This window comes from Paraburkholderia ultramafica (genome assembly GCF_902859915.1).
In the GTDB taxonomy this organism is placed as follows: domain Bacteria; phylum Pseudomonadota; class Gammaproteobacteria; order Burkholderiales; family Burkholderiaceae; genus Paraburkholderia; species Paraburkholderia ultramafica.
Genome location: NZ_CADIKK010000012.1, coordinates 115,344 through 171,627 on the forward strand (window position 1 = coordinate 115,344; position 56,284 = coordinate 171,627).

54 protein-coding genes and 3 pseudogenes are annotated in these 56,284 nt (G+C 63.1%); 35 read left to right on the forward strand and 22 right to left on the reverse strand.

Annotated elements, in window-relative coordinates; genetic code table 11:
• Positions 1-56: 56 nt before the first annotated feature.
• Positions 57-191: pseudogene (locus HV744_RS14645) on the forward strand (thioredoxin domain-containing protein); the annotation flags it as partial.
• 48 nt (positions 192-239) lie between these two features.
• Positions 240-1,262 (forward strand): pyridoxamine 5'-phosphate oxidase family protein, encoded by a 1,023-nt coding sequence (locus tag HV744_RS14650; RefSeq protein WP_175150201.1) that lies wholly within the window; start codon positions 240-242, stop codon positions 1,260-1,262.
• 32 nt (positions 1,263-1,294) lie between these two features.
• On the opposite strand, the gene HV744_RS14655 is transcribed toward HV744_RS14650, so the two are convergent.
• Complete coding sequence (locus tag HV744_RS14655) at positions 1,295-2,098, reverse strand: LytTR family transcriptional regulator DNA-binding domain-containing protein (protein ID WP_175150202.1); 804 nt, start codon at positions 2,096-2,098, stop codon at positions 1,295-1,297.
• Positions 2,099-2,422: 324 nt separating this feature from the next.
• Here HV744_RS14655 and HV744_RS14660 point away from each other — a divergent pair, with 324 nt between their 5' ends.
• The 8 genes from HV744_RS14660 (at position 2,423) to HV744_RS14695 (ending at position 10,881) form a co-directional block, all read left to right on the forward strand.
• Positions 2,423-3,289, forward strand: a complete 867-nt coding sequence (locus HV744_RS14660) for an FAD binding domain-containing protein (protein WP_175150203.1) — start codon at positions 2,423-2,425, stop codon at positions 3,287-3,289.
• 62 nt (positions 3,290-3,351) lie between these two features.
• Entirely contained in the window at positions 3,352-3,873 is a 522-nt protein-coding gene (locus HV744_RS14665; protein ID WP_175150204.1) for a (2Fe-2S)-binding protein, read from the forward strand.
• Between the two features lie 16 nt (positions 3,874-3,889).
• On the forward strand, positions 3,890-6,301 hold the full coding sequence (locus HV744_RS14670) for an aerobic carbon-monoxide dehydrogenase large subunit (protein ID WP_175150205.1): 2,412 nt from the start codon (positions 3,890-3,892) through the stop codon (positions 6,299-6,301).
• A 97-nt stretch (positions 6,302-6,398) separates the two neighbouring features.
• Complete coding sequence (locus HV744_RS14675) at positions 6,399-7,019, forward strand: SRPBCC family protein (RefSeq protein WP_175150206.1); 621 nt, start codon at positions 6,399-6,401, stop codon at positions 7,017-7,019.
• A gap of 15 nt (positions 7,020-7,034) precedes the next feature.
• Positions 7,035-7,928, forward strand: a complete 894-nt coding sequence (locus HV744_RS14680) for an AAA family ATPase (RefSeq protein ID WP_175150207.1) — start codon at positions 7,035-7,037, stop codon at positions 7,926-7,928.
• Positions 7,922-9,127, forward strand: a complete 1,206-nt coding sequence (locus HV744_RS14685) for a vWA domain-containing protein (protein ID WP_175150208.1) — start codon at positions 7,922-7,924, stop codon at positions 9,125-9,127. The genes HV744_RS14680 and HV744_RS14685 overlap by 7 nt, the downstream gene beginning before the upstream one ends.
• 24 nt (positions 9,128-9,151) lie before the next feature.
• Entirely contained in the window at positions 9,152-10,210 is a 1,059-nt protein-coding gene (locus HV744_RS14690) for an XdhC family protein (RefSeq protein WP_175150209.1), read from the forward strand.
• Positions 10,207-10,881 carry a nucleotidyltransferase family protein gene (locus tag HV744_RS14695; protein WP_175150210.1) on the forward strand — a complete coding sequence of 225 codons (675 nt, stop codon included), beginning with the start codon at positions 10,207-10,209 and terminating at the stop codon, positions 10,879-10,881. Before HV744_RS14690 ends, HV744_RS14695 begins: the two co-directional genes overlap by 4 nt.
• A gap of 129 nt (positions 10,882-11,010) precedes the next feature.
• On the opposite strand, the gene HV744_RS14700 is transcribed toward HV744_RS14695, so the two are convergent.
• From HV744_RS14700 to HV744_RS14715, 5 genes and pseudogenes are all read right to left on the reverse strand, one after another.
• Positions 11,011-11,394, reverse strand: a complete 384-nt coding sequence (locus HV744_RS14700; protein WP_175150289.1) for a hypothetical protein — start codon at positions 11,392-11,394, stop codon at positions 11,011-11,013.
• Between the two features lie 186 nt (positions 11,395-11,580).
• A pseudogene (locus tag HV744_RS37290) lies at positions 11,581-11,883 on the reverse strand (spinster family MFS transporter); the annotation flags it as partial.
• A gap of 94 nt (positions 11,884-11,977) precedes the next feature.
• Positions 11,978-12,625 (reverse strand): glutathione S-transferase family protein, encoded by a 648-nt coding sequence (locus tag HV744_RS14705; RefSeq protein ID WP_175150211.1) that lies wholly within the window; start codon positions 12,623-12,625, stop codon positions 11,978-11,980.
• A gap of 128 nt (positions 12,626-12,753) precedes the next feature.
• Positions 12,754-12,867, reverse strand: a pseudogene (locus tag HV744_RS14710) (SDR family oxidoreductase); the annotation flags it as partial.
• Between the two features lie 96 nt (positions 12,868-12,963).
• Positions 12,964-13,401, reverse strand: coding sequence for a winged helix-turn-helix transcriptional regulator (locus HV744_RS14715; RefSeq protein ID WP_175150290.1), 438 nt, complete (start codon positions 13,399-13,401; stop codon positions 12,964-12,966).
• A 103-nt stretch (positions 13,402-13,504) separates the two neighbouring features.
• Between HV744_RS14715 and HV744_RS14720 the strand changes: the two genes are divergently transcribed.
• Together HV744_RS14720 and HV744_RS14725 are read left to right on the forward strand one after the other, a co-directional pair.
• Positions 13,505-14,362, forward strand: coding sequence for an oxidoreductase (locus HV744_RS14720; RefSeq protein ID WP_175150212.1), 858 nt, complete (start codon positions 13,505-13,507; stop codon positions 14,360-14,362).
• Positions 14,363-14,390: 28 nt separating this feature from the next.
• Positions 14,391-15,392 (forward strand): NADP-dependent oxidoreductase, encoded by a 1,002-nt coding sequence (locus tag HV744_RS14725; protein ID WP_175150213.1) that lies wholly within the window; start codon positions 14,391-14,393, stop codon positions 15,390-15,392.
• Positions 15,393-15,582: 190 nt separating this feature from the next.
• Here HV744_RS14725 and HV744_RS14730 read toward each other — a convergent pair whose 3' ends face one another.
• The 3 genes from HV744_RS14730 to HV744_RS14740 are packed head-to-tail and all read right to left on the reverse strand — an operon-like array spanning position 15,583 to position 16,937.
• Complete coding sequence (locus HV744_RS14730) at positions 15,583-16,329, reverse strand: SDR family oxidoreductase (protein WP_175150214.1); 747 nt, start codon at positions 16,327-16,329, stop codon at positions 15,583-15,585.
• Between the two features lie 30 nt (positions 16,330-16,359).
• Complete coding sequence (locus HV744_RS14735; protein ID WP_175150215.1) at positions 16,360-16,761, reverse strand: nuclear transport factor 2 family protein; 402 nt, start codon at positions 16,759-16,761, stop codon at positions 16,360-16,362.
• Positions 16,758-16,937 (reverse strand): hypothetical protein, encoded by a 180-nt coding sequence (locus HV744_RS14740; RefSeq protein WP_175150216.1) that lies wholly within the window; start codon positions 16,935-16,937, stop codon positions 16,758-16,760. The genes HV744_RS14735 and HV744_RS14740 overlap by 4 nt, the downstream gene beginning before the upstream one ends.
• A gap of 153 nt (positions 16,938-17,090) precedes the next feature.
• Here HV744_RS14740 and HV744_RS14745 point away from each other — a divergent pair, with 153 nt between their 5' ends.
• The 7 genes from HV744_RS14745 (at position 17,091) to HV744_RS14775 (ending at position 23,689) form a co-directional block, all read left to right on the forward strand.
• Positions 17,091-17,720 carry a TetR/AcrR family transcriptional regulator gene (locus HV744_RS14745; protein ID WP_175150217.1) on the forward strand — a complete coding sequence of 210 codons (630 nt, stop codon included), beginning with the start codon at positions 17,091-17,093 and terminating at the stop codon, positions 17,718-17,720.
• A gap of 439 nt (positions 17,721-18,159) precedes the next feature.
• Complete coding sequence (locus HV744_RS14750; RefSeq protein WP_175150218.1) at positions 18,160-19,803, forward strand: fatty acid--CoA ligase; 1,644 nt, start codon at positions 18,160-18,162, stop codon at positions 19,801-19,803.
• Positions 19,804-19,824: 21 nt separating this feature from the next.
• Positions 19,825-20,289, forward strand: a complete 465-nt coding sequence (locus HV744_RS14755; RefSeq protein ID WP_175150219.1) for a MaoC family dehydratase — start codon at positions 19,825-19,827, stop codon at positions 20,287-20,289.
• 214 nt (positions 20,290-20,503) lie between these two features.
• The gene (locus HV744_RS14760) at positions 20,504-22,138 is read left to right on the forward strand and encodes an alpha/beta fold hydrolase (protein ID WP_246279047.1); all 1,635 of its coding nucleotides are present in this window, start codon (positions 20,504-20,506) and stop codon (positions 22,136-22,138) included.
• A gap of 63 nt (positions 22,139-22,201) precedes the next feature.
• On the forward strand, positions 22,202-22,624 hold the full coding sequence (locus HV744_RS14765) for a phasin family protein (protein WP_175150291.1): 423 nt from the start codon (positions 22,202-22,204) through the stop codon (positions 22,622-22,624).
• 73 nt (positions 22,625-22,697) lie between these two features.
• Positions 22,698-23,531: a poly(3-hydroxyalkanoate) depolymerase gene (gene phaZ / locus HV744_RS14770; RefSeq protein WP_175150221.1), complete on the forward strand. Its 834-nt coding sequence runs from the start codon at positions 22,698-22,700 to the stop codon at positions 23,529-23,531.
• A complete protein-coding gene (locus HV744_RS14775; protein ID WP_175150222.1) occupies positions 23,528-23,689 on the forward strand; it encodes a hypothetical protein in 162 nt (53 codons plus the stop codon). Before phaZ ends, HV744_RS14775 begins: the two co-directional genes overlap by 4 nt.
• Before the next feature lie 20 nt (positions 23,690-23,709).
• Here HV744_RS14775 and HV744_RS14780 read toward each other — a convergent pair whose 3' ends face one another.
• Positions 23,710-26,442 carry a winged helix-turn-helix domain-containing protein gene (locus HV744_RS14780; RefSeq protein WP_175150223.1) on the reverse strand — a complete coding sequence of 911 codons (2,733 nt, stop codon included), beginning with the start codon at positions 26,440-26,442 and terminating at the stop codon, positions 23,710-23,712.
• A gap of 350 nt (positions 26,443-26,792) precedes the next feature.
• Between HV744_RS14780 and HV744_RS37995 the strand changes: the two genes are divergently transcribed.
• From HV744_RS37995 to HV744_RS14815, 7 genes are all read left to right on the forward strand, one after another.
• Positions 26,793-26,924 (forward strand): hypothetical protein, encoded by a 132-nt coding sequence (locus HV744_RS37995; RefSeq protein ID WP_281363647.1) that lies wholly within the window; start codon positions 26,793-26,795, stop codon positions 26,922-26,924.
• A 244-nt stretch (positions 26,925-27,168) separates the two neighbouring features.
• Positions 27,169-27,918: an electron transfer flavoprotein subunit beta/FixA family protein gene (locus HV744_RS14785; protein ID WP_175150224.1), complete on the forward strand. Its 750-nt coding sequence runs from the start codon at positions 27,169-27,171 to the stop codon at positions 27,916-27,918.
• A 16-nt stretch (positions 27,919-27,934) separates the two neighbouring features.
• A complete protein-coding gene (locus HV744_RS14790; RefSeq protein ID WP_175150225.1) occupies positions 27,935-28,882 on the forward strand; it encodes an electron transfer flavoprotein subunit alpha/FixB family protein in 948 nt (315 codons plus the stop codon).
• Positions 28,883-29,277: 395 nt separating this feature from the next.
• Positions 29,278-29,520: a YtcA family lipoprotein gene (locus tag HV744_RS14800; protein ID WP_175150227.1), complete on the forward strand. Its 243-nt coding sequence runs from the start codon at positions 29,278-29,280 to the stop codon at positions 29,518-29,520.
• A gap of 21 nt (positions 29,521-29,541) precedes the next feature.
• Entirely contained in the window at positions 29,542-30,600 is a 1,059-nt protein-coding gene (mdtN, locus tag HV744_RS14805) for a multidrug transporter subunit MdtN (protein ID WP_175150228.1), read from the forward strand.
• Between the two features lie 35 nt (positions 30,601-30,635).
• Positions 30,636-32,753, forward strand: a complete 2,118-nt coding sequence (locus HV744_RS14810) for an FUSC family protein (protein WP_175150229.1) — start codon at positions 30,636-30,638, stop codon at positions 32,751-32,753.
• Positions 32,754-32,761: 8 nt separating this feature from the next.
• A complete protein-coding gene (locus tag HV744_RS14815) occupies positions 32,762-34,252 on the forward strand; it encodes an MdtP family multidrug efflux transporter outer membrane subunit (protein ID WP_175150230.1) in 1,491 nt (496 codons plus the stop codon).
• Between the two features lie 30 nt (positions 34,253-34,282).
• On the opposite strand, the gene HV744_RS14820 is transcribed toward HV744_RS14815, so the two are convergent.
• The 9 genes from HV744_RS14820 to HV744_RS14860 all read right to left on the reverse strand — a co-directional run bounded on the left by HV744_RS14820 (position 34,283) and on the right by HV744_RS14860 (position 42,600).
• Complete coding sequence (locus tag HV744_RS14820) at positions 34,283-34,732, reverse strand: hypothetical protein (RefSeq protein ID WP_175150231.1); 450 nt, start codon at positions 34,730-34,732, stop codon at positions 34,283-34,285.
• A 534-nt stretch (positions 34,733-35,266) separates the two neighbouring features.
• Entirely contained in the window at positions 35,267-36,181 is a 915-nt protein-coding gene (locus HV744_RS14825) for a LysR family transcriptional regulator (protein ID WP_175150232.1), read from the reverse strand.
• Between the two features lie 9 nt (positions 36,182-36,190).
• Positions 36,191-36,526 carry a ferredoxin gene (fdxA, locus tag HV744_RS14830; RefSeq protein WP_175150233.1) on the reverse strand — a complete coding sequence of 112 codons (336 nt, stop codon included), beginning with the start codon at positions 36,524-36,526 and terminating at the stop codon, positions 36,191-36,193.
• Positions 36,526-37,299: an enoyl-CoA hydratase-related protein gene (locus tag HV744_RS14835; protein WP_175150234.1), complete on the reverse strand. Its 774-nt coding sequence runs from the start codon at positions 37,297-37,299 to the stop codon at positions 36,526-36,528. Before HV744_RS14835 ends, fdxA begins: the two co-directional genes overlap by 1 nt.
• The gene (locus HV744_RS14840) at positions 37,296-38,477 is read right to left on the reverse strand and encodes a CaiB/BaiF CoA transferase family protein (protein WP_175150235.1); all 1,182 of its coding nucleotides are present in this window, start codon (positions 38,475-38,477) and stop codon (positions 37,296-37,298) included. Before HV744_RS14840 ends, HV744_RS14835 begins: the two co-directional genes overlap by 4 nt.
• Entirely contained in the window at positions 38,474-39,859 is a 1,386-nt protein-coding gene (locus HV744_RS14845) for an FAD-dependent oxidoreductase (RefSeq protein ID WP_175150236.1), read from the reverse strand. Before HV744_RS14845 ends, HV744_RS14840 begins: the two co-directional genes overlap by 4 nt.
• Positions 39,860-39,895: 36 nt before the next feature.
• Positions 39,896-40,732, reverse strand: a complete 837-nt coding sequence (locus HV744_RS14850; protein ID WP_175150237.1) for an ABC transporter permease — start codon at positions 40,730-40,732, stop codon at positions 39,896-39,898.
• Positions 40,732-41,565, reverse strand: a complete 834-nt coding sequence (locus HV744_RS14855; protein WP_217469124.1) for an ABC transporter ATP-binding protein — start codon at positions 41,563-41,565, stop codon at positions 40,732-40,734. Before HV744_RS14855 ends, HV744_RS14850 begins: the two co-directional genes overlap by 1 nt.
• Positions 41,566-41,568: 3 nt before the next feature.
• Positions 41,569-42,600 (reverse strand): ABC transporter substrate-binding protein, encoded by a 1,032-nt coding sequence (locus HV744_RS14860; protein ID WP_175150238.1) that lies wholly within the window; start codon positions 42,598-42,600, stop codon positions 41,569-41,571.
• 484 nt (positions 42,601-43,084) lie between these two features.
• On the opposite strand from HV744_RS14860, the gene HV744_RS14865 reads away from it, so the two are divergent.
• Positions 43,085-44,212, forward strand: a complete 1,128-nt coding sequence (locus HV744_RS14865) for a porin (protein WP_175150239.1) — start codon at positions 43,085-43,087, stop codon at positions 44,210-44,212.
• A gap of 23 nt (positions 44,213-44,235) precedes the next feature.
• On the opposite strand, the gene HV744_RS14870 is transcribed toward HV744_RS14865, so the two are convergent.
• A complete protein-coding gene (locus HV744_RS14870; RefSeq protein WP_175150240.1) occupies positions 44,236-45,894 on the reverse strand; it encodes an MFS transporter in 1,659 nt (552 codons plus the stop codon).
• Positions 45,895-46,023: 129 nt separating this feature from the next.
• Entirely contained in the window at positions 46,024-46,710 is a 687-nt protein-coding gene (locus HV744_RS14875; protein WP_175150241.1) for a hydrolase, read from the reverse strand.
• Between the two features lie 587 nt (positions 46,711-47,297).
• Between HV744_RS14875 and HV744_RS14880 the strand changes: the two genes are divergently transcribed.
• The 6 genes from HV744_RS14880 (at position 47,298) to HV744_RS14905 (ending at position 53,799) form a co-directional block, all read left to right on the forward strand.
• Complete coding sequence (locus HV744_RS14880; protein ID WP_175150242.1) at positions 47,298-47,588, forward strand: XapX domain-containing protein; 291 nt, start codon at positions 47,298-47,300, stop codon at positions 47,586-47,588.
• Complete coding sequence (locus HV744_RS14885; protein ID WP_175150243.1) at positions 47,585-49,465, forward strand: amidohydrolase; 1,881 nt, start codon at positions 47,585-47,587, stop codon at positions 49,463-49,465. Before HV744_RS14880 ends, HV744_RS14885 begins: the two co-directional genes overlap by 4 nt.
• Positions 49,466-49,601: 136 nt before the next feature.
• On the forward strand, positions 49,602-50,480 hold the full coding sequence (locus HV744_RS14890) for a VOC family protein (RefSeq protein ID WP_175150293.1): 879 nt from the start codon (positions 49,602-49,604) through the stop codon (positions 50,478-50,480).
• A 171-nt stretch (positions 50,481-50,651) separates the two neighbouring features.
• Positions 50,652-51,995, forward strand: coding sequence for an alginate export family protein (locus HV744_RS14895; protein ID WP_175150244.1), 1,344 nt, complete (start codon positions 50,652-50,654; stop codon positions 51,993-51,995).
• 178 nt (positions 51,996-52,173) lie between these two features.
• Positions 52,174-53,112: a S1C family serine protease gene (locus HV744_RS14900; protein ID WP_175150245.1), complete on the forward strand. Its 939-nt coding sequence runs from the start codon at positions 52,174-52,176 to the stop codon at positions 53,110-53,112.
• A 195-nt stretch (positions 53,113-53,307) separates the two neighbouring features.
• Entirely contained in the window at positions 53,308-53,799 is a 492-nt protein-coding gene (locus HV744_RS14905; protein WP_246279048.1) for a response regulator transcription factor, read from the forward strand.
• Between the two features lie 212 nt (positions 53,800-54,011).
• Here HV744_RS14905 and HV744_RS14910 read toward each other — a convergent pair whose 3' ends face one another.
• A complete protein-coding gene (locus HV744_RS14910) occupies positions 54,012-54,971 on the reverse strand; it encodes a GlxA family transcriptional regulator (RefSeq protein WP_175150294.1) in 960 nt (319 codons plus the stop codon).
• 107 nt (positions 54,972-55,078) lie between these two features.
• On the opposite strand from HV744_RS14910, the gene HV744_RS14915 reads away from it, so the two are divergent.
• Together HV744_RS14915 and HV744_RS14920 are read left to right on the forward strand one after the other, a co-directional pair.
• Positions 55,079-55,384, forward strand: a complete 306-nt coding sequence (locus HV744_RS14915; protein WP_175150247.1) for a putative quinol monooxygenase — start codon at positions 55,079-55,081, stop codon at positions 55,382-55,384.
• A gap of 31 nt (positions 55,385-55,415) precedes the next feature.
• Entirely contained in the window at positions 55,416-56,177 is a 762-nt protein-coding gene (locus HV744_RS14920) for an alpha/beta fold hydrolase (protein ID WP_246279049.1), read from the forward strand.
• Positions 56,178-56,284 lie beyond the last annotated feature (107 nt).

The following is a 56,284-nucleotide window of genomic DNA, read 5'->3' on the forward strand; positions in this document are numbered from 1 at the left end:
AAGGTGGCGCGTGCGCCTTATGCTCGCTACACACCTCATCGAATCCGGAGCCTGACATGCCTGTTGCCAAACCTGCCCAACCTATCCGGCTGTTTACGACGCTGCTTTCCGGGCACGGGCATCGGGTGAAGCTGTTTCTGTCGCTGCTCGACCTGCCGTTCGAAATCGTCGAACTGGACATGAAAGCCGGCCTGCTCGCCGCGTGAGCGGCAGTTTTCTTCTTCTGGCTGGAGTCGATCATGTCTGCTTTTATCCCACTGGATGGCTGGGGCGCGGAGGTTTCGCCATTTCATGCGGGCGAGCAGGCTGTGCAGCAGCGCGTCGGGGTGAGCAGCCAGGCGGAATCGATGGGACGCCGGGGGATTCGCCGTTATATGCCGGAGCAACATCGACGGTTTTTCGCCGGGCAACCGTTCATGGTGTTCGGTGGCGTCGATGCTAGCGGTCAGCCGTGGGCGACAGTGCGTGCGGGTGCGCCGGGTTTCGTGTCGTCGCCGGATGCGCAGACGCTTCGCATCGAAGGCGGCGTACTGCCCGGCGATCCGCTCGCGGGCCGCTGGCAGCAGGGTGCGATGATCGGCGGACTTGGGTTGCAACCGCAGACCCGGCGTCGTAACCGGATCAACGGCGTGGTGCAGTCGGTGCAAGGGGAGACACTCCTGGTTGACGTGACGCAGAGCTTTGGCAACTGCGCGAAGTACATCCAGAGCCGCACGCCGACTTTTGTGGAGCAGGGCGCGCGGCTGCCTTCGATGCCGCCCGAGGTGGCGACGCAACTCAGCGACACGGACCGCGCGCTGTTGATGCGTGCGGACACGTTTTTCATCGCGAGCGCGAATCTCGGCGAAGAGGCGGGGCTCGCGCGCGGAGTCGACGTTTCGCATCGCGGCGGTGCGCCAGGCTTCGTTCGCATCGACGACGCGAGCACGCTGACGACGCCCGACTACAGCGGCAATCACTTCTTCAACACGATCGGCAATCTGATCCACGATCCGCGGGCCGGTCTGCTGTTCATCGACTTTGCGACAGGCGATCTGGTTTATCTCGCGGTGCGGGCGGAAATCGTATGGGACGGTGTCGAACTGGCGGCGTTCGAAGGCGCGGAGCGACTCGTACGTTTTCACATCGAGGAAGTGCGGCGCAGCCGTGGCGCATTGCCATTCCGGTGGTCCGAGGTCGAGTTCGCGCCACAGTTCGCATCCGTGGTGCGTGCGCCGGTTAGTGACGCTGCTCTCATCCGCGAACGTAATGAACCGAGATGACGTCCCGAATCGAACGTCACACAGGCGTCACGTCAGACCACACCGAGAAGCTCCTTCAGTTGCGCTGTCCTCGAGCGGCTGACCGGCACCTGGGACTGTTGCGCATCGTCCATGACGAGATTGACGCTCTCGTCCAGTTTGACCAGTTCGAGCGCGTATTGAAGGCTTACGATGTGGCTGCGATGAACACGCAAATAGATGCTGCTGTCGAGTCGCAGTTCGAGATCGGCCAGCGAAAGATTGGAGAGGTAGCGCTCGTCTTTCGTGACGATCGTCGTGTAATGGCCATCGCCCTGGAAGCGCACGATGTCCTTCAGATCGATCAGGATCACACGGTTCTTCCGGTACACAGGAATCTTGAAGAGGCGGCGTGGCAACGGCACGTCGCCGCCTGCCGGATGGCTGGAGGGCTCGGTGGTCAGATCGGTTACATCGTAGAAGATCATGCAGGTGCCGCAGGCGCCCCCCGCGCCAGTCATTTTGGACACCTTGATCATCAGGATCCGGTCCGGGATGTTGATCATCATCGCCACCGGCGGCGGCGACTTGACCGGGCAGCCGCCCACGTCCTTCGACTGCAAAAGAAAGCGCAGCTTGTCGCGGCTTTTCTCCGGGTGTAATTGCACCACGTCGATCCCGAACAGATGATCTTGTGTCACGCCTAGCGATTGCTCGCCGGCCGGCCCGAGAATCTGCAGCGCGACGTCGTTGAATGCCGTTACGTGACCCTGCGGATCCAGCCAGACAATCCCCGGATTGAACTGCTCGAGCTTGTGCTGGAACGTCTCCGCGCGGCGCTCGAAAGCTGCCACGGCGGTGGGCTCAGACGATTTCATGCGGGTCTCCCCATCTTTCGACGTATGTCCCTGTCGATTTTCGCGCAATTTTCCGGGTCGTTCACGCAGGTAAACCCGCCATTCGGGAAATCGTCATCTCAATGACGCATCGCGTCGTGAAATCGCCGCTCCACCCCGCATGGACAACGCGCCGCTACGCCGAAACCGTTCCGTAAGGTCGCGTTTCAGGTGCGTTTTCCGCTAGTTGGCGCACGTCATCCACCGTTCGGGAAATGCCGTTGAATTGCTGCATTGCATTGTGAAATCCTCCTCACAGGCCGATGACGCTCCCGGTCGTAGGCGAACGATAACAAGGAGGCCAGTGTGATCCCTCGTCCATTCGAATACCACGCTCCCAAAACTTTGCCGGAAGCCATCGCGCTGCTCAACGAGTATGGCGAGGGGGCGAAGCTGCTGGCGGGCGGTCATAGCTTGCTGCCGATGATGAAGCTGCGCTTCGCCGAGCCCGCTCATCTGATCGATCTCGGCAAGCTCACGGAACTCAAGGGCATTCGCGAAGCCGGCGGCGAAATCCGCATCGGCGCGATGACGACCGAGAACGAATTGATCTGGTCGGAACTCCTGCAAACGAAGTGTCCGTTGATCGTCGAAGGCGCGCGGCAGATTTCCGATCCGCAGGTGCGCTACCGTGGCACGCTGGGCGGCGACCTCTCGCATGGCGATCCGGGCAACGATCACCCCGCGCTGATGATCGCGCTCGACGCCTCGTTCGTACTGACGGGCGAGCAGGGCGAGCGTGTCGTGCCGGCCGACAGCTTCTTTGTCGGCACGTACACGACGCTGCTCGAACCCGGCGAGATCATGACGGAAATCCGTATCCCGACCCCTGCGGCGGGCACCGGCTATTGCTACGCGAAGCTCAAGCGCAAAACCGGCGACTTCGCGACGGCGGCCGCGGCAGTCACGCTGCGCATCGGCGCGGCAGGGGTCAGCGACGTGCGGATTGCTCTGACGAATGTCGCCGAGACGGCCATCCGCGCAATCGATGCGGAGCAATACCTGCGAGGCAAGCCGCTGGATGAACCCGCGATCGCCGAAACCGCCCGTCTGGCGATGGCGGCCTGCGCGCCGGTCGCCGATCTGCGCGGCGACGCCGAGTACAAGAGGGCAATGGCGGGTGAAATGACACGCCGGGCCCTGACTACTGCTTACGCGCGCGCAGCGCACTGAACACGCGCATTGAACCCGCACATTGAACCCGCACATTGAACCGATTGCCTGGAGACAGCGACATGAGCAAAAAAATCATGGTGTCGTTCAAACTGAACGGCAAGGAAACGGACGTGGTAGTCGAACCGCGCGAATTGCTGATCCACACGTTGCGCGAAAAGTGCCTGCAAACCGGGCCGCACATCGGCTGCGAGACATCTCATTGCGGGGCCTGCACGGTCGACTTCGACGGCATGTCGGTCAAGTCCTGCACGATGCTGACGGTGCAGGCTGAAGGCGCCGACGTACTGACCGTCGAAGGCCTTGCGCAAGGCGGCGAACTGCATGCGCTGCAAGAAGGCTTCATGCAGGAGCACGGGCTGCAATGCGGCTTCTGTACGCCGGGCATGCTGATGCGCGCATACCGCCTGTTGCAGGAAAACCCCGAGCCCAGCGAAGAGGACATCCGTTACTGGATGGCGGGCAATCTGTGCCGCTGTACGGGCTATCAGAACATCGTGAAGGCAGTGCAATACGCGGCGCGCAAGCTGCGGGGCGAGGCGGTTGAAACATCGCATCCGCTGATGACAGCGGATACCCACTGACGACCGGGAGAACGTGATGGGCAATCTCGACACCAATCTCGATCGTCTCGCCGCGCTGGAAGGGATGGGCTGTTCGCGCAAACGCCGCGAAGATCCGCGCTTCATCCAGGGCAAGGGCACCTACGTCGATGACGTGAAGATGCCGGGCATGCTGTTCGGCGTGATGGTGCGCAGTCCGTATGCGCATGCACGCGTGAAAAAGATCGACAAGTCGCGCGCGCTCGCGCATCCGGGCGTGCATGCGGTGCTGACGGCCGACGACCTGAAGCCGCTCAAGCTGCACTGGATGCCGACGCTCGCCGGCGACGTGCAAGCCGTGCTGGCCGATGAAAAGGTCTGCTTCCAGAATCAGGAGGTCGCCTTCGTCGTCGCCGACGACCGTTATGTCGCGGCCGATGCGGCGGAACTGGTGGAAGTGGAATACGAGGAACTGCCGGCCGTGGTCGATCCGCTGGCGGCGCTCGCCGCGGATGCGCCGGTGATCCGCGAGGACATCCGGGACAAACAGGCCGGCGCGCATGGTGCGCGCAAACACCCGAATCACATCTTCACCTGGCAGATCGGCGACAAGGACAAGACCGACCGCGTGTTCGACAACGCGGAAGTCGCGGTCAGGCAGGACATGCTGTACCCGCGCGTGCATCCATGCCCGCTCGAAACCTGCGGCTGCGTCGCGTCGTTCGACAAGGCGCGTGGCGACCTGACGGTCTATATCACATCGCAGGCGCCGCACGTCGTGCGCACGGTGGTCGGCTTGCTGTCGGCGATTCCTGAGTCGAAGATCCGTATCATCTCGCCGGATATCGGCGGCGGTTTCGGCAACAAGGTCGGCGTGTATCCCGGCTATGTGACGTCGATTGTCGCGTCGATCGTGCTCGGACGGCCGGTCAAGTGGATCGAATCGCGCGCCGAAAACCTGAGCAGCACCGCGTTTGCACGCGACTATCACATGACCGGCGAACTCGCGGCGGATCGCGACGGCCGCATCAAGGCGCTGCGCGTGCACGTCACCGCGGATCATGGCGCGTTCGACGCGTGCGCCGACCCGACCAAATGGCCCGCCGGCATGTTCCATGTCTGTACGGGCTCCTATGCAATTCCGAATGCGTTCGTGTCGGTCGATGGCGTCTATACCAACAAGTTTCCGGGTGGAGTCGCGTACCGATGCTCGTTCCGGGTGACGGAGGCGGTCTATCTGATCGAGCGGATGATCGACGTGCTCGCGCAAAAGCTCGGCATCGACAAGGCCGAGATCCGTCTGCGCAACTTCATCCGCAAGGAGCAGTTTCCGTACACGACGCCGCTTGGGCTCGAATACGACTCGGGCGATTACGAACCGGCGCTGAAAAAAGTGCTCGCCGCGGTCGACTATCCGGCGCTGCGCGCCGAGCAGGCCGCGCGGCGCGCGGACCCGAATGCCGAATGGCTGCTGGGCATCGGCGTCGTGAACTTTACGGAGATCGTCGGCGCAGGGCCGTCGAAGATGTGCGACATTCTCGGCGTCGGCATGTTCGATTCGTGCGAAATCCGCGTGCATCCCGACGGCTCGGCCATTGCGCGGATGGGCACGATCACGCAAGGGCAGGGCCACCAGACCACCTACGCGCAGATCATCGCGTCCGAGGCCGGCATTCCGGCCTCGGTGATTACGGTCGAAGAAGGCGATACGTCCACCGCGCCGTACGGCCTCGGCACTTATGGCTCGCGTTCGACGCCGGTGGCGGGCGCCGCGGTCGCGCGCGCATCGCGCAAGATTCGCGAGAAGGCCCGGCAGATCGCCGCGCATCTGCTCGAAGCCAGCCCGAACGATGTCGAGTTCGATCTCGACCGCTTCGTTCTCAAAGGCTCGCCGGGTCAGTTCAAGACCATCAAGGAAGTCGCGTGGGCGGCGTATAACAACGTGCCCGAAGGGCTGGAGATGGGACTGGAGGCCGTCGACTACTACGACCCGCCCAACTTCACGTTCCCGTTCGGCGCGTACGTGTGTGTGCTCGAGGTGAATCGCTATACCGGCGAAACGCGGGTGCGCCGGTTCTACGCGCTCGACGATTGCGGCACGCGGATCAATCCGATGATCATCGAAGGACAGATTCACGGCGGCCTGACCGAGGGCTTTGCGGTCGCGATGGGCCAGGAGTTGCCGTACGACGAGGCCGGCAATCTGCTCGGCGGCACGCTGCTGGATTACTTCGTGCCGACTTCGGCGGAAACGCCGCATTGGGAGACCGATTTCACGGTGACGCCGTCGCCGCATCATCCGATCGGCGCGAAAGGCGTCGCCGAATCGCCGCACGTGGGCTCGATTCCGTGTTTCACCGCGGCGATGGTCGATGCGTTCGCGCATCTGGGCGTCACGCATATGAACATGCCGCACAACGCGTATCGCGTCTGGCAGCAATGCCGCGCGCTTGGGCTCACGCGGGAGTGACGGTGACGGTGACTGTCTGTGACCGTGACGATAGAGCAGCGGCGCGCAACGCACGCAAACCGGTGCGCTGCGCGCCACACATGCAAAGGGTGGTCCGATGAAAGTCGTACTCGAAAAGGTGTTTCCGCTGGCCGCCACGGCGGACAGCGCGTGGCAACTGATGCAGGACATCGAGGCGGTGGCCGGCTGCATGCCGGGCGCGAAGATTACCGAACGCATCGACGCCACGCATTACAAAGGGACGATCACGGTGCGGCTCGGGCCGGCCACGATGTCGTTCAAGGGCGATATCGAAGTGGTGAATCTCGATACGGCAGCGCGCAGCCTGCATCTGATCGGCAAGGGGGCGGATGCGACCGGCACCTCGGCGGCCTCGATGGATCTGGTCGCCGCGGTGCAGCCAACCGGCGAGACCTGCGAGCTGACCGGCAAGAGCGAAGTGACCATGAGCGGCAAGGCCGCTTCGCTCGGTGGCCGGCTGATGGGGCCGGTGTCGGAGCAGATGCTCAAACAGTTCGTGGCGCATTTCGCGGCGCGGTTGCAGGCCGTGCAGGCGCAGCAGACTGCGGCTGCCGAGGGGGCCGCGCCGGATGGGACGCAGGCGCCTGGCGCCGCGCCAGAAACCGCCGCGCCGCCTTCCGAACTGAACGGCCTCGCGCTCGCATGGGCGGTGGTGCGCGACTGGTTGCGCGGGATTTTTTCGCGCAAGACAGCTTGAGGACGCGAAGCGATCATGGCAACCGACCGCATGCATGATGTCGTCAATCTGCAGGCGCAGCTTGCGCGGCACGGCTTTATCGCCGAGCGCAGCTTTGCCGCGACCTTGCTGCTGACGATGGAGATGCGCCGGCCGTTGCTGCTCGAAGGCGAGGCCGGGGTCGGCAAGACGGAAGTCGCCAAGGCGCTCGCACGCCTGTTGGACACGCGGCTAATCCGGCTGCAATGCTATGAAGGTCTCGACGCGCATGCCGCGCTCTATGAATGGAATTACCAGCATCAGCTGCTGGCGATCAAACTGCTGGAGCAGGACGACCGGTCGATTCCCGACAAGGAGCAGGACATCTTCTCCGAACGCTATCTGCTCAAACGGCCGCTGCTCGAAGCGATTACCACGACACCGGCGCCGGTGTTGCTGATCGACGAAATCGACCGGACCGATGAGGCGTTCGAAGCCTATCTGTTGGAGCTGCTGTCCGACTTCCAGATGTCGATTCCGGAGTTGGGCGTGATCCGCGCCGCCGAGCGGCCGTTCGTGATTCTGACGTCCAACGGCACGCGCGAAATATCCGATGCGCTGCGCCGCCGCTGCCTTTATCAGTATGTCGACTATCCCAGCTTCGAGAAGGAACTGCTGATCGTGCGCACGCAGATTCCCGACGTGCCGGAGAAACTCGCGCGGCAGATGGTCGAATTCGTCCAGTCGGTCAGGCAAATGGATCTGCGCAAGAAGCCGGGGCTTGCAGAAACGCTCGACTGGGTTGCCGCTTTGCTGCGCCTCGGCGTGAGCGCAATCGACGCGGACGGCGTCGAACGGATCATGGATTCACTCGCGGCGCTCGTCAAAACACGCGAGGACCAGGCGGGCCTGACGCGGCCGGTCGTCGAGAAACTGGTGGCGTCATGCTGACCGGCATTGACTGCGCCGCCGCGCGACGCCCGCCACCACCGGACCTCGAAGAGGCTCTGGTGGCCCGCTATGCCGGTTTTGCAGGCTGGCTGCGCGCGAACGATTTTCATGTGACCAGCAGCGACGTGGCCGCGTCGATGGAGGTGGCGCTTCGCATGGGCCAACTGGACAGCGAGCTGTTGCGCTGGAGCCTGCGCGCGTTGCTGTGCTCGCGTGCGCAAGAGTGGCGGCGCTTCGACGAGTTGTTCGACGCGTATTTCTTCGCGCCGAACCGCCGCAGCCTGGTCGAAACAAGGGCGAGCGGCGCAGGCCGGATCGAACCGGACCAAAGAGCTGGGCAGCGCGACCGCAGCGAAGGCACGCCGCTCTCGCTGGCGGCGGGCGGCGGCGCTGCGGCGCAACCGAACGGCAGTACGGCCGAGCAGGGCGCTTCGGTCGAGGAGTCGCTGGCGCACGCGGATTTCCGCCATTTGAACCAGCCCGACGAACTGTTCGCGATCGACGCCGCGATCCGCCGATTCGCGCAGCGTCTGCAGGGCATCCAGTTGCGCCGCGAACGGCGCGCGAACGTGGGCCGCGTGATCGACATGGCGTGGACCGTGCGCCGCAGCGTCTCGCGGGGCGGCCTGCCGCTCGACCTCGGCTGGCGCCGCAAGCGGCGGCTGCGGCCGCGCATCGTGTTGCTGCTGGACGTGAGCCGCTCGATGAGCCTGTACAGCTTTTTCTATCTGCGGCTCGCGCGCGTGCTGAGCGCGCGGGTGTCCGACGTGCATTGCTTTATCTTCCACACGCGGCTGGTGGGCGTCGAGCAGGCGTTGCGCGACCCGGACCCGTGGCGCTCGCAGGAGCGCCTGCAACTGCTGTCGGCGGGATGGGCGGGCGGCACGCGCATCGGCGACAGTCTCGACGAATTCAATCAGCAACATGCCGCGCGGCTGCTCCACTCGCGCACGGCTGTCGTGGTGGTCAGCGACGGTTACGATGCCGGCGAACCCGAACGTCTGCAGCAGGCGCTCGCGACGATGCGGCGCCGTTGCCGGTGTCTCGTGTGGCTCAATCCGCTGGCGAGCCGTGCGGATTTCACGCCGGCAAGCGCGGGCATGCAGGCAGCGCTTCCGTATATCGACCTGCTGGCCGGCGCACGCGATCTGACGAGCCTGGAGCGCGTGCTGCCGCAAGTGCTAACGGTTTTGCAGTGAGGATTCTGCAATGAGGTTCCGGCGATGAGCGACGCAACCCTTCTCCAACTCGAACAACGGCTGATCAAAGAGGCGCGGCCGTTCGCCGTCGTGACCGTGATTCGCGCGGCGCCGCCCACTTCGGCGTGGGTCGGTGCGCAGGCGCTGGTCGAAGGCGACGGCGCGCTGCATGGCTGGATCGGCGGCGGCTGCTCGCGGGCGATCGTGATCGAGGCTGCGCAGCAGACCATCCGCGCTGGCCAGCCGAAACGTGTGCGGATCAGCAACGAGCCAGGGAGGCCGGAAGCGGATGTCGAAGCGCACGCAATGCCGTGTGCGAGCAACGGCACGCTTGAACTGTTCATTCAACCGACCTTGCCCGCACCGGTGGTACTGGTGCTGGGCTCGACGCCTACCGCGCTCGAAGCCTGCGTGCTGGCGCAGCGGGTGGGCCTGCGCGTATGCGCGGCGGCGAGCGTGACGGCGCCGTTGGCGGCGCTTGGTCTGCCGCGGGTGATGCAGGGCTTTGACGTGGCCGCGTTCGAGCAGATCAAGCCCCGGTTGATTCTGGTCGCCACGCAAGGCGACAGTGATGAAGAAGCGCTCGAAGCCGCGTTGCGCAGTTCGGCTGCCGCAGTGCTGCTGGTCGCGAGCCAGCGCAAAGCGGACAGGTTGCGCGACGCGATGCTCCTGCGCGGTATCGCGCCGGAGCGGCTTGCTGCGCTGCATTCGCCCGCTGGTCCGCATATCCATGCGCACACGCCGCAAGAGATCGCCTTGGGCGCGGTCGCGGGGCTGGTGACGATGCGGCGCGAACTGGAGCAGGCGACGGCTGCCGAGGCCGGCGCGCTGCATCCCGTCGGCGGCGAGACGGTGGCGGCCTTGCCGCCGTGTGAAACGCCCGATTCGATTGAAGCGTCCGGCGCACGCTATCTGAATCCGGTATGCGGGATGGCGGTCGAGATCGCTTCGGCCAAACATGTGATCGACTACGGCGGCGAGCGCTTCTATTTCTGCTGCGACTGTTGCAAGCTCGAGTTCGAACGTGAGCCCGAAAAATATCTGGCGATTGCGCAGGGCAAGGTCCAACTGGAGAAGACATGAGCGACACGCACGCATGGAAGGTCGCCGCGCGTCGCGAGGCGCCGACCTTCTCGGCGGTGGTGCTGGCCGCCGGTCTGTCATCCAGGATGCAGGGCCAGCACAAGCTGCTGCTGCCGGTCGAAGGTCAGCCGGCCGTCAGGCGCACGGTGAGCGCGCTGGCCGGGGCGGGGCCCGCGGAAATCGTGGTGGTCACCGGCTACAAGGGGCGCGCGGTGATGGAAGCGCTCGACGGGCTGCCGGTCACATTCCAGAGCAACCCGCGTTATGAGGAAGGACAGATGACCTCGGTGGCCGCCGGCGTGGCCGCGCTCACGGCGCCCTGCAACGTGGTGATGGTGTGCCTCGCCGATCAGGTGCTGCTCGATGCCGCCGATTACCGCGAGTTGATCGACGCGTTCACCGCGATGCCGCGGGGCTCGATCCTGGTGCCGTTCTTCAAGGGACAACGCGGTAATCCGGTGGCGTTTTCCGCAAGCTATGCCGCGGAGGTGGTCAGCGGTCACGTGAATCCGGGATGCCGCAAGCTGATTGCGGAGCATCCCGAGGAAGTGTTTGTCTATGAGGTCGCTCACGACCGCTTCACGGTCGATATGGATACGCCGGAAGACTATGCGCGCATTCAGGAACGGTTGAGTGATGCAAGCGAATGCGCCAGGCGGGCGTTGTCGTAGTCAGCGGTGCGGCGCTACCCCGGCACGGTCGATATCCACGACCTGATGCAAATCGGTGCTGCTCGAAAGCGCGCCTGAGATGCAGCAGCTTTTGCGAGGTGATGCCGTGCATGCGTCGGCAGCGATGCTCTACGTGCCGGGCAGCGTGGATTTCCCGCGGCGCTTGCGCGGCTTCGTCTCGACACCCACACGAGAGTCGCGTGCGAGCACGAGCGCCGTCATTCTTTCCACGATGATTTCAAACGCCGGATCGTCTTGCGATATATAAAGCCATTTTCCAACTACCGGATGTGGCTGCAAAGCCGGCATTTCTTCAACGAGCGCGGCGTGGCGCTCTTGCGACGTGCACACCAGCAGCCCATTCCACGGCTCGCCGCGATCGGCAGCGACCAGGCACAACAGGCCGTCGATATAGGCGGCATCGCAGCCGAACATCCGCCTGAGAATGTAGGTTGAATCGCGCTCAAACGCGTCGAAGATCCAGACGAGAGAATTGCGAATCGAAGAGGGCATCGGCGTAAAGTCCCTGGTGGGTGAGGGCGAAGATGAGCTTACATATATTCGCCGGACGTGGCAGCCACTTTCGATGCCATTCTGGCATGTCGTGGCTTTGGATATTTCGACGGCTATCCGATGCCGGGGCGGGACGCGTTCGCGCATAGCGGAGCTGCGCCTGCGCGCCTATCTATCATGCACGGATCACGTAGGCGCAGGTTCCGACGGAGCACGACCGCCTGCGTGCCTCGCATGCTCCTCGGGAGATAGTTGCACGGGAGCCGCTCTCGGATCGGCATACTCCTGTTCACGCTCAAGGCTGAGACGAAACTGCTTGCACCCAAACCAGAGCAGCGTGACGGCGAGCAGACTCGCAACCAGATTGACTATCGAAATTGAATCGCCGACCGCTCGCGGCGAACCAAACAGCTTGTCGGTCAGAAGCGCAACGACCGTAGTGCCGATGCGATGAGCAATAAGGTTCGATATCAACAGAAACACCGCGCTTTGAAGCTGGCTGATGGCTCCCGCAAGCTCTTTTCGCGGAAGCCCAATGTCGGCGCCTACGTGCGCGCCAGCCAGTGAGCGCCGGAGCAACGCGTCACGCGGCGGCGCCCGGCCGGGCAGACACGTTCTCGTACCATCGCTGAAACGCGGTGTGTTCGGCTGGAATCGGCATCTTCAGCGCGTTGGCTGCGAAGTCGGCCGTCACGAGCGTCGTGATGTCCGCCGCGGAGAAGTCATCGCCGGCGACGAACCGGACTGTCTCGAGCCGCTCGTTGAAGTCGGCGAAAAAGTTGGCCACGCGCTGTTTGCTTCGCTCGATCAGTTCGGGAATCTGGTCATAGGCATGCGGACCTGACAGCGCACGGCCGCTCAGTCCGGCGGCCGCGTTACGCACGCCTTCCATGACCGGCGCGAAGCCGTCCAGTTCCGCGCGGCGTTCCCACATCGTGACCACGGCCTTCGACGTTGCCGTGGTGCCCAGCAATGGGATCTGCGGGTACGCTTCCTCCAGATAACGCCAGATGGCGAGCACTTCTGCGATGACCGGACCGTTGGCGAGAGCCAAAGCCGGCACCTGGCTGCGCGGGTTGATGGCGCGGTAGGCATCGGAAAACTGTTCTTTGGCGCCCAGGTCGACTGGCTTCGTCCGGATGCTGACTCCCTTCTCCGCGATGAAGATGCGCACACGGCGTGCATTAGGGGAGCCGCTGGATTCGTACAGTATGGGTGTAGCGGTGGTCATTTGAATCGTCCTTTTTGATGCTTCGTATAAGTACGGATGCCTTATTAATGTGGTTTCATGAAGACATTGAAATTGGGGTGAATCCGTTCGGGCTGGAGTTTCGAGTCCTGATAGACCTTTGTCCGGACTCAACCTATTGTCTTGCCACCGTCGACGGAGACGATCTGGCCCGTCATGAACGACGCCGCATCGGATGCGAGAAACAGAATCGCGCGGGCGATATCGTCGAAGCGGCTCGGTCGCGCGCGGTAGGCCAGCAATGGGCACAGACGGTCATCGTTCCTGGGGGCGCTATATTCGAACGTTGTCTGGCAGGACTGCGCCATGACGTCCCCGACTCAGTCCGGCGTAACGACGCGTATCGGACGCGTTCCGATCCTCGCTCCCGTTACTTCGTCGATGGCGATCGCCTTGATTTCCGTTCCCGTCTCCGCGTCGAAAAAACGCATCAGCTTGCCACTGCCAAGGTGTTGGCGTCCCCACTCGCCGATCATGAAGAGCACCGGCAGGAAGTCGCGGCCGGCCTTTGTCAGCAGGTATTCGTCGCGAGGCGGTCGCGCCGAGTAACGGTGTTTCTCCAGCAGTCCCGCCTCTGTCAACGAGACCAGCCGCCGCGTCAGGATCGTCGGCGCAATGCCCAGACTCTTGCGGAACTGATCGAAGCGCGTGAGGCCGGCATGCGCATCTCGAAGAATCAACATGCTCCACGCGTCGCCGATAGAAGCGAGGCTGCGTGCGATCGGACACGGGTTATCGCAAGGATTCTTGTTGTCCATACTGTTTTGATAGTGACTTGCTTTCAAAACGGTAGTATAGTCCATTTCAAATCGATAGTAACTCGTGGCGACAGACAGTCTGCCCAACCTGGAGGTTTGGATCATGAACAAGCATGGCATGGGAGTCGCCCTGGTCACCGGGGCGTCGTCAGGCATCGGCGAGGCTACTGCAGAGTGGCTCGCCAAGGCGGGCTATACGGTATTCGGCACCAGCAGGAAAGCGGCGCCGGCAAGCCAGCGAGCCTTCGAGATGCTGGTCCTCGACGTAACCGACGACGAGTCCGTCGGGGCGGCAGTCGGAGAAGTGATGCGACGCGCGGGCCGTATCGACCTGCTCGTGAACAACGCGGGCTTCGGTGTCGCTCCGGCCGGCGCAGAAGAAAGCTCGATCGCTCAGGTCCAGTCGATCTTCGATACGAACTTCCTGGGCGTCGTCCGCATGACACGCGCCGTCCTGCCGCATATGCGCCGGCAAGGCAGCGGGCGCATTATCAACATCGGCTCGGTGCTCGGTTTTTTGCCGATGCCATACGGGGCACTGTATTGCGCGACCAAGCATGCGATTGAAGGGTATTCAGAATCGCTCGACCACGAGGTGCGAAACCAGGGCATCCGTGTTTCGGTCATCGAGCCGGCCTATACCAGGACGCCGTTCGACGCAAACTTCCTGGAAGCCGATGCAAAGCTGGATGTGTACCGGGAAGCGCGTGCGGTCGTGAGCAAACGCGTGAACGCAGTCATGGCTGCCGCCACCGAGCCGCACGTCGTGGCCGAGGTTGTGCTAAAAGCCGCCGTCGCGGCTCAGCCGAAGCGCCGGTACCCCGCCGGTGGTCTCGCGCACCGTCTGCAATGGCTGCGTAGACTCGCACCTGCGAGCATGATGGATGCGGCGCTGCGGAAAGACCTACAGCTCGATACGGTACCCCTGACGCGGTCCGGCGAACAGGCACTGCAAAAATAATCTGCGCATACTGGGGAAGCAAAACATCATGAAAGCATTCACCATCGAGCGCTACGGGAACCAGGATTGCGTGCGCATGAGCGACTTGCCCGAGCCGCAATTGCGGGACGACGACGTATTGGTTCAGATCCACGCCGCAGGAGTCAATCCTCTGGACGCCAAGATCCGGGCCGGCGAGTTCAGGCAGGTTTTGCCGTATCGCTTGCCGCTCATCCTCGGCAACGAGATGGCGGGAATCGTGACCCGGGTTGGATCCCGCGTGCAGCGGTTCAAACCAGGCGATGAAGTCTATGCGCGGCCCGCCAAGGATCGAATCGGCACGTTTGCCGAGTTTATTGCGGTGAGCGAAGCGGACCTCGCAATCAAGCCGAAAACGCTTGTCATGGAAGAGGCTGCGTCGCTCCCTCTGGTCGGCCTGACCGTCTGGCAGGCACTCATTGAGAAAGCGCATCTGAAGCGGGGAGAGAAGGTTCTCATCCACGCGGGGTCCGGCGGCGTCGGAACGTTCGCGATCCAGTTGGCAAAGCATCTAGGTGCGTTCGTTGCGACGACGACAGGCACGGCGAATGTCGAGTGGGTGAAGGAACTCGGCGCAGACATCGTCATCGATTACCGGAAGGACGATTTCGACAAAATCCTTCGCGACTACGACGTGGTAGTCAACAGTCTGGACGGAAAGACGCTCGAGAAGTCGTTAAGCGCCCTCAAACCAGGTGGGCGGCTCATCTCGATCTCAGGGCCGCCCGATCCTGATTTTGCGAAGGAGATCGGGTTGCCCTGGTATATGGGCCTGATCATGCGACTCTTGAGCTATCGGATCCGGCAGAAAGCAAAGCGCCGCGGTGTGAGTTATTCCTTCCTGTTCATGCGCGCAAGCGGAACGCAGCTGCAGGAAATCACTTCACTCGTCGATTCGGGCGCCATCCGTCCGGTTGTGGATCGCAGCTTTCCGTTCGAATCGACCAAAGAGGCGATGGCTTATGTCGAAACCGGACGGGCCAAAGGGAAAGTCGTTGTCAAGCTACGTTGAATATGACCGGTACGGGCAACGACGGTCTGTTACGGCTTTTCAGCAGCCGTTGCGCATTCAGGCCGGCCCTCGGCGACAGCGCGACCGCTACGTGCGGCGGATTCAACCGGTCGATGCAGTAGTTTGATGGAATCGTTCGGACCGGACGACAAGATCCGGATTGTCTGGCTGTCGCCAGACAATCCTGTACTCAGCCCGCAGCCATCATGTCGTTGAACTGGTTGACCCACGCGTGCTCGTCAGGTCCCGGATTGGCGCGCATGGCTACCGCCGGACCGACCAGGATCTCGTTGGCCTCGGTGCCCAATTGTTCGATCGCGCCCGCGATGAACGTTTCAAGCGGCATCGCGCGCTCTTCCTCGCTGCTGTTCATCAACTCGGTACGCACCCAGGGCGGCGCTATTTCGATCAGTGAGACCCGGCTGTCCCGCAGCAGATACCGTTGTGAGAGCGTGTACGAATGCAATGCCGCCTTGGTCGCGCTGTACACCGCCGTGAGTGCCAAGGGCACAAAACCAAGCACCGATGTCACGTTTGCCACAACCGCACCGTCTCGAGTCTTCAGGTGCTCGATCAGCGCCGATGTCATGCGGATCGGACCAAGCAGATTCGTCGCGACGGTCGCGCTCAGCAGTTCGTCGTCGACCGGGCCGTCAGCGCCATCGGGCAACATGATGCCGGCGTTGTTGATCAGCACGTTCAGCCCAGGATGGTCGGCAATCAGCCGGGCAGCGACCGCCTTGATATCCGCCGGATCGGTGACGTCGAGCGCAACCGCCCGCATGCCGGGATTCGCGTCGATGGTCGCTTGCAAACGCTCCGCGCTGCGGCCGGAAATGATCACCTGATTGCCGCGCTTGTGGAGCGCTTCAGCCAGGCCGCGGCCAATGCCCGAGCCGCCGCCGGTGATGAAGACTGTGTTACCTGTGAGTTTCATGATTGGCTCCTGTCGAAATGACGAGTGGAATTAGCGCGGAAAGCGGTTCCCGAACATCGGCAGGCCACTTTGGGATTCGGCCTCGGTTGCCTCGTCCTGCAGCACGTCCCAATGCTCGGCGAGCACGCCGTCCTCGATGCGCAGGATGTCGGCTGCGATCCATGCGACGGGGCGCCCATGGCCTGAAAAGCGCCCATGAACGATCACGTAATCGCCCTCCGCCACGATCACACCGGGTTCGTACCGCAAGGTCGGGGGCAGGGTCTTGATCAGGTTGAACAGTCCGTCGCGCCCCGGTGCAATATGCGCGCTGTGCTGGATATAGTCGGGCGACCAGAAACGCTCGGCGGCGGCATAGTCGCGTTGGTTGAAGAGGGTGTCGAACGCTTCGAGCACGAGGGCCTTGTTGGTGACTTCGGCGGCATTCGTCATGATGGTTCTCCTGAGATGTGAGTGGCGTGGCGGCGTGTCATGCCGGCACAGGCTGAAAGGCGCCCGGGATTCGCCGCGCGCATGCGCGTCAGCGGTGCCATGACGACGCGATTGGGCAAAATGAGCTCCCCCAGCCGGATCGGCTTGAGCAGAGGCTGGTTGCTTTCGATGCTCATGAGGATTTCCTGTGAAGTTTGAAGGATTCATCCAAACACGATGGTGATTGACATTGAGTTTGGTGGAGTGGTCCGGAAAAGTCAATGTCGATCACCATTGTATTTTTCGAGGCCAGCTATAATTGCATTGACAACGGCGTGGAGCATTGAACGATGGGAGTCTCAAAAGAGCAGGCGGTGGAGAACCGGAAGGCCATCATTGCGGCTTCGGAGAAGTTGTTCCGTGAGCATGGAATCGATGGTGTGGGCCTGAGCGCGCTGATGAAGGCGGCAGGCTTCACCCAGGGCGGCTTCTACAACCACTTCGAATCGAAGGAGGCGCTGGCCGCCGAGGTGGTGGCGAGCGCGATGGACAAGGCCAACCAGGACCTGAAAGAAGCGATTGCCGCGCCGATCAGGCGAGGCGGCAACCGGCTGAAGCGCCAGGTGGACTTCTACCTGTCCGGCACGCATTGCAGCGACATCGAGCAGGGTTGCGCGATCGCCGGCCTTACGGCGGACGTCCGCCGGCTCGGCCATGAGGCACAGGCCCACTTTGCGGACGGCTTGCAGGCAATGTTTGAAACGTTGACGGGGCTTGTCGCGCAACAGCGCGGCGAAAGCGGCGCTACGGACGAAGCTCGCCGTGAGGCCATCGCGTTCTACAGCGAGATGGTCGGTGCGCTCATTCTGTCGCGGGCGGTCGCGGGCGCCGATCCCCAGTTCGGAGAAGAAATACTGAACGCGAGCCGTGAGACGCTTCTCAGGAATGTCGCGCAGAGGGCGGGACAGGGCAAGCGCTGAAGCCAGGACGGCTCATCAGGCCGAGGTGAGCTTGCGCCCCCTACCTTGGCATTCGTGATATTCAGCGCAAGCACGAGCGGCTATTGCATAAAACTGGAGTCAAACCTGTATTCGTCAACGAGAACGGATAGCGGGGTGGCGAGGTGAAGAAAGCTGGCGCGCGATGGAGTCTCGCTTGTGCTCCCGGCGGCACCGCGTTGGTGGAACATCGGAATGATGTGATTTAACTTTAAAAGGGTGACATCGCCCCGATTGCACAACGGCCGTACCCGCCCCGCGCCCCTTGCAACGCGGCGGCACCCTCGAAGCTCCCCTATTCAGGGGATGGTTCTACCCTCCGAACAAATCGAAAATGGCGTCACTCGGGAAGCCACCGTGCGCGACATGCACCGACGGACCTGTGTCAACCCGATCCATTTCTCGACTTCAGGAGACGTAAATGCAGGACGCCGTGCAGGGTGCGACGCCATCCCCCTATGCCTATCCGCTGCTGATCAAGCAGCTGCTGCATACGCCGTTCGTTCAGGCGCCCGACCAGGAAATCGTCTACCGCGGCCAGTTGCGGATGACCTATGCGACGCTGCGGGAACGCATCGCGCGGCTCGCCAACGGCCTTCACCAACACGGCGTGCGGCACGGCGCCACCGTGGCAGTGATGGACTGGGACAGCCACCGCTATCTGGAGGCGTACTTCGCGGTCCCGATGATGGGCGCCGTGCTTCAGACGGTCAATGTGCGGCTGTCGCAGGCGGAGATCGCCTACACGATCAACCACGCTGGCGCCGAGGTGCTGTTCGTTCACACCGATTTCCTGCCTGTGGTCGAAGCGATCAAGGATCAGCTTGAAACGGTGCGCACATTCATCTGGATCGACGAGCCGGGTAGCGACGCGTGCGCGCACACGATTGCGTTCGCCACCGAATACGAGGCGATGCTCGCGGCGAGCGCGACGAGCTATGAGTTCCCCGACTTCGACGAGAACACCCGGGCCACCACGTTCTACACCACGGGCACCACGGGCCTGCCCAAGGGCGTGTACTTCTCGCATCGCCAGCTGGTCTTGCACACCATCACCTTGATGGCTGCGCTGGCGAGCCCGGTGTCGGGACAGCGCTTTCACCGCGGCGACGTCTATATGCCGCTGACGCCGATGTTCCATGTGCACGCATGGGGCATGCCCTATATCGCGACGGTACTCGGCGTGAAGCAGGTCTATCCGGGCCGCTATGTGCCCGAGCGTCTCGTGCAACTGGTGCGCGACGAAGGTGTCACGTTTTCGCACTGCGTCAGCACGATCCTGCACATGCTGCTCTCGTGCGATGACGCGAAGCACGCGGACTTCAGCAAATGGAAGGTCATCATCGGTGGCGGAGCATTGCCGCACGGCCTTGCGCGCGCCGCGCTCGATCGCGGCATCGACATCTTTGCCGGCTATGGCATGTCCGAGACGTGTCCCGTACTGAGCCTCGCGCAACTCCCGCCCCACACCGGGCCGCTCGATCTCGATGAAGAGGTGCGCCTGCGCTGCAAGACGGGCTTTCCCGTTCCGCTCGTCGATGTGCGCATCGTCAACGAAGACATGGAAGACGTCGGGCACGACGGCAAGGCCTACGGCGAGATCGTCGTGCGTGCGCCGTGGCTGACACAGGGCTATCTGAACAATCCGGAAGCGTCCGCCCACCTTTGGACCGGCGGCTATCTGCATACGCAGGATATCGCGAACATCGACACGACCGGCAACATTCAGATCACCGACCGTATCAAGGATGTCATCAAGTCAGGCGGCGAGTGGATCTCTTCACTCGAAATCGAGAGCCTGATTTCGCTGCACCCGGGTGTCGCGGAAGTCGCGGTGATCGGGATCAAGGACGAGAAATGGGGCGAACGGCCGGTCGCGCTGGTGGTGCTCAAGACGGACGCGATCGTCACCGAAGACGACGTCAAAGCGCACGTGATGGGATTCAGCAAGACAGGGCGGATTTCGAAGTACGCGGTGCCGCAGATCGTCAAATTCGTCGACGCGCTGGAGAAGACCAGCGTCGGCAAGATGAACAAGAAGTGGTTGCGCGCGCAGTTCGCCTGACCATCGCAAGGAGCAAACACGATGAGCATCAAGGAATACCGCGTCGCCACGATCGACGACTTCGTTGGCCGCGAACTGGGACTATCTGACTGGGTCGTCGTCGATCAGGCGCGCATCGACGCCTTCGCCGCATGCACGGGCGACCGGCAGTGGATTCACGTCGATGTCGAGCGTGCGAAACGCGAGAGCCCGTTCGGCGGCACGATCGCGCATGGCTATCTGACGCTGTCGATGCTGGCGGCGCTCGCCATCGAGATCGGCCTGATTCCTGAGGACGCATCGGCCGGCCTGAACTACGGGCTGGACAAGGTGCGCTTCATGACGCCGGTGAAAGCAGGCGCGCGGGTGAGAAACCGCGTGACGCTGGTATCGGTGGAAAAGAAGGGCGGCGGCCGGATCATCGTCAAGACGATGAACGAACTGCAGATCGAGGGTGAGGAGAAGCCGGCGCTTATCGCCGAGACATTGGCGATGCTGGTCGCGTAAGCGACCGTGTCGACGAAGCTGATAGAGATGTTGGAGGAGCAGCAAGATGGCGGCAACTAACGAAAGAACTGCGGAAAGAACTGCGGAAAGAACGACGGAAAGAACTGCGGAAAGAACGACGGAAAGAACGACGGAAAGCAGGACGGAAAGCACGGCCCAAAGCACGGCACGGAGCGAGCAGCCGGACGACCTCGCGGCCTCGGCCGCGGAAGGGATGCTGGGACCGAACCCGTTCGTGGGGCTGCGTCCGCGCGATATTCTGGCAACCGCGCAGCAGATCGGCGTCCAGGCGCTGCGGCAACCCGCGTTGCTCGTGGAGCAGGAGGCGGCGCTCGCCCGCGATCTTATGGCCGTGCTCGGCGGCAGCGCGGACTGCACGCCGCCGCAAGGCGACAAGCGCTTCACCGACCCTGCGTGGCAGAACAATTCGCTGTACCGCATGGCGTTGCAAGGCTACGTCGCGTGGCGTAACGCGCTGACGGGGTTTGTCGAGCGCTCCGCGCTCGACTCGAAGAGCAAGGAACGCGCGCAGTTCGTGTTGTCGCTCTTCACCGATGCGCTGTCGCCGACCAACACGCTGCTCGGCAATCCGGCGGCGCTCAAGAAGATCATCGATTCGGGTGGTGCCAGCCTGCTGGGCGGCGTCAGAAACCTCCTGACGGACATGCTGCAGAACCAGGGCATGCCCGCGCAGGTCGACAAGACGGCGTTCAAGGTGGGCGAGAATCTCGGCACGTCGCCGGGCGCGGTGGTGTTTCGCAACGAGGTGCTCGAGCTGATCCAGTACGCGCCGGCCACGGAGCATGTGTACGCCCGCCCGCAGCTGATCGTGCCACCGCAGATCAACAAGTTCTACGTTTTCGACCTGTCCGACGGCAAGAGCATCGTCGACTACCTGGTGAAGAGCGAGTTCCAGGTGTTCATGGTGAGCTGGCGCAATCCCACCGCCGCGCAGAGTCACTGGGATCTCAATACCTATGTCGCCGCGCTCCTCGAAGCGATCGCCGCCGTGCGTGACATTACCGGCAGCGACGACGTCAACCTGCACGGCGCCTGCTCGGGGGCGATGACGATTTCGGCGCTGCTCGGCCACCTCGCAAGCCGTGGTGACAGGAGCGTCAATGCGGCCACACTGATGGTCGCCGTGCTGGACAATACCACCGACTCGCAGCTCGGTCTCTTTGCAACGCCGGAAGCCATCGCGGCCGCCAAGCAGAACAGCACGTCGAAGGGCGTGCTCGCCGGCGAAGAGATGGGCCGGGTGTTCGCGTGGATGAGACCCAACGACCTGGTCTGGAACTACTGGGTCAACAACTATCTGCTCGGCAAAGCGCCGCCCGCGTTCGACATCCTCTATTGGAACAACGACGCGACCCGGCTGCCCGCGGCGATGCATGGGCAACTGCTCGATATCTTCACGGGCAATCTGTTCAGCAAGCCTCGCGCGCTGACGGTGCTGGGTACGCCGGTCGACCTGTCCGAAGTGACATGCGACAAATACGTGGTCGCCGGCATGACCGATCACATCACGCCGTGGAAGGGCGTGTACAACACGGCGCGCACGTTCGGTGGCAACACGCGCTTCGTGCTGAGTTCGAGCGGTCATATCCAGAGTCTGATTAATCCGCCGGGCAATCCGAAGGCCAAGTTCTTCCTCAATCCCGATTTGCCGGCGAAGGCCGACGCGTGGCTCGCCAGTGCCCAGCCTGAAAAGGACTCGTGGTGGAGCAACTGGCGCACGTGGCTCGCGAACCGTTCCGGCGATCAGCGGCCCGCACCGGCGACACTCGGCAACCAGCGGCACCCCGCGGGGGTGAAGGCGCCGGGAACCTATGTCATGGAAGCATGACGTGCACCGTTGGCCGCATGGCGGCCGTCATTTTCTTAACGCAGTTTCTCTGGAGTAGCGATGATGGATTCAACCAATTCGAACAGCATTTTCACCGGGTATAAAAAGCTTATCGGACAGTTCAAGCTGCCCGGCATCGACGTGAGCGCGATCCTCGAATCGCGCCGCAAGGACATCGAGGCGATCGCCGAAGCCAACACGACCGCGCTGGCAGGCGTGCAGTCGCTCGCTCAGAAGCAGTCGGACATCCTCCGCACCACGCTGACCGAATTCCAGTCGCTCGTCACGCGCACCGCCCAGCCGGCAGGCCAGCCCGCCGCCAATACCGGCGAAGTGGTCCAGCAGACTCTGCGCAAAGCGCTGGTGGATATGCGGGAGCTTGCCGACACGGCTTACCGTGCGCAGTCGGACAGCTTCGCCGTGGTCACGAAGCGCGTCGCCGAGCACGTCGAGGAACTGAAGACGCTCCTTCAGCCGAAGAAGTAATGCGGCGCAGCCGATGTGGCCTGCCGACGCCTCGAATGAAGTATCCTTCCTGAAGATCATCCGGAAACGAGAAATGCACACGAGCCTCGAGTCTGCTTGCAGCATGCAGATCCAGATGATCGATCTGGACGGTCAGACGCTGCGTGTCGCCACGTGGCGTGGCAGCGACGCTTCGCCGCCGCTGCTCATTTTCAATGGCATCGGCGCGAACCTCGAACTGGTGGAGCCGTTCGTCACGGCGCTCGAAGATGTGAGCGTCATCATCTTCGACATTCCCGGCGTTGGCGGCTCGCCCGCGCCGCTCGTGCCGTATCGCTTTTCGACGTTGTCCGTGCTGACCGACAAGCTGCTGACGCGGCTCGGCCATCACGGGGCCGTCGATGTGCTCGGCGTATCGTGGGGCGGCGCGCTGGCGCAGCAGTTTGCGCGTCTGTATCCGGGGCGTTGCCGCAGGCTGATTCTCGCGGCAACTTCGCCCGGCGTCTTCATGGTGCCGGGCAAACTGTCGGTGTTGTCGAAGCTGATCGGGCCGCGTCGCTACACCGATCCCGCCTACCTGCAACAGGTGGGCGCGGAAATATATGGGGGCGCTTACCGGCGCGATCCGTCGCTGCTGAAGGCGCACAGCCGGCATATCCAGCCACCGCGCGGCCGTGGCTACGTTTATCAACTGCTGGCCGTTTCGGGCTGGACCAGCCTGCCGTGGCTCGGTGCATTGCGCCAGCGGACACTGGTCATGCACGGCAACGACGACCCGATCGTGCCGCTGGCCAACGCGAAGATTCTCGCCGCCCGCATCCGCGATGCGACGCTCTATGTGATCGATGACGGTCACCTGTTTCTCATCTCGCGTGCGAGTGAAGTCGCGCCTGTGGTGCGCCGATTTCTCCGCCAGGAGGCGAGTTGAGTTTTTTCGCGGACGGTGGCGATGGTGCGCGGCCTGCCACTGCTCATGCACGCGAAGACCACAAGGCAAGAGGCTTGCAGCGCATGCGGCGAACGGCGGTGTGCCTGCTCGTGGTCGGCGTGCTGCTGCACGCCGCCACACTCGTCGTCGCGCGGTGAAACGCGCGGCTGGACCCGCACTAACCGGCTGCAACCAGTCCCAGCGCCTGCGCGCGCGCAACGGCGTGCGCGCGCTTGTCCACTTCCAGTTTCACGAAGACGTTCTTGACGTGGGTCTTGACGGTTTCAGGCGCAATCCCGAGGGTGCGCGCGATCTCCTTGTTCGACTGCCCCTGGGCAATCAGCTCGACGATGCTGCGCTCCCGTGCGCTCAACGGCTCACGCTCGGCGTCGCGCGCTGGTTTGGCGTCGGGCTCGTACAACGCCCGCCAGCCATCCAGCAGACGATCGACATACGCGACGCTCTCCTTCGTCTGCGGACTGGATCGCGTGTCGTCGCGCACCGCACGCAGAAGCTGTCCGATTTCCGGCCCCTGGTCGAGAATCGAGCGGTAGATGCCGCGATTGGCGTTGAGGACTTCGCGAAAGATTGCGACGGCGCGGGTCTGTTCGTTCGCGCGCAACCAGACGAGCGCGAGCACGGTGCGCAAGCGTAGCGCGAGATAGTCGCCATGCCGGTTTTCCACGCTTCGTAAAGCGGAGGTCAACGATTCGACCGCTTCCTCTGTGCGGATCTCGACCATCGCCACCCAGGCCACCGCCATGGCGCGATAGGTTTCGATCTCCGGCGAGACGGAATGCGCGGCGGAGGAACGGGAGCCCACCAGCTGATCCAGTTGCACGACACATGCCGACGCTTCCGTCGTCCTCCCTTCGGCAAGATAGAGCCGCGCGCGCTCGACGAGAACGCCGGCAATCAGCCGGTCCCAGCCGCGTGCATAACCCAAAGCCTGCGCCCGATCGAGCAACGCATAGGCCTGCCGGGTGTCGGAGCGCGAGGCGGCGATCCGCACGAGCACGCGATAGGCGATCAATGTGCTATCGAGCAGAACCGCCAGATCGATCACCGGCATCAGATCGACAAGCAACGCTTCCGCTTCGTCGAGCCGCCCTTGCTCGTACCAGATCTGCGCAATCATCGGTGCGCACAGCGCGGCCGAGACGGATTTCGGACCGGCATGCCGCTCGGCCAGCTGTTTCGACTCGGTGAAATAGCGCTCGGCAAGCGTGAAGTGCATCTGCTGCATTTCCGCGTGGCCGAGCAGGCATAGCCGGTAGACCGAAGCGAAGACGTTGCGCTGGTCTTCCTCGAGCGAATAGGGGATCCACGGTGTCGCGTACAGCGCTGCGAGGTTGCCTGCTTTCCAGTGGCCGAAGCGCACGACGTTGGAGACGACGTTGGTGGTCCAACTGTCGGTCGACGGCCGCTCGAGACAGGCTTGTGCGATTGCAAGGGCGCGCGGCGGGTCGTCCTGCAGCGCGGCCACTACCGAGCGGATCGCCTGACATTCCCAGCGGATGTCATCGGGTGTGTCGCCCGCGGCGGCGCCGGCGTCGCGCTCGGTCGCATCCAGCATCGCGAGCGCTTCGTCGAAACGCATCGCGAGTGACATCCCCCACGCGATGGCGAGCGTGATCTTGATCTGTCCGCGCATCAGATGCGCCGGGAACTGCCGTTGCCAGCCGAGCAGCGTGAGCAGGTCGCCTTTCGTGACGAGCGCCATCGCGCAATGGCCCATCAGGGAGACGGCGTGTTCCGTATCGTTTGCGGCAAGCGCGTGCTTGACAGCGTCCGTCCATAGCTCCTGTGACGCGTACCACCGGCACGCGCGGCGATGCAGGTCCGCCACTTCATCGCGATGCTGCATTTCCAGCCGCCGCTGCAGGTACTCGCCCATCAGATGGTGATAGCGGAACCAGCGTCCTTCGATGTCGAGCGGTTCGAGCAGCAACTGGCGTGCAGCGATGGTGTCCAGCATGCCTTGCTCAGCCGCGATGCCGGTGACCTCTTCGCATAGCGACGCTGTCAGGCGGTCGAGTATCGACGTGCGCAACATGAACCCGACCATGTCGGCCGGCAAACGCTTGAGCATGTCTTCGAGGTAGGCGGCGAACGGCCGCGAAGCGCCGGACGGCACACTCACGTCCCAACCCGGCCTGGATTCGTCTCGCGAGAGCACCGAAGCGGAAATACGCAGCGCCGCGGCCCAGCCTTCCGTGCTCGCGAACAGTGACTTGACGCTGGCGGCGCGCATTCCGCCGGGGCATTCGTGTTCGACAAAGCTGCGGGTTTCGTCGAAGTTGAAACGCAGTGTCGACGCGTCGATTTCCAGCAGGTCGTTTCCTGCTCTCAGGCTGGCGAGCGGCAATGGTGGATCGCCCCGCGTGCAGATCACGACATGCACGTTCGACGATGCATTCGCGATGAAGTACGACATCGCGTCGTGAATGGCGGGCAGACTGATCAGGTGATAGTCGTCGAGAAACAGATAGACCTCGTCGTCGACCTCGACGAGTTCGTTGATCAGTGTCGATACGACCGGGTGCGCGGGCACGAGCGACGCCTCGCTTGTCAGGCTGATCGCGGACGCGCCGACGCTCGGGCACGCGTTACGCAATGCCTGTGCAAGGTGATGGAAGAAGCGCGCGGGTTCGTCGTCTTCCGTGTCGACAGAAAGCCACGCGACAAATGCGCCACCTGCATGCAGCCGGCCGAGCCACGTGAGCGCAAGCGATGTCTTGCCGAAGCCGGCAGGCGCCTTGATGACCGTGAGCCGTTTGTATTCCGCCTGCCGGCCAAGCGAGATGAGCCGTGGCCGCTCGATCAGTCCGGCGGGAAGGCGTGGCGGCAAGACCTTCGTCGCGAGGAAGAGGGGTGGCGGGTTCGGCGGCATCGCTGCTATCACGTGCATCGGCTGCTCCAGGCGCTCGGGTTGACCCTGACTGCCGTTCCCCATCCATGCAGTCTCGCTCCCCTGTAAGGGGGATATTGTGCCGCGCCGCACTGAGACACCATGGATACCAGCGCGGAGATCGAAATTCCACCACCGGCAACGGTGCGGCACGCCGGCTGGTCATGGGTGATTGCCCCTCGGCGGGCGCGACCTGAACCGGTGCGTTGCTCAGGAAATGATACGCCAACCAAAGGAGGAGACATGTCTGGCGCATTGGTTCGCATTGCAGTGCACAACCTCTGACCTGGGTCGAGTACTTCCGCAATCCCGAAGCCTCGGCGAAGAAGTGCAAAGACGGTTGGCTGCAGATGGGCGACGTCGTGCGCGAGGACGGGAACGGCTGGCTTTTCTTCGAGTATCGCAAAGGCGGTGGCATTCGCCATGACGGTGAGTTCATCAACCCGGCGGCTCAAAGCGAGTTGCGTCGTCACCTGGGTTGAGGTCGTTCCGGAGATTCCGAAGACCGCGTCCGGGAAGCCACTGGAACGCTATCTCGTCGACATGTTCGAGGAGCGGCGCGAGCGCGTCTTCACCGGGCAAGTGTGACTGCCGTGGCGAGCTGAACGCGACAGCATGTGCGCCGCCTCGTGAGCGGCCGGCACATATCCCCGGCATACGAAGCGACACCTTCGACCGACCCATCTGGCCGGCGGGTGGAGCCTTTTATCCAAAACGGAGCAGGCAATGAAAGTACTGGTTCCCATCAAACGCGTCGTCGACGCGAATGTGAGAGTCCGCGTGAAAGCAGACGGCAGCGCCGTCGACATCGCGAATGTGAAGCTGTCGATGAACCCCTTCGACGAAATCAGCGTGGAAGAGGGCGTGCGTTTAAAGGAAGCCGGCGTGGCGGCAGAGGTGGTCGTCGTGTCCTGCGGGGTGCACGGCTGCCAGGAAACGCTGCGCACGGCGATGGCGACAGGCGCCGACCGTGGCGTCCTCGTCGAGACCGAGGCCGAGTTGCAGCCGCTCGCCGTGGCGAAGCTGCTCAAGGCGGTGGTGGACAAGGAGCAGCCGCAACTGGTGTTGCTCGGCAAGCAGGCCATCGACGACGACGCGAACCAGGTCGGCCAGATGCTCGCCGCGCTGCTCGGCTGGCCGCAGGCGACCTTCGCATCGAAGCTGGGCGTCGAGGCAGGCAAGGCGACCGTGACGCGCGAGATCGACGGCGGACTCGAGACGATCGAGGTCGATCTGCCGGCCGTCGTGACCACCGATCTCCGCCTCAACACGCCGCGCTATGCGACCTTGCCCAACATCATGAAGGCGAAGAAGAAGCCGCTCGACGTCGTGACTCCCGATGCCCTCGGCGTCGACATCGCGCCGAGGCTGTCGACGCTGAAGCTCGCGGAGCCGCCGAAACGCGAGGCCGGCATTCGCGTCGCCGACGCCGCGGATCTCGTGGCCAAACTGAAGAACATCGCACACGTCATCTGACAGGAAGGGGAGAGACATGTCCATACTCGTTATTGCAGAGCATGACAATCAAACGCTGAAGGCAGCGACGCTGAACACCATCACCGCCGCCGCGCGTCTTGGGGACGAGATTGATGTTCTCGTCGCCGGATCGCAATGCGCGAAAGTGGCCGAACAGGCCGCGAACATCGCCGGCGTGAACCGCGTGCGGGTTGCCGATGCGCCGCACTACGCCCATCCGCTGGCCGAGAACCTGGCCACGTTGATCACTACGGTTGCCGCCGAATACAGCCACGTGCTGGCGCCCGCCACCACAACCGCGAAAAACGCGCTGCCACGTGTGGCTGCGTTGCTCGACGTCGCGCAGATCTCCGACATCGTTGCAGTCGAGTCCGCCGATACGTTCGTTCGCCCCATCTACGCAGGCAACGTGCTGGCGACGGTCCGAAGCGCGGACCCCATCAAGGTCATCACCGTCCGCACGACTGCCTTTGCGGCGGCGCCTGTTGAAGGCGGCACCGCGGCGATCGAACCGCTCGCGCCGACCGTCGAGGTCCCGGGCTCGCGCTTCCTGAGCCAGCAATTGACCCGCTCCGGGCGGCCCGAGCTGACAGCGGCGCAACGGGTGATTTCCGGCGGCCGGGGCATGGGCTCCGGCGCAAACTTCGCGCTGTTGGAAGACATCGCCAACAAGCTGGACGCGGCAGTCGGCGCGTCGCGCGCAGCCGTGGATGCCGGCTTCGTGCCGAACGATTATCAGGTGGGCCAGACCGGCAAGGTCATCGCGCCGCAACTTTATATCGCGGTGGGCATATCCGGTGCGATCCAGCATCTGGCCGGGATGAAAGACTCGAAGGTGATCGTCGCGATCAACAAGGACGAGGAAGCGCCGATTTTCCAGGTCGCCGATTACTGGATCGTCGGCGATCTCTTCAAGGTATTGCCCGAGTTGTCCAGTGAACTGGACAAGCTGCAACAGAACTGATGCTGGAGTCGATGATGAGCACTTATATTGCACCCCTGCGCGACATGCGCTTCGTGATGACGGCTCTGGGCACGATCGGCTCGAATTTGCAGACAATTATGGAAAGCCCGGCTTCACATCGAACAGATGTGGCTTTATATCATTGTTTCTTGCGGCGACATTACATATCGATGTAATGCAAAATGCCTCTTTCGGCGTTATTGTGACGATTTGGATGGCGACGCTTTGTTGTCGCTTCTCGACGCGTCGTAAAGCTGGCGTCACATCTTTTAGTGCGCGCGAGGGAAAAACGCATCGGCCTATCTGCAAGGTGTAACACGATTCCAACAACAGGGACTGCTTTGAAACGGCACACTCCACTCGCCAGAGGCAGATGTCCAAAGCGCGCAATCGGCATGGCCGCGATTTGCGCGACTCCGTTGTCGGGGTGCGTGAACGCGCCGTCCATTGGCGTGCTCGGCGCGTACTTTCCGGACTGGCTGTTCTGTATCGTCGCGGGCGTTGTGCTCGCGGTCGTCATTTATCTGATTCTTAAGCGTTTTCAGGCCGACCATCTGCTGGGACCTTCAGCAGTGGTGTATCCCACGCTCGTCACATTCCTCGCACTTGCTGTCTGGTTGATGCTGTTCCAGCATTGAATCTCCTTCAGGACCGATGCAATGGCGACGACTGCCAACAAGACAAAGAACAGAGCATGGCCGGCCATCATCCTGGTCGTGGCGACGCTCTTGCTGCTGGTTTTCGTCATCCGCCAGCTGGACCGCGCGCCGCGCACCGACGACGCCTACGTCTACGCGGATACGATCGATGTCGTGCCCGAAGTCAACGGCCGTATCGTCGAGCTGGCGGTGCGCGACAACCAGGCGGTGAAGCAGGGCGATCTGCTGTTTCGCATCGATCCGCGTCCGTACCAGGATGCGCTGACGCGGGGCAAGGCGTCCCTGATCGCGCTCGACCACCAGATCGAACTGACGCAGCGCACGGTCAATGCGCAGCAGTACAACGCGCAGTCGGTGCGCGCCGCTGTCGAGCGCGCGCGAGCGGCGGCCGGCCAGGCGTCCGACACGCTGAACCGCATGGAGCCGCTGCTGTCGCATGGTTACGTATCGGCGGAGGATGTCGACCGCGCCCGTACCGCGCAACGCGCCACCCAGGCCGAACTCAGCGCCGCGCAATTGCAGGCGCAGCAGGCGGCAGCGGCTGTGAGCGGCGTCGACGCGCTGGTCGCGCAACGTGCCGTCGTCATGGCCGAGATCGCGATTGCTGAGCTGAACCTCGAATATGCGACCGTGCGGGCGCCTTTCGACGGACGTGTCGTGTCGTTGAAGACCTCGCTGGGGCAGTTCGCGTCGGCGCTCAAACCGGTCTTCACGCTGATCGATACGCGCAACTGGTACGTGGTCGCGAATTTTCGCGAGACCGAACTCAAGGGCATTCGCGCGGGGACGCCCGCCACGGTCTACCTGATGATTGATACAGGCCAGCGCTTCCAGGGCACCGTCGATTCAATCAGCTATGGCATCGCATCCGACGAAGGCGGCCTGGCGTTGCCGGGCGGATTGCCACGCATCCAACGCACGCTTAACTGGGTCCATGTATCGCAGCGGTTCCCGGTGAAAATCCGCGTCGACAAACCGAACCCGGAACTGTTTCGCGTCGGAACATCGGCGGTGGCGGTGCTGCACCCCGGGCGCGGCAGCGATGGCGCAGGCCACTAAGGGACGCCACTGAGGAACGCCACTGAGGAACGCCGATGGCTGCCGCCGACTACCTGCCCGCTATGCCCGTTATGCTGCGCGATGCCGGCGCTTTCCTCGCGCGCGAGCTTGCGCCTTTTCCGGGGCGCCTCAACGTGATGTTGCGCTGCATGCTGACGAGCGCCATCGTGATCGTCGTGTCGATGGCGCTCGAGGTGCCGTCGCTCGCGCTGTCGCTGCTGGTGGTGTTTTACGTCACGCAGGCCAACGTGGTGGTGACGCGGCTGGTCGGCCTGATGTTCATCATCGGATCGACGCTTGGCATCGGTCTGTCGATCCTGCTGCTGAAGTTCACGTTCGATTACCCGTTAGTGCGCATCGTCGTCGCGAGTCTGCTGTTCTTCGGCAGCGTGTACCTGTTACGGGTTCTGAAAATCGGCGTCGTGTTTTTTATCGTCGCCATCGTCATCATCTACGTGCAGAGCTTCGTCGACCAGACCGATCAGGCCGACCTGCTGATCCGGACGGTGCTGTGGGTCTGGGTCGCCGTCAACTATCCGATCGCGCTGACGCTCGTGGTCAATACGCTGCTGTTGCCCGCCGAACCGCAGTTGCAACTCAAAGCGGAAATCCATCGGCAACTGACGGTGCTGCAAGCGCGGCTGACGCAACTGATCGACGGCGGCACGAACGCCGCGCCGATCACGCTGGCGGAGGTCCAGCAAGGCGCGCTGACGCTGCAAAAGCTGCTGCGGTTCACGACGATGCGTGACGCGCACTATCGCGAGCATCAGGCGTTGCAGCTTGCGTGCATTGCCACGGTGTCGCGCCTCTATCGCGGCGCGAGCGAATTGCCCGTCAGCGGGCCGGGCCCCTCGGCTGCGCAAGCGATGTTGCGCGAGCTGCGCGCGAACTGCACGGCGCTCGACGAAGCGGTCATGAGCGGCGAGCCGTATCGCTACGTGCGCACGGCAACCCCTGAAGAGCGCGCTGCCGCCGATACGTTTCCCGCCGCAGCCGAATTGCAGCGCGCGCTGCACGCATTCGCGGATCTCGTTGCGAGCGGCGCGGCACCCGGTGCCGCTCCCGATAAGCCGCCCGCGAGCGAGCCGATGGTCGTGCCCGACGCATGGACCAATCCGGCGTACCTGCGCTTTTCGCTGAAGACGCTGCTGGCCGTGCTGGTCTGCTATGTGTTCTACAACGCGGTCGACTGGCAGGGCATTCACACGATCATGCTGACGTGCCTGATCGTCGCGCTGCCGAGCCTCGGCGCATCGATGCAGCGGGCCTTGCTGCGCGTTGCCGGGGCAGCCACCGGCAGTGCGCTGGCGCTGTTCATGGTCGTGTTCGTGATTCCGCACCTCGACGACATTGTCGGGCTGCTGCTGATGAGCTTGCCCGTCATCGCGCTCGGCGCGTGGCTAGCCGCCGGTTCCGAACGGATCGCCTACGCGGGCATCCAGGTGGTGTTCACCTTCTCGCTCGCGTTGCTCGAACAGTTCTCGCCGACCACCAATCTCACCGAAATCCGCGACCGGATGGTTGGCATTCTGCTGGGCGTCGGCGTGGCGACCTTCGTGCAGATGTCGTTCTGGCGTGAGGGCGAAGGCGACGTGCTGCGGCAGAAACTCGCCACGATGCTGCGCGCCATCGCCGCGCAACTGCCCGCGCCACGCCAGGGCGTCGAGATACCGGATCAATTGCCCGCTGCGCAGCGTCAGTTGCAGGCATGGGCCGCGCTGGCCGATTGCGAGGCGACGCTCTCGCGCGTCGCACTCGAGCCCAGCTGGCAGGAAGGCGAGCAGGCGCAACTGACACTGCGCGCGCAAACCGTCCTTGCGCAAGGCCGGGAGATCATGCTCGCCGGCAATGCGCTGAGTAGCACGCTGGCCGCGCAAGCTGGTTCGGCAAGTCCGCAAATCGACCACGCAGCGCGCGCCGCGCAGGACCAGGCCTGCGCGGAAATCAACCGATATGCGGACGACCTTGCCGCCAATCCGCCCGTCGCCCACGCGCCGCGACGGGTCGACATCGCCGCGCAGCCCGCCGAAACCGCCGACATGCCGCTGATCGCCGCAGCGCAAGACCTGGCGCGACAGGTAGCGGGGCTACCCGACTGGCGCCTCGAGGCTCCCGTCACGGCGTCCTCTTCAGAGGCTGTCCAGACATGAACGCGCACATGAACGCGCGATCCGGTCTCCGCGTCAGATCGTGGCGTCGCTGCGCCCTGTGCATCGCGTGGTCGTTGTGCATCGGCCTGCCGGGTTGCGCGCTGATCCACAAGAACGGCACGCCGTATGCCGAGATTTCGCCCGAGCAGATCAATCTCGCCGACGACATCCATCTTGCGCGCGATGGCTGGCCCGCCGCGCGCTGGTGGAGTCGTTATCGCGACGAGCAGCTCGACGCGCTGATCGATCAGGCGCTCGCCGATGCGCCGACGATGGTGATTGCGCGAACCCGCGTCGCGCAGGCGAAGTCGGACGTCGAGCTGGTCAGAACGGGGTCGAGCCTTCAGGTGGTGGCGCTTGCCTTCGTGGATCGCGAGCATGTTTCCGCGAACGGCTTTCTCGGCCCGTTCGCGAAGAACGAACCGGAGTTGGGGCTGACGGGCCCGTGGTACACCGAGGGTGTGGTCGGGCTGGGCGCCAGTCTGAACGTCGACATCTGGGGCAAGCAGCGCGCGCAGGTCGCCGCGTCGCTCGGCGTAAGCAATGCGCGGCTTGCTGAAACGTCCGCCGTCGAACTCGAAATCTCTGCCGACGTCGCGCAGTTGTACTACGGCATTCAGACGACTTACCAGCTTATCGATCTGCTCAACGAGTCGCACGAGGTAGCGGAGTTCTCGGTGCAAGCACACGACGCGCGGGCGGTGCGCGGCCTCGAGCCCCGAACCCAGCTTGAGGAAGCCCGTGCGCAGCAACTGGCCATCGAACGGCAGATCGTTGCAGCGCAAAACCAGATACAGCTGTATCGCGAATCGCTGCGAGCGCTGGTCGGCACGGGACCCAATGGCTTGCCTCCAATCGAGCCTGTCGCGTTGCCGCGCTCGCACGCGGCCTTGCCCGCGACGCTCTCTTATGAACTCCTGGCCCGGCGGCCCGATCTGCAGGCGATGCGCTGGTACGTGGCGGCATCGTTCGACCGGATCGATGCGGCGAAAGCGGCGTTCTATCCGAGCTTCGACATCAGGGCATTCTTCGGCTACAACGCATTGCATCTGTCCGACCTTTTCACGCATGCGAGCCAGCAGATCAACCTGATTCCGGGCCTGACTCTGCCGATTTTCGATGGTGGCCGGCTCAACGCGAACCTTAGCGGCGCGCGTGAGGGCAGCAATCTGTTGATCGAGCAGTACAACCAGGCCGTCCTCAATGCGGTACGCGATGTCGCGCAGACGGGCAGCCGTCTGCAGGCCCTCGATGCGGAGACCGCGTTGCAGAAGCAGCGGATCGAATCGGTTGCGTTCGCGCGGGACAGCGTTGAAGCGCACTATCAGCGTGGCCTCACTAGCCGCCTGGCGGCGCTCGAGGCACGTCAGCCGGTGATCGCCGAACAGGTCGCGCTGCTCACGCTCCGCGCTCAGATGCTCAGTCAGGAGATCGCGTTGACGAAGGCGCTCGGCGGCGGCTATCGTGCCGATCCGCCCGTCGAACTCAAGCCGCGTTGAACGCGCAAGTGAGCAGGGCGTGAGCGGGTTTCAGAACTGCTGCGCGCGTAGCGAGTCGAATTCCGCGCGGCACACGTCGCCAAACTTGCCGAGGATGTCGATCGAGCCATCCGCGAGCATTTCGCGAATCTCGATGAAGGTCTTGTCCGGCGCAAGGTAAGTGTCCACGATCTTGCGTCCGATCACGTCGGCTTCATCCGCGACTTCGCGCGATGACCAGACCCGCATGCGGCCGATCTTCGCATAGAGGTTGCCGAGCGCAGGGAGATTCGGCTCGTTGTGTTGCAGCGCGTCGACATAGCAGTTCGTCGCTTCTTCAATGAACTCCTTGTAGAGCTCCTGCCGCCGGGCGCGGTCATGCGCCCGCCACTCCGCGCGAACCTGGGTGCGTTGGGTCAGCCATGATGCAAGTACCGATGTCAGGCCGCCAATCGCAGCGCCGACAAGTGCAGCCAGGGCGGAGATGACCGACGGATTCATGGGGCATCCTTTGGTTTTTGGTTTCCATTCACGCTCATACATATTAGTGCCGGCGCGTGAACTTCTCAGGTTGGCATGCTGATGTCGTGAGCAGAGATGGGTGAAGCCGAAGGAAACGTGTTTCGTCGCGATCGGCAAAGCGCAAGCAGTTGTCCTTTTGCGCATTGAGGAAGAGTTGACCCGCGGCACGGCATCCTCACAGTCATGAGCCCAGTCGGTCGATAGATATTGCTCGTCTGATACGTGGCGCGCGCGGAATTGGATGGATTCGTGATGGTTGCGGACATGGACAAGTTTTTGTGTACGAGCACTGAGAGCACGTCGAGCGCGGGCTTATTCCGGATTATATTTGACATAATATAAATTATCACCGGACATGGTTGTAGTAGCATTTCTAGAAATGCCGTGAGTGCATCCACGTAAAGTGCATCGATATCACCACGTAATTTCCGTTGGTAATCGCTCTCTGATTTCCGACGCGATTTAGGTGAATTGAGCAAGTCCGATTTTTCGGGTCCACGGCAAGCAGTGAATTCAAGTCTCGCGTAGCGTCAGTTCGACATGCTTGAGGCGCCGTATGATTCGCTCGACGAACTCCAGTGTCACGTGCGGCAAAGCACGCTGATTCGGGACGATGATGCCGACCGTGAGCGCGTTCACGTTTTCATCGTCGAGCGGACGCCACACCACGTCGCCGCGCGACAGTTCGTCGAGGAAAGCCAGTTTGGAGAAGAACGAAATGCCCCGGCCGGACGCAATCAGCCGCTTGAGGAGTGTCGTGGAGTTGCAGGTCACGCTGGGTTGCAACGATTCCCAGTACTCGGGGAAGTCACTCGTGACAACGCCCTGGATCGGCGAGCGGCCCTCGAGCCGCAAAAACGCATGGTTGCGGCACTCGTCGAAGCTGATTCGCTCCGTCTTCGCGAGCGGATGCGAAGACGCCATCACGACGCCCGGCGGCAGCGGCACTTCCGCCACAACATCAAGACCCGCGGGCAGCCTGGTGATGTATGAAATGCCGATGTCGTACTCGCCACTCACGAGCCGCGGCGGCACATCGTGCGGCGGCACCGCGACGATCGAATAGGTCACGGCCGGATAGACGTCCGAGAATTCCTCGACCGTGGCCGGCAGAAAGTCCACGAACAGCGAGTCCATCGCCGCGACCGACACGTGCCCCTTGCGTTCGCCCTTCAGATCGTCGAGTTCGCTGCGCATCAGATGGAAATCGTTCAGCGTCGCGCGAATGTGCTGCAGCACGCGTTCGCCGGCCGCGTTCAGGCGAATGCCGTTCGGCAGCCGGTCGAACAGTTCGGTTCCCATCTCGGCTTCGAGCTTCAGGATTTGCCGGTTCACCGCGCTGGACGCGACATAGAGATTCTGTGCCGCCTTTCGGATCGAACTGCACCGCGCCACTTCGACAAAATATTTCAGGACGTTCGCATGCATCGTGTTGCCTCAATTCGTGGCCCGCACCGGCCACGCCGCGACCTCGGGATGATCGCAGGCTACCCTACCCACGTCGCAAGCGCCACCCGGTGAACCGAGGGCGCTCACCCGCGCGCCGAAGAATTCACGGTTCACGGCGGCGAACGACGCCTCCGCGGGCGGGAGTTCTTCGTCGTGAAAGATGGCCTCGGTCGGGCACACCGACACGCACACCCCGCAACTGATACATTCCTCGGGATGAATGTAGAGGGTGCGCCCGCCTTCATAGATGCAGTCGACCGGGCAGCATTTCACGCATGCACCGTCTTTCACGTCGATGCAAGGCGAGGTGATAACGCAGGCCATCAGCGTCCGCTCCAGCAAGGCTGGCGCTTTTCCTGGAAGGCGCGCACGCCTTCGTGCGCGTCCTCGGATTGAAGTGCGGTAACCAGCGCGGGCAGCCGCAGCGCCTGCGCTTCCGCCGCCGACAGCGTGGCGGTGCGCCTGACCACCTGCTTGATTGCCTGCAACGACAACGGCGCGCACGCCAGCACAGCGTCGACCCAGCGTTGAACAGCGGCATCGAGTTCGGCGCGCGGCACGACCTCGTTGACGAGGCCCATGTCAAGCCCTTCGCGTGCCGAAACCCGCCGGCCAGTCAGAAGCATCGCCATCGCCTGGCGATACGGAATCTGGCGTTGCAGCAGGGTCATGCCGCCGTCGAGCGGCATCCGGCCGACCAGCGCCTCGGGCAAGCCGAAACTCGCCTCCTCGCACGCAATCACGAGATCGCACCCCAGCACCATTTCGAAGCCGCCACCGAGCGCATAGCCATTGACACGCGCGATCACCGGCACATTGAGGGTCTCGCGTAGCGCAATGCCACCGAACCCGCCGGGACGCGGCGCGGCCCAGTATTCAAGGCCGCTCATCGACGGGTTCTTCAGGTCCGCGCCGACACAGAACGCCCGCTCGCCCTCACCGGTCAGAACCACGGCGCGCACGTCGCGGTTATGCTCCAGTTCGGTCCAGATGCGTTGCAGTTCGGCTTCGGTCACGAGGTCGACGGCGTTGAGCGCCTCCGGCCGTGCGAGTGTCACGGTGGCGACATGCTGATCGACAACAAGGCGTACGCTCATGCCGCCTCCGTGGCGACACCGCCGCACAATTGCTGAAGCACTTCCTCGGTGTGCTGCCCGAGCTTCGGCGGCGCGCGCCGCAGGCCGACCGGGGCGAGCGACAACTCGATCGGACTACCGATGAAACGCACCGGCTGCCCTTCGCCCTCGCCTTCGATGATCAACTGGTTATGCACCGTCTGCGGATCGACGAGCGCTTCGCGCAGATCGCGCACCGGCGCGCATAGCAGATCCTGCTCGTCGAGGCGCGCCAGCCAGAAGTCACGCGTATTGGCCGCGAAGCGATCGCGGAAGATGCCTTGCAGCACCGCCTTGTGGACGAACTGCTGTTCGAGGTTGCGAAAGCGCGGATCGGCGGACAGGTCGTCGATTTGCAGCGCTGCGCAGATGTCGCGCAACGGGTTTGGCTTGAAGGCGCCGACCAGCACGAGCGCACCGTCCTGCGTGTCGAACACGCCGGAGAGCGGCATCGCGGCCCAGTTCACTTCCGAGTCGGCCATCATGATCATCGCGGCCTCCTGCATCTGCATGGCGAGCATCGAGTTGTAGAGCGACACGTTGACCTTTTGGCCTTCGCCGGTGCGCTCGCGATGCAGCAACGCGAGCAGAACGCCCTGCACCATGTGCATGCCGGCCGAATAGTCGGCGAGCGCCGTCGGATACACGGAGATCGGCAGCGAGTCGTCGGCGCGGCGCGCCATCACGCCGCTCATCGCCTGCGCGAGCACGTCCTGTCCGCCCTTGTGCGCATACGGGCCGGTTTCTCCAAAGCCCGATCCCGCCGCGTAGATGATCCGCGGATTGAGGCGGCGGCAATCCTCATAGCCGATGCCCATGCGGTCCATGACGCCCGCGCGAAAATTGCTGGCGACCACATCGGCCTCGGCGATCATGGTCTTGAGCGCCGCCATCTGTCCGGCGTCGCGCAGATCGAGCGCCACGCTGCGCTTGTTGCGGTTCAGACTGCAGAAGATCGGGTTGTCCGCGCCGGCCACCGGCTCGAACGTCGAGCGGCTCAGGTCGCCCGCGCCCTTTCTCTCGACCTTGATGACATCCGCGCCGTAATCCGCGAGCATCTGGGTACAAACCGGCCCCATCATGACCTGCGTCAGATCGATGACGCGCACGCCGGCGAGCGGCAAGTCATGGGTCTTGTTCGTGTTGTGCGTGACACTCATGCTGCCTCCCTCGCATCGACGTGAACGGCGAGCGCCGGGACGTCGGCGTTGCGGCCGGTCTGGTCACCGGGATCGGCGCCTTGCGTGCGCAGTGTCTTTTGCAGCGCGCGCACATCGACGTTACGCACCGATACGCCCGCGCCGAGCGCAAGCGCGGCGGCCACGCCGGCGGCTTCGCCCATGGCCATGCATGGCGGAATCTCGCGCGACATCTTCTGTGCCTGCGAAGTCGCCGAGTAGTGCCGCCCTGCGACCAGCAAATTGTCGACCTGCTTCGGCAGCAGCACACGATACGGCATGTAGTAGTCACGCCCGCGTGCAATGCTGTCATCGAAACGGGTGCGTTGCGCGAGGTCGTCCTTGGTCATCACATATTCGCCTTCGAGCAGGCGCGTCTGGCGCACGCCCGTCTGCGGCGCGACGTCGATCACGTAAGCGTGCTCGAAACCGGGTAACTTCTCCCGCACGAAATCGACTACCGCGTGAATGTGCTTACGGCCCTGTACTTCCGCACGTGTCAGGTCTTCGGGCTTGAGTCCGTCGAGACCGGCCATGTGCGGGCAGTTGCACCACACCACGCCCGGCAGCGGCGTCTTGAGCCACCAGTAACCCCACGAGCCGCCAAGAATGCGCTTGATCTGGCGATCGAGCGCAGCAAACGCTTCCGGCTCTTCGGCTTCGAAGCGCTCGGCCGCGTCGGTATCCACGCCGCCGAGGCGGAACACCGTCGTCGTAATATAGGTGCCGCCCACATGCGGCACGCCCGCCGACGCCGCGACATCGAGGTCGCCGGTCGCGTCGATCACGACATCGGCGAGGATCGCTTCACGGCCGCTCTTCGTATCGCAGATGACGCCTTTCACCTCGCCGTCCTCGACCAGCGTGCGTGAGAACCACGAGTGCAAACGCAACTGGATGCCGAGCGATTCCACCATTTCAAGCGCCACGCGCTTCATCGCATCTGGATCGAACGCCGCCGCGAAGCACACGGGATGCGGCGTTTTCTGGCTATGGAAATCGAACGTGCCCCACCGGCCCCACTGACGATACGCGGCCGGATCCTCGCCCCATTCGTGCGAGCGCGGGAACATCGCGAGCTTGCGCGCCGCCATGCGCTCGATGAAGGTCATGCAGGTGCCGCGCACCGAAATTTCCTGAAGGTGGCTGTCCCACATGTCGTCGAGCACCAGTACCATGCCGCCCGAAGCAAGGCCGCCGAGGTGGTTGTAGCGCTCCAGCAGGATCACCTGCGCGCCGTTGCGCGCCGCGCCGATCGCCGCCGACAGGCCTGCGGGACCGCCGCCGACCACGACGACGTTTGCCTTGGCCGCCACGCGCACATCGCGCGCGGGTTCCTGAATCCAGTCACTGATCATGTTCATTTCGTCTCCTATCGGAACGGGGTGTGTCGCTCGTTATCAAAGGGCGTCGGGTTGCCACCGGATGAGCCAGCGCTCGAGCACAGCGATCACGAGGAAAAAGAGGCCGGAGAGGACGGCGCTCATGATGATCGCCGTGTACAGCAAGGCCGAATCGAAGCTGTAAGTCGCCTGAATGATCATCGCGCCGATGCCTTGCGTCGCGCCGATCCATTCGCCAACCACTGCGCCAATGACGGACATGGATGCGGCGATGCGCAGCGCAGAGAACAGATAGGGCAGCGATGCGTAGAGGCGCAGCTTGAAGAAGATCTCCCGCTTGCTTGCCGACAGGATCTGCATCAGTTCCATGGCCTGCGGGTTCACCGCCTGCAGTCCGCGGACCATATTCACGAGCGTCGGAAAGAAGCAGACGATTGCCGCAATCGTGATCTTCGGCTCCAGTCCGTTGCCCATGATCAGCACGAGGATCGGTGCTTTGGCAACCACGGGGATCGAGTTGATCATCACCGCGACCGGGTAGAAGATGTCCTGCAACGTCTTGTTGTGCACGAACACTGTTGCGAGCAGGATCGCCGCGAGATTGCCGAGCAGGAAGCCCGCGGATGCCTCGATGGCGGTCGGCACCAGGTTCTGCAGCAGCACGTCGCTCTTGCTGAAAAGCGTTTGCAGTACGAGCAACGGTGACGGCGCGATAAACGGCTTGACGTGGAAGCCCGCCACGATCGCCCACCACGCAAATAGCAGCCACGCGACACCGAGCGCGGGCAGGATGCGCGCGCGCCACACGCGTTGACGACGGCGCGCGAGCCAGGCCTGCGCTTCAGGATCGGCCGTCTGGGACGACAGGTTCAATTGAATGTCGGACGTGGCCATCAGCAGGTCTCCAGTACGCGCCGCAGATAGGCGGCGAGTTCGACAAATTCGCGGCTCTCGCGAATATCGAGCGTGCGGTCTTCAGGCAGCTTCACCGGCACGATCTCCTTCACGCGGCCAGGGTTGGCCGCCAGCATCAGCACGCGCTGACCGAGAAACGCCGCTTCATAAATGCTGTGCGTGACGAAGAGCGTCGTGAGGCCCATCTCCTTCCACACCCGGCGCAGTTCCTCGTTCAGACGGTCGCGCGTGATTTCGTCGAGTGCACCGAACGGCTCGTCCATCAGCAGCACTTTCGGATCGCTCACGAGGGCTCGCGCAATCGCCACGCGCTGCCGCATGCCACCCGACATCTCATGCGGGTAAGCGTCCTCGCGGCCCTTGAGACCAACGAGCTCGAGCAGTTCGCGCGGCGTGGCGCGGCCCGCACGAGCCTTGCCGCCCGCAACTTCAAGCGGCAACTGCACGTTCTGGATCGCCGTGCGCCACGGTAGCAGCGCCGCATCCTGAAACACGAAACCGATGTCGCGGCGCTCGCGTGCCATTTGCGGCGCGGCGCCGAGCACACTGATCTCACCACGGCTCGGCTTGATGAGATCGGCGACTACCCGCAGGAACGTCGACTTCCCGCAGCCCGAAGGACCCAGCAAGGTCAGGAACTCGCCCGCAGCAACGTCGAGGCTCAGCCCTTCGATCGCCGTCACGCTGCGCCGCTCAGTGAAGAAGCGCACGTTTATGTTGCGGCAGCTGATCGACAGCCCCGCCTCTGACGGCACGCCGAAAGGCGCACCGGAGCGCTCCGCGCGCGGCGGATTCATAGTGGCAGCATGCATGGATTACACCGTGAGGCGGGAAGATTGGGTGGCCTTGAGCACGTCCATCGTCATGACGTCCTCGACCTTCGGCTGATGGGTACGGAACTGACCGAGCTGGCCAAACATCGTGAGCTGCTCCTCCCAGACCTTCGCGTCCATCGTGCCCCAACCTTGGGTTTTGGTGGTCTGGTCGAACGCGTAGCTCATCAGCGAATCGATCGCGACCCGCTCATCGGTACGGTTCAGATTCGGGTATTCCTTGACTAGCAGATCGACGGCCTGGTCACGATGCGCATTCGCGTAGGTCCAGCCGCGCGCCGTTGCCCGCAGAAAGCGCGCGACAGTGTCGGGATGATCCTTGAGTGTATCCGTCCTCGCGTAGTACGGCAGCGCATAGAGGCGCACACCTGTATCCCACAGACGCAAGTCGACACGTTCCGCGCCGAGCGGCTTGAGGGCCGTGGTGTTGGTTAGCCAGCCCGTCACCGCGTCGACCTGACCGCTCAGAAGCGGCATCATGTCAGCGCCGATCGGCACGATGTTGACCTGGCTCTCGGGGATCTTGTTCTTCGCCAGCAACGCCTTGAGGAGCACCATGCCCGTGGACTGGATGCCGATGCGCTTGCCGATCATGTCGTGCGGCGTACGGATCGGATTCTTCGCAAGCGAAAAGAAACTATAAGGGTGCTGCTGAAGACCGACCGCGATGCACTTGATCGGCAGACCCTCTGAGACCGCCAGCATGATCGATGGACTCGATGAAATTTCGCCGGCCTCGCACCGCCCCGAGGCGACGATCGCGACGCCATCGATGTTCGGTCCGCCGGGCTGGATATGGAAATCGATCCCCTCCTGCTCGTAGTAGCCGAGGCGTTTCGCCACCACTTCGCCGACCTGGTTGCCGCCCGGCACCCAGCCGAGCTGCATGTTGACGGTTGTCCTGTCGCCCGCGAACGCACGCACCGAAAGCAGTGCACCCGTTGCGGCCATGCCGCCCGCCGCCAGTGTCATCCGCAGCAGACGCCGGCGAGCGGCGTTCTCGATTTCTGACATCTCTATCTCCGAGGGTCCTTCATGGGTTCAAGGAATCTGGTCTTTTTTGTTCGCGGGGTTGCCGGTTGAACCCATTCTCAGCAGCCAAAAGTGTCCCCACAAGCATTAATTTTGACGCCCAGTGATGCCGAAATTAGAGCACTAATACGACGCACGATCTGCGCGATAGCCGCGAAACCGTGCGCAATTCGTGCGCCTTTGGTGCATCGACGCGCGAAAAATTCGTTCACCGGGAGTCAAATTCAGTGCTAGGCGGCGCGAATTTTGTTCCGCAAGAATCTGCCCGAACACGGTGTAAGCGCAAATTTTTGCCCACCGGGTGACAGCCCGCGTTCACATTCAAGCCGCGGTGACGCAGGCGGACAGCGGAGCAGGATGAAGTTTGCAAAAGAGTCGTTCAGTCAACCGTTCACTTCGTGATCCTAATTCACCAAACGGTTCACATACTCATTTTCACGTTTGCATGCAAGCACCCAGGGGAATCATGAATCGACGTGTCTTTGTTGCCGCCGTAGCCGCACTTGCCTGCCAGGTCGCATCCGCCCAAAGCAGCGTGACGCTGTATGGCCTGATCTCGACGGGCATCGTCTACGCGAACAATCAGAAAGGAACCGACAAGCAGGGGCACGCCACCTGGCAGTTCGCAAGCGGGCCGATGCAGACGCCTCGCTGGGGCATGAAAGGCGTGGAAGATCTCGGCGGCGGCCTCGCGGCAATCTTCACGCTGGAAAGCGGCTACAACGTGGGCAACGGCACGATGTCGCAAGGCGGGCGGTTATTCGGGCGGCAGGCTTTCGTCGGTCTATCGTCGAACAACTTCGGCACGGTGACATTTGGGCGCCAATACGACGAAGCCGTCACGCTGTGCGTGTTCTCGTCGGCGTGCCAGTTCGCGGCCTACGGCGCGCATATCGGCGACAATGACAACGTGTTCGACACCTTCCGCATCAACAACGCAGTGCAGTACAAGAGCGTCGAATACCGGGGCCTCCAGTTCGAAGGGCTGTACGGTTTTTCGAACAAGGCGGGCGGCTTCTCGGACAACAGTGCGTACAGCGCGGCCGCGCAGTACCGAAGCGGGCCGCTGTCGCTTGGGGTGGCATACCTTCAGGTCGACATGCCGAATGACCCCAACAATCCCAACGGCGCGGTGGTCGGCGACTACGGGTTTTCATCGCCGTTCGTGACGAATCCGGCTACCGCTTCCGGCGTGAGCAAGCAACGGATGTTCGGTGCGGGCGGCGCATGGGCGTTTGGATCGGCGAAACTTTCGCTGCTCTATACCAACGTGCGATTCGAATATCTCGATGCCTCCCGTCTCACGCTTCAGAACGCCCAGATTTCACTGACCGATTATGTGCGGCCTGATCTTTTGCTCGGCGCCGCGTACATCTTCACGACCGGACAATATCACCCGCAGGACAATAGTCCGAAGTGGCATCAGGTGAACGCCGGTGTCGACTACCTGCTCAGCAAGAGGACCGATCTGTTCCTTGTCGGCATTTATCAGAAGGCAGCCGGCGACGCGCAGTACGCGCAGATTTACACGCTATCGCCGTCCACCACCAAGACGCAGGTTTCCGCTGTGATCGGCTTGCGGCATAAGTGGTGAGCTTTAGACCAACGGAAAACGGCTCAGGCGAATGACGATCCGTTGGGCTTTTTGCTCCCAGCAGCAGGAGCGAGATAGTGTCGAACCACGGGCGGAGCATCACCGACGTGGAACGCAAGAGCCTGTTGCTGGACATCGCGGTCCGCGACCGTCGAACGCTCATGCTGGCGCAGGTGCTCGAGCCACGACGCAACGAGGAAATATTCCAGAAAACGACCCGGCTGCGCAGCGTCCTCGAAGAGTCCCCACGCGTAGGCCCCATCGCGCCGGCGTGCCTCGCTCAGTTGATCGAGCGTCGCAACGAACTCGGCTGATTGCGACGTGTCGATGTGGTAATCGATCGTCACCATCACCGGACCGCGGTCGTGGCTCATCGACGCATCGACGACGGGCGCGGGCCAGTGCATCGAAGGCGCAAGACCGCCGGAATCGCCTTGCTGCAACTTGAAGCGCCATGTCAGTGGAATCGCGAGCAAGGCGCCCGCGCTCGCGGCGAAGAGCGCCGCCGGAATGCCGAGATGACTCGCCACCTGTCCCCACACAAGGCTGCCGGCACTCATCGAGCCGAAGAACACTGTCACAAAAATCGAGAGTCCGCGCGCCCGCACCCACTGCGGCAGGCTCACCTGAGCGGACACGTTGAGCGTGGTTAGCACGGCAATCCACGACGCGCCCGCGATGAAGCTCGCCGCCGCTGCCACCACCGGGTTGCGCACGGTGGCGAACGCGAGCAGCGTGAGCACCGTGCCGATGGTGCCAAGCGCGACGACGCGGTCGGAACGGAGCGAGCGGCGCAACGCGGGCAGAATCAATGCTCCGAGGACAGCACCCACGCCGACGCTCGCGAGCAGGACGCCATAGAGCTGGGCACCGCCGCCGAGCACCGTACGCGCAATCAGCGGCAACATCGCCCAGTACGCGCTTGCGAAGAGGAAGAAGGCAGCGGCGCGCGTCAACGTGGACTTCAGGGGACGACTGTGCCACGCATATCGGACGCCTGCGGCCATCGCGCCCAACAGGTCCTCGGGTGGCAACTTTCGCTCCGTGCCCGCCTGAGGTCGCCACCAGAGGAGCGCGGCGACCACCAGCGTGTAGCTCACTGCGTTGATGAGAAACGGGGCTGCCTGCCCAATGGCCGTGATGATGTAGCCTGCAAGGGCCGGACCGATCGCGCGGCTGATGTTGACGCCCACGCTGTTGGTCGCCACTGCCTGCTGCAACGTGTCACGCGGCACGAGATCGGGCACGATCGCCTGCCAGGCGGGCATCGTAATCGCAGCGCCCACACCCATTGCGAACGTGAAGCAAAGCAGCAGTAGTGGACTGGCCGCGCCGAGGTAGACGACGATGCCGAGCGCAGCCGCGACGACACCCAGCACGAACTGCACGATGACCAACATCCTGCGCCGGTCGGCGATGTCGGCGAGCGCGCCGGCCGGAAGCGCCAGCAGGAATACCGGCAACGTGGTAGCCGTCTGCACGAGGGCCACCCAAACCGGCGAAGGCGACATGCCAGTCATCAGCCAGCCGGCTCCGACGTCATGCATCCAGGTGCCGATATTGGAGAGCACCGTGGCAAGCCACAGTACGGTGAATGCCCTATATGCGAAAGCAGAGCGCGGTGCGACCGGCCTGCCGGGCGCCGTGCCCGTCGGGTCGGGTGTGGCTTTGCCGTCCTTCAATCATTGCTCCGGGTTTCCGGGACCTTGACGCGCTTAGGGCGAATCTCCGCAACAAGGCCCTGTCGGATCGAGACACGCGCCAACGAAAGCCCGATACAACGGGGCACGGTGGCGCGCATCCGCCACCGATTACCTGGCGGGCACGGCTGCAAGTACCTCATGCTCGCTCGCGGTCCGCTGCTTCGCCTTGTGGACCATCGTATAGGCGTAGTCCACGCCCATGCCGTATGCTCCCGAATGCTCCTTGACGATGGCCATCACCGCGTCGTAGGTCTCCTTGCGCGCCCAGTCGCGTTGCCATTCGAGCAGCACCTGTTGCCACGTCACCGGCACGGCGCCCGCCTGGATCATGCGTTGCATCGCAAAGTCGTGCGCGTCTTTCGACGTGCCGCCCGACGCATCCGCCACCATGTAGATTTCGTAGTCGCCCTCACCCATTGCGCACAAGGCGAACGAGTTGTTGCAGACCTCGGTCCACAGGCCCGAAACCACCACCTTCTTGCGCCCGTTCGCGGCCAGCGCGTCGCGCACCTTCTGATCGTCCCATGAGTTCATCGACGTGCGTTCGAGCAGTTTGTGCCCCGGAAAGACGTCGAGCAGTTCAGGATAAGTGAATCCGGAGAAGCTCTCGCTCTCCACCGTCGTAATGATGGTAGGAATATTGAAGACCTTTGCGGCCTTGGCGAGGCCGACCACATTGTTCTTGAGCACCTGGCGGTCCATCGACTGAACGCCGAATGCCATTTGTGGCTGCTGGTCGATGAAGATCATCTGGCAGTTCTGAGGCGTCAGGACTTCGAGTTTGGGATTGCTCATCGCGGAACCCCCATCCATGGAAGAAAGAGTGAATGTCACCATCCGATCAGGCGACACGACACAACCACAGCGGCAAAGACAGGCTACCCCGGCGTCGCGCGCTACATGACCCATTCCTGCTACAGGCAGCCCACGATCAAGACTAGAAAGCCGCCGGAAAAAAGGCAAGCCATTCGCTGCAACATGGGATCCTGCATGCCCCCGGCGACTGATCGAAGACATCGACTGCTACGCCGCAAACGAAAAAGAAGTTTTCCTTGACTATTCCCTTGCAATGCCATAGGGATCGCCCTTCGATGGTCTTGACCACACGATCAACGCAGGCGATGCCATCGCCTGCATTTACTCAGGTCACTCTCTGGCGACCATCTTCCAGATTTTCCGCCTATCATTCATGCTGCAATCAAGGCATCGCGGACGGGGCTCGCGCTTCGCATGAACCCTCTTCCATCGCTGCCGTCCGCCCGTCCGCCGTTGCTTCTCCTGATCCGTTCAACTCGCTGTCGTGCTGTCGTACCAAGCCGTCGTCTCGTTCGATCACGTGCGCTCCCTGTTCTTCAGAGGCGCAACATCAAGGGGTCAAGCCGATGAAAATGTATATCTTCTCCCTTCTCGCCGGCCTTCTTGTCGGCTTCATCTACAGCCTGATCCAGGTACGCTCGCCGGCGCCTCCGCTCGTTGCGCTCGTAGGGCTGCTCGGCATTCTCGCGGGCGAACAGATCATCCCGGTCGGCAAGCAGATGCTGGCGGGAAGTGGATTTCATACCGCCTGGCAAGAGTCGAAGTGCAACCAGCACATGTTCGGCACGCTGCCCGGCCGCAATGCTGGCGAGCCGAAAGGTGTCGCCTCCGCGAATGCACCGGAGAAACGCTCATGAGCACTTCTACGACGAAAGGCCCCGCTCTGATTCTTCATCACGGTCGCTTCACAACGCTCGACAGACGCAACCCGCAAGCGGAAGCGGTTGCGATCCGGGACGGGGTGTTCACCGCCGTGGGAAGCGACGCTGAGATCCTGCCGCTTGCGGGCGACGCCACGCAGATGATCGATCTCAAAGGTAAACGCGTGCTACCGGGCCTGATCGACAATCATCTGCATATCATTCGGGGCGGCCTGAACTTCAATATGGAACTGCGCTGGGACGGCGTGCAGTCGCTCGCCACCGCGATGGACATGCTCAGGCGTCAGGTGGCTGTCACGCCAGCGCCGCAATGGGTGCGCGTAGTGGGCGGCTTCACGGAACATCAGTTCGCCGAAAAGCGCCTGCCGACAATCGAGGAAATCAACGCGATCGCGCCCGACACGCCGGTCTTCATCCTGCATCTTTACGACCGCGCAATACTCAACGCCGCAGCGCTGCGCGTGGTGGGCTACACGAAGGAAACGCCCGAGCCGCCGGGCGGCGAAATCGTGCGCGATGCCGAGGGCAACCCCACCGGTCTCCTGCTCGCGAAGCCCAATGCCGCCATCCTGTACGCAACGCTGGCGAAGGGTCCAAAGCTACCGTTCGAATACCAGATCAATTCCACGCGTCACTTCATGCGCGAACTGAACCGCCTCGGCGTGACGGGTGCGATCGACGCCGGTGGCGGCTTCCAGAACTATCCGGAAGATTATGCGGTGATCCAGAAGCTTTCCGACGAAGGCCAGCTCACCATCCGTCTTGCGTACAACCTCTTCACGCAGAAGCCGAAAGCCGAGAAGGAAGACTTCCTGAACTGGACACAAACCTCGAGGTACAAACAGGGCACCGACTATTTCAGGCACAACGGCGCGGGTGAAATGCTCGTCTTTTCGGCCGCCGATTTCGAGGACTTCCGCCAGCCGCGCCCCGACATGCCGGGCGAGATGGAAAGCGAACTGGAAGAGGTGGTGCGCATCCTCGCGCAGAACCGCTGGCCGTGGCGCCTGCATGCCACTTACGACGAAACCATCAGCCGCGCGCTCGACGTGTTCGAGCGCGTGAACCGCGAGACGCCGCTCGCGGGCCTGAACTGGTTCTTCGACCACGCCGAAACGATCTCCGAGCGCTCGATGGATCGCATCGCCACACTCGGCGGCGGCATTGCAGTGCAGCATCGTATGGCGTACCAGGGCGAGTACTTCGTTGAGCGTTACGGCGCGCAGGCAGCCGAAGGCACGCCGCCCGTCGCGCGGATGCTCGAGAAAGGCGTCAAGGTGTCGGCCGGCACCGATGCGACGCGCGTCGCTTCGTACAACCCGTGGGTGTCGCTTGCCTGGCTCGTCACGGGCAAAACGGTGGCGGGCATGAGGCTCTACCCGCAACGCAACTGCATCGATCGCGAAACGGCGCTGCGCATGTGGACGGAGAACGTCACCTGGTTTTCGAATGAAGAAGGCAAGAAAGGACGCATCGAAAGTGGCCTGTTCGCCGATCTGATCGTCCCTGACCGCGACTTTATGTCGTGCCCTGACGCCGATATCTCCGACACGACGTCGACGCTTACGGTCGTCGGCGGCAAAGTCGTGTTCGCGTCCGGCCCCTTCGCGGAACTCGATACGCCGATACCGCCTGCGATGCCCGACTGGTCTCCGGTACGCACGTTCGGCGGATATGCTGCCTGGGGCAACGCGGGCGCGCCGCTGCAACGCAGCGCGGTGCAACTTTGCGCATGCGCGAGCCCTTGCGGACTGCATGGTCACGCCCACGCCAAGGCATGGTCGAGCACGCTGCCCGTGTCCGACCTGAGGGGCTTCTGGGGCGCCCTGGGATGCGCCTGCTGGGCGGTCTAGATGGACTTTGGCGGGAACGGTCGCGTTCGCCCTCGATGCGGGCTTGTGCTTCGCGCCCGCCTCCTGCGCTTACCTTCACTCAAACGGAAAACCAACGATGCGCACACCCGTCGTCACTGCTGCGTTCGTCAGCGCCATGGTGTTCGGCACTTGCGCCGCAACCTTGCCCGCGCTGGTACTCGCCCGCGAGGCCACGGCGACGCCGGCCGTCGCCGTGGCGCCGCAATACGGCACGACGCATGTCTACGTCGCGCCGGAAGACGTCGATCGTTTTGCTGCGAGCTTCGTTGCAACCTTCGGCGGCCAGAGCACGAAGCAGGTCGTCGCGACAGTCACGCCGACGCCGAGCAGCACGACATCGCAACTGTTGCAGACACCGGCCGGCACGGTGTCGCTCTTCGGCTTCAGCACGCCGGTGCCTTATCCCTTCGGCCTGGAACGCAACGGCGTTCTCGTGAGCGATATGGACGCCGCCGTCCGCGCGGCGCAGGCGGCGGGCGCGAGCGTAGTCGTCGCTCCGTTCCCCGATCCGATTGGCCGCGACGCGGTCATCCAGTGGCCCGGCGGCATCAACATGCAGATCTACTGGCACACGACGAAGCCCGCCTACGCGCCCTTCAGCACCGTACCCGAGAATCGCGTGTACGTGCCAGCCGATCGCGTGGCGTCGTTCGTGCGCGGCTTCCTCGCGTTTTCGCACGGGCGGGTTGAATCCGAAAACGCACGCGCGCCTGGCGTCGAGATCGGGCGCCCGAACGACACTTATCGGCGCATCCGCATATCGTCTGCCTTCGGCAGGATGGCCGTGCTCGTCACCGACGGACACCTGCCCTACCCGTACGGTTACGAGATGACCGGATACGAAGTCGCCAATCTCACCGACACGCTCGACAAGGCCAGGGCAGCCGGCGTGCGCATACTCGTCGAGCCTTACCGCAGCGAGGGACGGGAAGCTGCCATCGTGCAGTTTCCCGGCGGGTACATCGCGGAGATTCACGCGCCGGTCAGCCAGTAGCGCGGTCGAGGGGCAAAAGTAATGACTCGGCACGCCCCCGCATTCCGGCGCCCGCACAAGCAAAACCCGTCGGCAGGTCGCGTTTGCGATGAATCCCGCTCCCGCTGGGCCTGGCTCGTGTGCGCGCTGCTTCTTTGCATAGCGCCCGCGTCAGAGGCTGAGGAAACGGACATGACCATCGCGCCGGGTGCAGTCCCGGCGAAGCGCCCCGCTATCATGAGCAACCGCTGGCAGGAAGACTGGTCCGCGCTCGCCAACCCGGCGCTTCGCACCCAGCCATTGGATGCGCTGAAGTACATCCCGCTCTCGGCGACCGATCCGCAGAGCTACGTCTCGCTCGGCGTGACCCTGCGCGAGCGCTTTGAGTCATCGGATGCCGCCGGTTTCGGCGTAAATAACGTGGCCGGCGACTCATATCTGTTGCAGCGCCTCCAGTTCCACGTCGATGTCCACTTCAACAGCGAATGGGAGTTCTTTACGCAATTGGAGGACGTGCGCGCATATGGAAAGAACATCGTGACGCCAGTCGACAAGAATCCGCTCGACCTGCGGCTCGCGTTCCTCGCGTACGTGAAATCGTTCGACGCGGGCACGTTCAAGGCTCGCGTCGGCCGGCAAGACTTCTTGTTCGATCTTCAGCGATTCGTGTCGTCGCGCGACGGCCCAAACGTCAGGCAGTCGTTCGACGCGATCTGGGCCGACTGGGAGACGGGCCCGTGGCGTTTCATCGGCTTCGTGAGCCAGCCGGTCCAGTACAGCGACGTCAATCCGTTCGACGATACATCCAACAGCCACTTCCGCTTCCACACGCTGCGCGTCGAGCGCCATGTGCTTGGAACAAACGAGCTGTCGGCGTACTACTCGCTCTACCAACGCGACAATGCCAGCTATCTCGATGCGAGGGGCAGCGAACATCGCAATGTATTCGATGCACGCTTCGCTGGCGCGATGAACAGATTCGACTGGGACCTCGAAGCGATGGGCCAGACGGGTACGGTCGGACCGAAGGACATTCGCGCATGGGCTGCGGGCTCGCGTGTGGGCTACACCTTCAGCCATACGACCTGGACCCCGCGTATCGGCGTCCAGGTCGACGCCGCCTCCGGCGATCGCCATCCGGGGGATGGCACGCTCGGCACGTTCAATCCGCTCTTCCCGAACGGCTACTATTTCACACTGGCCGGCTTCACCGGCTACACCAATCTCGTCCACGTGAAGCCCTCCATCACTGTCAAGCCGATCGCGAAGCTCACGCTGCTGGCCGCAGTGGGCTTCCAGTGGCGCGCGACGACCGCCGACGCGATCTACACGCAGCCGAACGTGCCGATTGCCGGCACTGCCGGTCGAGGCAGCCACTGGTCGGGGGTCTATGGTCAGTTGCGCGCAGACTACGCATTCAATCCGAATCTGACCGGTGCGATCGAAGCGGTTCACTATCAGGTCGGCAGCGCAATACGCGACGCCGGGGGCCACAACGGCGATTACGTCGGCGCCGAACTCAAGTTCGGTTGGTAAAAGGCCGCCGCGACACGGCATTGCACATGCATCCAATCAGCTACCCGTTCGGGTGGTGTGCGCCGGTTGTCGATCTGCCATCCTGAATCCGCCCGTCGCCCCGTACTTGTGAAGGATCCGTGCGCGATGGGCGGCGTGAGGCACGAGCCGGTCGTGTCACTGTGGCAGGAGACTTCAGATGGAAAACGCATCGTCTAGCGGAAATCCGTTGCCGGAGCTGTCGGACAATCTGGCGGGAATTGTCGAGCGCGTCGGACGCGGCGTCGTCGCGGTACACGGCCGGCATCGGATTCCGTCAAGTGGGGTAATCTGGCGGAATGGCGTCGTCGTCACGGCTGCGCACACCCTCAAACGGGAGGACGGGATCGAGGTCACGCTGAGCGATGGCCGTACGGTCGCCGCAGTCCTCGCGGGCCGGGATACCGGCACCGACGTCGCCGTGCTGAAACTGGACGGCGTGGAGCTGGACCGGGTTGAGTCCGGCGATGCCCGCCTGCTCAAGGCGGGCCACCTTGTGCTTGCAGTCGCGCGGGCGGACGGGTTCAGCGTCAGCGCTGATTTTGGCGTGATCGGCAGCGCCGGTGGTCCATGGCGCACCTGGAGGGGCGGCCAGCTCGATGCGCTCGTGCAACTGGACGGCGGCCTGCGTCCAGGTTTCTCCGGCGCGGCCCTCGCGGATATGCGCGGCCAGGTCATGGGCATCTGCACATCCGCGCTCGCGCGTGGCGCCGGCATGGTGGTTCCCGCAATAACCGTGGAGCGCGTCACCGATGAACTGCTGGCTAAAGGGCGTGTCTCCCGGGGCTACCTTGGCGTCGGCACGCAGCAGGTAATCCTGTCGGATACGTGGATCAAGAAATTGAACCTGACTTCCAACCGCGGATTGCTGGTCAACTCACTCGCGCAGGGCGGACCCGCAGAACGGGCGGGCGTGCTCGTCGGCGATGTGCTGATTGAACTGGACGGCGCGCCTTGCCGAGGCATGGACGACCTGTACACCGCACTTGGCTCCGGCAGCATTGGACAGAGCTTGAAGATCGCGCTGATCCGGGGCGGCGAACGCACCGAGTGTTCCGTAACCGTTGGCGAACGCCCGCAACGGAATTCATGCCGGTGAGCGCCAGGCACCGGTCAAATGTCAGATGGACAGGTGGCATAGATGGGGCCGGTCCGGGTTGCGGTTGTCGCGGAATCGCCGCAGACGCGCATAAGCCTGCAAGCGCTTGTCGAGGCTAGTCCGGCACTCGCGTTCGCAGGTAGCGCAGCTGATGCCGACATGCTCGTCGATTGCCTTGCCGGTTCAATGCCGGATGTGGTCGTGATCGACGCGGAGCCACTGGCGAGCGACGCGCTCAAGGCTGCATTCGACCTGGGGCACGCGCCACCTGCGCTCGTCGTGTTGACCGACGACGCGGACACCGACTCGATCTTCGACGCTTTAACGGGCGATGCCACAGCGATCCTGCTGCGGGACACGATGCCAGGCGAAATCGTCGCGTCCATCGAAGCTGCGGCCGCGGGCCTTTGCGTACTGTCGCCGGAGATTCTCGCGAGGCTGCTCGACGGACGGAAACCGCCGCGTCAGACAGCATCCCGAGTGCCATTTGAAACTCTGACCTTACGCGAGATCGAAGTACTGGCGATGCTCGCTGAAGGGCTGGGCAACAAGGAGATCGCGCGGCAACTCGACATCTCGGACAACACGGTGAAATTCCACCTCTCCTCCATTTTTGGCAAGCTGGGCGCGACCAACCGCACCGAAGCCGTGATGCTCGGCATGCGGCACGGATTCATCATGGTGTAGCGTGTCGGCGCAGCGTCGATGCGGCTGGCTCGTCTATGGGCGGCCGTAGGCCGATCCAGGCGGATCATGTCGACCCGAAGCGGTCTTACCTGCTTACGATTGGCGGCCGCTTCCAGGGGGAAGCCGTGATTCGCCCTCTCGCTTCAGCTGGCAAATCCTCCCGTTGGACCGGTCGAGCACGGCCACCGGCATACGCCAATAGTCGAAAAGACTCACGACGCCCGCAACTCACGGACCCCCTTGCCTAGCCGCCGCCGCAGTAGCGTGCGCAATGTGACGCCGTCTGCGTAGCCGACCCGCTCCGCGATACGGTCCACGCTGTCCTTGCTCGTCTTCAGCAGATGAACGGCGCGTTCGACCCGCAGATCCTGTATGTACTCTACGGGCGTTTTACCGAGCACTTCATTCAGGCGTCGCGTCAAGGTCCGCTTGCTCGTCGCCAGGGCGTCCGCAGCGTCGTCGAGTGCAATTGCCGTGTCGAGGTGTTCGCGCACCCAGCGGTCGAAACGTGCGACGAGCGGGTCCGAATGGGACAGGTGATCGGAGATCGCAAAGGCGGACTGCGACGGCCGCGAATCGAATACAAGGTAGCTGGCCACAAGCGCCGCAAGCTCAGGGCTGTTGTTGCGGATCAGCCAGAGCGCCAGGTCCAGATGGCCCAGCGCGGCCCCCGCCGTCACCATGCTGCCGCTGGGCACGACAATGCGATGCGCGTCCAGGTGCACCTCGGGGTAACGCTGCCGGAACACCGGCGAGAGCCACCAGGTGGTCGTGGCTTCGCGCCCATTGAGCAAGCCGCTTTCGGCCAGCACGAAGGTTCCCGTACAGGCGGCTCCGAGATGGGCGCCGGCACTGTGCCACGTGCGCAAGGCCCCTAGCGCATCGATCACGTCGGCCCGGCCGAGCGAAGGCACGAGCAGGTCCGTCGTCGTCCTGTTGAGCGCCGGTACGACGACCCAATCCGGGGCGGGGGCGTCGGTCATATCGTGGACGGGAACCTGCAGTCCAAGCGCGGTGCGCACCTCTGGCCGCATGCCCGCCACGGTGATTTCGAAGCCCGGTGTGGCCATCCCCGTCGCGCGCGCGAGTTCGTTGGCCGTCGTCAAGGCATCGAGCACGGTGGTGAGGCCGGTGTCGAACACGCCCTCGAGCGCGAGAACAAAAATCCTCATGGCAGGATCGGTATCAAAATTGTCGATTGAGACAGTGTTCTCCAACACGCCGCGTTTGTAAAGTGCACTCATCGCGTGGCCCCTCACGCGGACACTGGAGAACACAGATGATCAAGCACGCTTTATTTGTCAGACTTGAAGCCAAGCCCGGTAAGGAGCAGGCGGTAGCGGACTTTCTTGCCGACGGCCTGGAAATGACGAATCAGGAGGCCACGACGCCGATCTGGTTCGCCCTCAGGCTGTCGCCGAACACGTTCGGTGTCTTCGACGCTTTTGCGAGTGAAGAGGATCGCCAGGCGCACCTTGCCGGCAACATGGCAAAGAGCCTGATGGCGCGGGTCGACGAGATGCTGGCACGCCCGCCTACGGTCGAGACGTTCGACGTTCTGGCCATGAAGAACGCGCTGGCCTGAAGCCCCTGTACATGAGTATGCGAAAGCAATTATGGAGATTGAAATGTTCGCACTACGGAAGATTGTTTTCGCTGCCGTCATGGTCGCCATGGGCAGCACGATGGCCCACGCCGAGACTGGCGCGGCGACGAAAGATATCGTCATTGTTCACGGCGCGCTCGTGGACGGCTCTGGCTGGCGAGGCGTGTACGACATCCTGTCGAAAGACGGCTACCACGTGAGTATCGTGCAGGAGCCGCTGACCAGCCTCGACGAGGACGTCGACGCTACCAAACGGGTCATCGACCGGCAACCGGGCTCTGTCGTGCTGGTCGGTCATAGCTATGGCGGTTCTGTGATCACGGACGCAGGCGCCGACCCGAAGGTCAGCGCACTCGTTTATGTCGCCGCCCTGCAACCCGACAAGGGTGAAGCCAGCGGCCAACTCTTGCAGAAGTTTGCCGCGCCAAACGATGCCATGCGCGCCACGCCGGACAAATACTTCTACATCCCGCCGGCAAAATTCCGCGAGACCTATGCGCAGGATCTCTCGCCTTCAGAAGCGCAATTCCTGGCGGACTCGCAGCAGCCACTCGCGCAGAAAGCCGTGGCAGCCCCTGTGCCTGTCGCGGCATGGCGAAGCAAGCCTAGCTATGCGGTGCTGACCACCCAGGATCATGTCGTGAGCCCCCAGCTTCAGCGCTGGATGTATCAACGCTCGGGCGCCAAGGTGACCGAAGTGAGCGCAGGCCACGCTGTCTATATCTCGCATCCGGACGCGGTCGCTCGAGTCATCGAGGCTGCCGCCAGGTAGGCCAGCATAGACGCCAGGGCGTGCTGTCCGCGGCCTTGCGCACACCGGGACATAACCCGGGCGTGAGGCCGTGCGAATCGCGCCATCAACCCACCATGGAAGTCGCT

What these genes read in the sequence shown, in the direction of transcription:
- HV744_RS14650 (WP_175150201.1), top strand. Translation starts at nt 240, where the DNA reads ATGTCTGCTTTTATCCCACTGGATGGCTGGGGCGCGGAGGTTTCGCCA.
- HV744_RS14655 (WP_175150202.1), bottom strand. Translation starts at nt 2,098, where the DNA reads ATGAAATCGTCTGAGCCCACCGCCGTGGCAGCTTTCGAGCGCCGCGCG.
- HV744_RS14665 (WP_175150204.1), top strand. Translation starts at nt 3,352, where the DNA reads ATGAGCAAAAAAATCATGGTGTCGTTCAAACTGAACGGCAAGGAAACG.
- HV744_RS14670 (WP_175150205.1), top strand. Translation starts at nt 3,890, where the DNA reads ATGGGCAATCTCGACACCAATCTCGATCGTCTCGCCGCGCTGGAAGGG.
- HV744_RS14675 (WP_175150206.1), top strand. Translation starts at nt 6,399, where the DNA reads ATGAAAGTCGTACTCGAAAAGGTGTTTCCGCTGGCCGCCACGGCGGAC.
- HV744_RS14680 (WP_175150207.1), top strand. Translation starts at nt 7,035, where the DNA reads ATGGCAACCGACCGCATGCATGATGTCGTCAATCTGCAGGCGCAGCTT.
- HV744_RS14685 (WP_175150208.1), top strand. Translation starts at nt 7,922, where the DNA reads ATGCTGACCGGCATTGACTGCGCCGCCGCGCGACGCCCGCCACCACCG.
- HV744_RS14690 (WP_175150209.1), top strand. Translation starts at nt 9,152, where the DNA reads ATGAGCGACGCAACCCTTCTCCAACTCGAACAACGGCTGATCAAAGAG.
- HV744_RS14695 (WP_175150210.1), top strand. Translation starts at nt 10,207, where the DNA reads ATGAGCGACACGCACGCATGGAAGGTCGCCGCGCGTCGCGAGGCGCCG.
- HV744_RS14700 (WP_175150289.1), bottom strand. Translation starts at nt 11,394, where the DNA reads ATGCCCTCTTCGATTCGCAATTCTCTCGTCTGGATCTTCGACGCGTTT.
- HV744_RS14705 (WP_175150211.1), bottom strand. Translation starts at nt 12,625, where the DNA reads ATGACCACCGCTACACCCATACTGTACGAATCCAGCGGCTCCCCTAAT.
- HV744_RS14715 (WP_175150290.1), bottom strand. Translation starts at nt 13,401, where the DNA reads ATGGACAACAAGAATCCTTGCGATAACCCGTGTCCGATCGCACGCAGC.
- HV744_RS14720 (WP_175150212.1), top strand. Translation starts at nt 13,505, where the DNA reads ATGAACAAGCATGGCATGGGAGTCGCCCTGGTCACCGGGGCGTCGTCA.
- HV744_RS14725 (WP_175150213.1), top strand. Translation starts at nt 14,391, where the DNA reads ATGAAAGCATTCACCATCGAGCGCTACGGGAACCAGGATTGCGTGCGC.
- HV744_RS14730 (WP_175150214.1), bottom strand. Translation starts at nt 16,329, where the DNA reads ATGAAACTCACAGGTAACACAGTCTTCATCACCGGCGGCGGCTCGGGC.
- HV744_RS14735 (WP_175150215.1), bottom strand. Translation starts at nt 16,761, where the DNA reads ATGACGAATGCCGCCGAAGTCACCAACAAGGCCCTCGTGCTCGAAGCG.
- HV744_RS14740 (WP_175150216.1), bottom strand. Translation starts at nt 16,937, where the DNA reads ATGAGCATCGAAAGCAACCAGCCTCTGCTCAAGCCGATCCGGCTGGGG.
- HV744_RS14745 (WP_175150217.1), top strand. Translation starts at nt 17,091, where the DNA reads ATGGGAGTCTCAAAAGAGCAGGCGGTGGAGAACCGGAAGGCCATCATT.
- HV744_RS14750 (WP_175150218.1), top strand. Translation starts at nt 18,160, where the DNA reads ATGCAGGACGCCGTGCAGGGTGCGACGCCATCCCCCTATGCCTATCCG.
- HV744_RS14755 (WP_175150219.1), top strand. Translation starts at nt 19,825, where the DNA reads ATGAGCATCAAGGAATACCGCGTCGCCACGATCGACGACTTCGTTGGC.
- HV744_RS14760 (WP_246279047.1), top strand. Translation starts at nt 20,504, where the DNA reads ATGCTGGGACCGAACCCGTTCGTGGGGCTGCGTCCGCGCGATATTCTG.
- HV744_RS14765 (WP_175150291.1), top strand. Translation starts at nt 22,202, where the DNA reads ATGGATTCAACCAATTCGAACAGCATTTTCACCGGGTATAAAAAGCTT.
- phaZ (WP_175150221.1), top strand. Translation starts at nt 22,698, where the DNA reads ATGCACACGAGCCTCGAGTCTGCTTGCAGCATGCAGATCCAGATGATC.
- HV744_RS14780 (WP_175150223.1), bottom strand. Translation starts at nt 26,442, where the DNA reads ATGCACGTGATAGCAGCGATGCCGCCGAACCCGCCACCCCTCTTCCTC.
- HV744_RS37995 (WP_281363647.1), top strand. Translation starts at nt 26,793, where the DNA reads ATGGGCGACGTCGTGCGCGAGGACGGGAACGGCTGGCTTTTCTTCGAG.
- HV744_RS14785 (WP_175150224.1), top strand. Translation starts at nt 27,169, where the DNA reads ATGAAAGTACTGGTTCCCATCAAACGCGTCGTCGACGCGAATGTGAGA.
- HV744_RS14790 (WP_175150225.1), top strand. Translation starts at nt 27,935, where the DNA reads ATGTCCATACTCGTTATTGCAGAGCATGACAATCAAACGCTGAAGGCA.
- HV744_RS14800 (WP_175150227.1), top strand. Translation starts at nt 29,278, where the DNA reads ATGGCCGCGATTTGCGCGACTCCGTTGTCGGGGTGCGTGAACGCGCCG.
- mdtN (WP_175150228.1), top strand. Translation starts at nt 29,542, where the DNA reads ATGGCGACGACTGCCAACAAGACAAAGAACAGAGCATGGCCGGCCATC.
- HV744_RS14810 (WP_175150229.1), top strand. Translation starts at nt 30,636, where the DNA reads ATGGCTGCCGCCGACTACCTGCCCGCTATGCCCGTTATGCTGCGCGAT.
- HV744_RS14815 (WP_175150230.1), top strand. Translation starts at nt 32,762, where the DNA reads ATGAACGCGCGATCCGGTCTCCGCGTCAGATCGTGGCGTCGCTGCGCC.
- HV744_RS14820 (WP_175150231.1), bottom strand. Translation starts at nt 34,732, where the DNA reads ATGAATCCGTCGGTCATCTCCGCCCTGGCTGCACTTGTCGGCGCTGCG.
- HV744_RS14825 (WP_175150232.1), bottom strand. Translation starts at nt 36,181, where the DNA reads ATGCATGCGAACGTCCTGAAATATTTTGTCGAAGTGGCGCGGTGCAGT.
- fdxA (WP_175150233.1), bottom strand. Translation starts at nt 36,526, where the DNA reads ATGGCCTGCGTTATCACCTCGCCTTGCATCGACGTGAAAGACGGTGCA.
- HV744_RS14835 (WP_175150234.1), bottom strand. Translation starts at nt 37,299, where the DNA reads ATGAGCGTACGCCTTGTTGTCGATCAGCATGTCGCCACCGTGACACTC.
- HV744_RS14840 (WP_175150235.1), bottom strand. Translation starts at nt 38,477, where the DNA reads ATGAGTGTCACGCACAACACGAACAAGACCCATGACTTGCCGCTCGCC.
- HV744_RS14845 (WP_175150236.1), bottom strand. Translation starts at nt 39,859, where the DNA reads ATGAACATGATCAGTGACTGGATTCAGGAACCCGCGCGCGATGTGCGC.
- HV744_RS14850 (WP_175150237.1), bottom strand. Translation starts at nt 40,732, where the DNA reads ATGGCCACGTCCGACATTCAATTGAACCTGTCGTCCCAGACGGCCGAT.
- HV744_RS14855 (WP_217469124.1), bottom strand. Translation starts at nt 41,565, where the DNA reads ATGCATGCTGCCACTATGAATCCGCCGCGCGCGGAGCGCTCCGGTGCG.
- HV744_RS14860 (WP_175150238.1), bottom strand. Translation starts at nt 42,600, where the DNA reads ATGTCAGAAATCGAGAACGCCGCTCGCCGGCGTCTGCTGCGGATGACA.
- HV744_RS14865 (WP_175150239.1), top strand. Translation starts at nt 43,085, where the DNA reads ATGAATCGACGTGTCTTTGTTGCCGCCGTAGCCGCACTTGCCTGCCAG.
- HV744_RS14875 (WP_175150241.1), bottom strand. Translation starts at nt 46,710, where the DNA reads ATGAGCAATCCCAAACTCGAAGTCCTGACGCCTCAGAACTGCCAGATG.
- HV744_RS14880 (WP_175150242.1), top strand. Translation starts at nt 47,298, where the DNA reads ATGAAAATGTATATCTTCTCCCTTCTCGCCGGCCTTCTTGTCGGCTTC.
- HV744_RS14885 (WP_175150243.1), top strand. Translation starts at nt 47,585, where the DNA reads ATGAGCACTTCTACGACGAAAGGCCCCGCTCTGATTCTTCATCACGGT.
- HV744_RS14890 (WP_175150293.1), top strand. Translation starts at nt 49,602, where the DNA reads ATGGTGTTCGGCACTTGCGCCGCAACCTTGCCCGCGCTGGTACTCGCC.
- HV744_RS14895 (WP_175150244.1), top strand. Translation starts at nt 50,652, where the DNA reads ATGACCATCGCGCCGGGTGCAGTCCCGGCGAAGCGCCCCGCTATCATG.
- HV744_RS14900 (WP_175150245.1), top strand. Translation starts at nt 52,174, where the DNA reads ATGGAAAACGCATCGTCTAGCGGAAATCCGTTGCCGGAGCTGTCGGAC.
- HV744_RS14910 (WP_175150294.1), bottom strand. Translation starts at nt 54,971, where the DNA reads ATGAGGATTTTTGTTCTCGCGCTCGAGGGCGTGTTCGACACCGGCCTC.
- HV744_RS14915 (WP_175150247.1), top strand. Translation starts at nt 55,079, where the DNA reads ATGATCAAGCACGCTTTATTTGTCAGACTTGAAGCCAAGCCCGGTAAG.
- HV744_RS14920 (WP_246279049.1), top strand. Translation starts at nt 55,416, where the DNA reads ATGGAGATTGAAATGTTCGCACTACGGAAGATTGTTTTCGCTGCCGTC.